We start from the raw sequence: 56,515 nt of genomic DNA on the forward strand, positions 1-56,515 counted from the left end.
TCCACGGCGTAGCGGCGCAGGTGCTCCGTGGCAACGGCGCCGTGCGTGGCCCGGCGCTTAGCATCTACCTCCCCGCCCGCCATCACAACCTGCACCGCCGAGCCGGCTAGCTCGAACAGGACCGGCAGGGAATTGGTCACAACCCGGATTTTCAGGTGCCGAATGAGGGCGCATAGCGGAAACGTAGTGCTGCCGCAATCGATGAAAATGGTGTCGCCCTCTGCAATATGGCGCGCCGCCAGCTGGCAAATGTATTCCTTCTGGGGACCTTGGGCGGTGGCTTTGGTAATGAAGGCTATCGGATGCCGGGCCATGTTGGGCCGTACCGCGCCGCCGTGCGTGCGCACCACCAGGCCCTGGTCAGCCAGCAGCGCCAAATCGCGCCGAATGGTGATGGGCGTGGTGCGCAGGTGCCCGGCTACAGCCGCTACTTCCACGCTGCCGTGCTGCTCCAGGGTTTGCAGAATGTATTGCTTGCGCAGTTGGAAATTCATCGGATTGGCCTTACTTGTTCTCAACAAACATAAAAGAACAAATAAGAACAAAAACGAACGACCCATTCATGATGAACGAACGAATTCGGCTACGAGAGCAGCTAACATTAGCTGACGACTGGTTTACTCTGAAGAAAATCACCTTCGACTATCAGCGAAAAAACGGAACCTGGGAAACGCAATCGCGTGAGGCCTACGACCGGGGTAACGGGGCCGTCATCCTGCTCCACGACCCGGCTACCGACAATGTTATCCTGACCCGGCAGTTTCGCCTGCCCACTTTCGTCAATGGCAACCCCACCGGCATGCTCATCGAAGCCTGTGCCGGCCTGCTCGATGATGACCATCCGGACGTCGCCATCATCCGCGAAACGGAGGAGGAAACCGGCTACCGCCTGACGCACGTGGAAAAGGTGATGGAGGCCTACATGAGCCCCGGCTCCGTGACAGAACGCCTGTTTTTTTACCTGGCCGAGTATTCCGCCAGCACCGAGCAGCAGGCGGGTGGCGGCATCGACGAAGAGGAAATCGAAGTGCTGGAAATGTCGTTGCCGAAAGCACTGGCAATGGTGAAAACGGGCGAAATCCAGGACGGCAAAACCATTATGCTGCTGCAGCACCTCCGCCTGAAACAGTTAACTGCTTAACTCACCAGTCATGATGATTCTCATATCCGGTCCCTATCGCAGCGGGACCAACGACGACCCCATGCGCATGGCCGCCAACCTGCACCACCTTGAATCCGTTGCGTTGCCGTTGTTTCGCGCCGGTCATCTGCCCATCATCGGTGAATGGGTGGCCTTGCCGCTGCTGACGTTAGCGGGCTCGCAGCAGCCCGGCGACGAGGCTTATCAGGAAATCTCCTATCCGGCTGCTCACCGGCTGCTGGCCAAATGCGATGCCGTCCTGCGGCTATCCGGTGCCTCCACGGGAGCTGACGAAGATGTGCGCATTGCCCAGGCACGCGGGTTGCCGGTATATTTTCGCCTTGAAGACGTACCCAATTGTGACTTGAGTTAGGGAGACCGGGTGGCGCAAGCTGAAATACGTGCTACAATGCCCAGGTCGGCCATACGCTGCCGGCCGCAAACCCTACTGGCTCCGGTGGCAGCTCCAGAAACGCGGTGGCGCCCACCAGTCCGGCCAAATCGCCGGAGCCGCCCACGCGGAGCGGAGTGGCCAGGCGGCGGCCCTCACCGTCCACGGTCAGGCGCACCGGCACGAAATGCGTGAGCTGGGGCTTGAACTGAATGTCCACGGTGAGCACGGCCAGCGCGGGTGATGCGAAAGCGGCCGAAGCATCGGCAGCATCGGCGGGCTGCTGACAAGCCCGCAGCCAAGGCCGCACGTAGCGGCATGCCGTGATGAAAGTAGACACCGGATTACCGGGCAGGCCGAACACTACCGGCCCGCCGGTCTGCGCCCCAAACCATAACGGCTTACCGGGCCGCTGCTGCACCTCGTGAAAAATTTCTTCGACGTGTAATTCGCGCAGCAGGCCTGGCAGGTGGTCGGCGCGGCCCTTGCTCACGGCCCCGCTCAGCACCACGGCATCGAAGCCCGCCCCGAGAATGTTGGTGAGGCCGTCGCGCAGCTTATCCAAGGCATCGGGCAGGTGAAACAGCGAGACATCAGCCCCATCCTGGCCAAACAGCGCCTGCAAAGCATACGCGTTGGAACGCCGAATCTGATGCGGCAACGGCGTTTCGTGAATGCCCACCAGCTCGTCGCCGGTGCTCACCACGGCCACGCGGGCGGGTCGGGTCACGGCTAATTCGGCGGCCCCCACCGTGGCGGCCACGGCCAACTCGGCCGGGCCCAGGCGGGTGCCGGGGCGGAGCAGGGCGTCGCCCACGCGGCGGTCGGCCGCCTGATGATGGATGTTAACGCCGGGCGCAACGGGGGGTGGAATCTGGATGGTGGCGCGGTTGTCGTGCAGCAGAATGTCCTCATAGCGCACCACCACATCGGTGCCGGCTGGCAGCACCGCGCCGGTCATCACCTCCACGGCCTGATGTGGGCTGAGCAGCGGCCGGGGTGGCGCGCCGGCATACTGCGCGTGCTGGATGGCAAACGCGGTCTGACCCCCGGCCCAGGCGGCGTAGGTTATCGCAATGCCGTCCATCGCCACCCGGTTGAAGGGCGGAAAGTCGCGGTCGGCTGTCAGGGTTTCGGCCAGGATGCGCCCGGAGGCGTGCGGGAGCGACACGGTTTCGGATGGGAGCGGACGGGCCGTGGCGAGGACGCGGGCAGTAGCTTCGGCGGGGGTGAGCATGGGGGAGTAGCGGTAGGAGAGACGCCAATTGGGGTCCCTCGTTGAACGAGGCAGCGGCTTAAACAGTGAACTATTGTGCCCGCCGGCAAACAATCTGCGGCGGGAGTTAGCTATCAGCAACGCAGCAGCCGCTGATTATTGAGGCAGCCATTCCAACGATTAGGCGCAAATATGCGTCTTTACGCCCTATGCAAACCAAGAACTTTACCCACGTCAATGCCGCCAACCAGCCCACGATGGTGGACGTGGGGGCCAAAACGCCTACCCGCCGCGTAGCCCGCGCCCACTGCCGCGTGGTGCTGGGCACCGAGCTGCTGAGCCATGTGCAGGCCGGCGAAATGCCTTCGCACAAAGGCCCGGTCATTCACACAGCCATCCTGGCGGGCATCATGGGCGCCAAGCGCACCTCGGAATTGATACCCCTCTGCCACCCGCTGGGGCTGGATGATTGCAGCATCACCATCGAGCCCGACGGCCCGGATGCCCTGCGCGTGGTGTGCACCGCCGTGGTTACGGGCCGCACCGGCGTAGAAATGGAAGCCCTGACCGGTGCAACCGTGGCCGCCCTCACCATCTACGATATGTGTAAGGCCTTCTCTCATGACATTACGATTGATAACGTGCAGCTTATCGCTAAAACCGGCGGTAAGAATGATTTCAATCGGTTCGAAAATTCGTAAATTCCGGTATGGATAGTCTGCCCAACTCAACCGTAAAACGCTTTAAACACGCCGCCCTCACCCGCCCCGATTTGGGTGAGTTTGGCCGCCACGAAGTTGCCATTCTGGGCGCACCCTGCGGCGATATTCAGGCCCTGGTGGCTCGGTTGCTGCCGTTGCTGGCCCCGCAATTGCGCGTGGCCTATGTGGATGCCGACCATGCCGCCGGTGATGCCGCCGAAGAATCATCGGCCGTTCCGGCGGGGCCTGCGCCTTACATAGCCGATAATGGTTTGTCGGCCGAGCTGGTGGATAAAATCACCCACCGCCAACTCAACCTGACGCGGGCGCTGGACCGCTTCACCCAGCCCGAGCTGCTGGCCCACGAAAGCGTGGTGCTGGTGAACGGTAACCACTTCCGGGCCCGTCAGCAGGTCGTTATCGTCGACCCGCGCAAGCCTCTGGATAAGAAGCTCGACCGCCTCACCGATGTACGCCTCATCCTGCTCGCCGAGGGCCAGGCCGACCTGCCCGCGGTGTTAGCCGAGCACCTCAGTGCCGCCCCGCTGCCGCCCGTGCTGCGCCTGGCCGAGACGCAGAAAATAGCCACCTTTCTCCGGCAATGGTACCAGCTGGCGGTGCCGGTGCTGCGCGGCTTGGTGCTGGCCGGCGGCCGGAGCGAACGCATGCAAACCGACAAAGGCGCTTTGCAATACCACGACCTCGACCAGCGTCAGCACACCGCCGCGCTATTGGCCGAATTTTGCCCCGATGTGCGCGTGTCCGTGCGCCCCGACCAATCCGCCGACCTGCCCGCTGGCCTCCAGCCCCTGTCCGATACCTTCCTAGGCCTGGGTCCGCTGGGCGGCATCCTTTCTGCCTTCCAAGCCGACCCCAATGCGGCGTGGCTGGTGCTGGCCTGCGACCTGCCTTTCCTCACCCGCGACACGCTGGAGCACTTGGTGAGCAACCGGCAGCCGGCGCGAATGGCTACTTCGTTCAAAAGCCCTTGGGATGAATTTCCCGAGCCGCTGGTCAGCATCTGGGAGCCGCGCAGCTACGGGCAACTGCTGCGGTTTCTGAGTCTGGGCTATTCCTGCCCGCGCAAGGCTCTTATCAACTCTGACATCGAGCTGCTGGCTCCGCCGGTGCCCGAGGAATTACGCAACGTGAATACCCCCGAGGAGCGCGCCGCAGCCACGCAGGAGCTGGAGCAGCGCCGATAGCCAGGGCCGCAAGCGCGGGAGAAAAACTGGTCGTGGGCAACCCGGAGATAGTGTTTGCCATCTCTGGGAGTATGAAGCATCCTTTCCTCTGCTTGGCGCTGCTGGCCTTGCGCCTGGCAGCAGCGGCCCAAAGTCCCGCGCCCGGTTCGAACCTGAATTTCGAGCAGCTTGACCCTAAAACCCGCCTGCCCGCGGGCTGGGAACTGCCCACCGATAAAAACTACCGTGTAGCTACCGATTCGTTGGTGCACTACGAGGGGCGCTACGCCGTGCGCATTCAGTCGGAAACGGCGGTGCATGAGGGGAGTAGTTTCGGGGTGGCACGGCTGAAAATTCCCGTGCGGTTCCAAGGGAAAACCGTGAAACTGACGGGTTATCTCAAAACGGAAAATGTACGAGAGGGCTTCGCGGGCCTCTGGCTGCGAGTAGATGGCGAGAATGGAACGCTGGCCTTCGATAACATGCAAAAGCAGGCCCTCCACGGCACCCTCGACTGGCAGCCCTATACCATTGAGCTGCCACTGGGCGACAAAGCCGAAACCGTGCTGCTGGGTGGCCTGCTCCCGGCCCTTGGTACGATGTGGATTGACCAGCTGAGTCTGACCGTGGACGGCCAGCCGCTGGCTCAGGCGCCGCTCCGGCCCGTAGTCCATTATAAAGCCGAGCAGGATACGGCCTTTCGCCACGGTTCCGGTATTACACTGGATAACCTGAGCAAGCAGCAGATTGACAACCTCGCCGTGCTGGGCCGGGTGTGGGGCTTCGTGAAATACTACCACCCCGCCGTGGCGCGCGGCGACTACAACTGGGACGCCGAAATGCTGCGCGTGCTCCCCAAAGTACTCACCGCAAAGAATACCGACGACCGTAGCGCCATCCTCAGCACCTGGTTCACTAGCCTCGGGCCCGTGCCAGCCTGCGCCACCTGCCGCGAGCCCGCGCCCGACAGCGTCCGCCTCCAACCCGACTTGGCGTGGCTTACCGATAAAAAACAGCTTGGTTCTGCCCTGAGCCAGCAGCTGGCGTACCTACGCCACAACCGCAACCAAGGCCCGCACTACTATGTGCGTGGCGCCCCCAACGTGGGCAACCCGCTTTTTTTGCACGAGGAGACTTACGCCCAGCCGGTGACGCCCGATGCCGGCCTGCGCCTGCTGGCCCTGTACCGCTACTGGAACATGATTGAATACTTCTTCCCCTACCGCTACGCTATCGGGGAGGATTGGCAGAAAGTGCTGCCGGAGTTCGTACCTAAATTCGTAGAGGCCCGCAGTGACGAGCAGTACCGGTTGGCCGCGCTGGCCATCATCGCCCGCATTCACGATACGCACGCCAATATTTTCGGCAACGACAAGGTGCTGGCTGCCTACCGTGGCGTCTTCTACGCGCCGGTGCAGGTGCGTTTCGTGGAAAACCAAGCTGTGGTAACGGGCTATTATAACGACGCTCTGGGAACGGCCACCGGCCTGCAAAAAGGCGATGTGGTGTTACAGGTTGATGGATTGAAAGTGGCGGATATGGTGAAGGCACGCCAGCCCTTAGCGCCCGCTTCCAATGAGCCCACCCAGCTCCGCAACATCGCTCGCGACCTGTTACGCGGTGCCACCGACAAAACCAAGCTGCTGGTGCGCCGCGACGGCCGCGACTTCCCCGTGACCGTGGCGCGCGTGCCCGCCGCCCAGCTCAACTTGGCCCTGAACAACGGCACGCCCGACCCCAAGGCCCCGTTCTGGAAAATGCTGCCCAACAACATCGGCTACCTCTCGCTGGGCACCATCAAGCAGGCCGAACTGCCTGCCGCGATGGCCCAGTTGAAAAACACCAAGGGCCTCGTGATTGACATCCGCAACTACCCGGCCGAGTTCGTGGTGTTTTCGCTTACAAAATACTTGTCGGCGAAGCCTGTGCCTTTCGTGTGGTTCAGCGAGCCGCAGCCGACGTACCCAGGCCTGTTTTTGCGCACGCCGGTGCTGGCAGTGCTAGGTACCAAAGAAGCGCCTTACGCAGGCAAGGTCATTATTCTGGTCAATGAGTTAAGTCAGAGTCAGTCGGAATACACTACTATGGCCCTGCGCGCCGTGCCGGGTGCCCGGGTAGTGGGCAGCACCACGGCCGGCGCCGACGGTAATGTGTCCAGCATTATTCTACCAGGCAACATCTCCACCATGATTAGCGGCTTGGGCGTGTATTACCCCAATGGCCGCGAAACCCAGCGCGTCGGCATCGTGCCCGATGTGGTGGCGACGCCTACTATCCAAGGCATTCGGGCAGGGCGCGACGAGGCGCTGGAACGCGCTGTGCAGCTGGTTGAAGCCCTGTAGATGCTTCAGGTGCTAAGGGCCTATTGCCGAAGAACCGCCCTTACCCGGCGGTTCTTTTTTTGCCTGCTGTTCAGAATAATCCAATGAAAAAGTGCGTTGTGAATGCAGGTTGGCACGCTTTTTAAAATAAACCAGCCAACACCTATTCATTAACTCGCTATTTCATCATGAAAAAAACTGCAATGCTAGCCGCCGCGCTTTTAGCCACGGCCGCTGTTTCCTCAGTGCAAGCCCAGAGTGTTCGCATTGGCCTGCGGGCCGGTGCCAATTACTCCAATCTGGCCGGCAACATCAAAAACGAAGACACTTATAACAACAAAGTCGGCTTTATGGGCGGCGTGATGCTCAACGTTCCCATTATCGCCGACGGCTTCCTGTCGCTCCAGCCGGAGGTGCTGTATTCACAGAAAGGCTTCGAGAATAAGCCCACCGAGTACACCTCCATCCTGGGTACGCAGAAGCGCGAGGGCAGCGTGAATTACAACTACATCGACGTGCCAGTGCTGCTGAAAGTGAAAGCCGCCGGCCTGGTGTTTGAAGCCGGCCCGCAGTACTCCTACCTGCTGAACGCCAATAACCAAACAAAGACGACCACCACGCCTACCATCGGCAACCCCACGGTTTCCGAAGCCGAGAACAAAACCGACGTCAACGGCCTCAACCGCAACGAGCTGGGCTACCTGGCCGGCGTGGGCTACGAGGCCGAAAACGGCTTGAGCCTGAACCTGCGCTACACCGGCGCCTTCAGCGACTTCGTGAAATCCGACAACAGCACTTACTTCAACGGCGACTTGAAAAACGCCCGGCACTCCGCGTTCCAACTGTCGCTGGGGTATTTGATTCCGAGCAAATAAAATGTCTCCCTTCGGACCGCCGCAGGTGGTCTGACCGGATGTTAATGACTCAAGCAAAAGGCCCCGATTCGCACAGAATCGGGGCCTTTTCACATTTTAGGGCTGGTCGCGTTGAGAGAACAGATTATCTCGTATCCACTTGATGCGCGGTATACTCGCAATGACAGATGGCATGCCTACGCCATCATTTTCTCCCGCTCTTTGATGCGGATGTCGTTGTTCACGGCGGTGAGCACAACTGTTACCACCACGTATTTGGAGGTGGGCGTGTTGCTGACTTTGGCCACGCTGCCAATGGGTACCAACGGGTTAGCTTCCGGGAAGTAGGCCGAGACATTGCCTTTGGGAATGTCGTAAGGCACGGCCACAAACCGTTCTACCCGTCGCTGTTCGCCCTTGTAGTGGCTGGTGATGTCGATGAGGTCCTTGGCTTTGATGTTGCGGTCAGCCATGTCGGCCGGGTTCATGAACAGCACGCGGCGCTCGCCGTGGATGCCGCGGTACCGGTCGTTGTATTCGTAAATCGTGGTGTTGAACTGGTCGTGCGAGCGCACGGTCATGAGCACGAGCTGGTCGGGTTCAAGGGGGTATTTCTCCAGCGTGGTTTTGCTGAAGTTGGCCTTGCCGTTGTCGGTGGTGAATTTCCGCTCGCGGGGGCCGTTGGGCAGGTAGAAGCCGCCGGGTTTGCGCAGCTTCTGGTTATAGTCTTCGAAGCCGGGAATGACGCGGGCAATGTGGTCGCGGATGACGTCGTAGTTCTCCGTCATGGCCACCCAGTCGGTCTTGGTTTTGCTGCCGAGGGTGGCAATGGCCATGCCGCAGATAATGGCCACTTCGCTGAGCTGGTCGCCTTCTACCGGTACCAGCACGCCCTTGTTCTGGCTCACCACGCCCATGGAGTTTTCGCAGCTGGTCATCTGGTGGCCAGCCTTCTGCATGTCGATGTCGGCGTGGGCGAAGGTGGGGAGGAGCAGGCTGGTTTCGCCGGTTACGAGGTGGCCGCGGTTGAGCTTGGTGCCCACGTATACGGTCAGCTTTTGCTTGCGCATGGCTTCGGCAATCATCTCAGTGTCGGGGCCAGCGGCCAGCAGGTTGCCTCCCAGGCTGAAGTACACCTTGGTGTGGCCTAGGCGCATAGCCTTAATGGACTCGACTACGTCGAACCCGTCTTTTGTTGGCGGGGTGAAGCCAAATTCCTTCTCTAATGAATCGAGGAATTTTTTCGGCATGCGCTCCCAGATGCCCATTGTGCGGTCACCCTGCACGTTGGAGTGGCCGCGCACCGGGCAGGTGCCCGCACCGGGCTTGCCGATGGCGCCTTTCATGAGCAGTAGGTTCACAATTTCCTTCACCGTTTCCACGCCCTGGCGCTGCTGCGTGATGCCCATGGCCCAGCATACAATGATTTTCTGCTTGCGGGCAATCAGGTTGGCAGCTTCCAGCAACTGCGCGCGGCTGATGCCGCTGATTTCCTCAATGTCCTCCCAGCTAGTGGTGAGAATGTTCTGTTTAAATTCCTCGAAGCCAGTAGTAAATTCTTCCACAAAAGCGCGGTCGACCACCTGGCCGGGGTTCAGGTCTTCGGCCTCAAAGAGGTGCTTCATGATGCCGCGCAGCAGGGCCATGTCGCCGTCGATGCGCACTTGCAGGTACACGTCGGTAATCTGGGTGCCGCCCCCAAGCAGGGTGCCCAGCGCCTTCACCGGGTTCATGAAGTCCTGCGGGTTGCGGAAGTGGTTGAGGCCGGCCTCAATCAGCGGGTTGACGCTAATGATTTTAGCCCCGTTCTTCTTCGCAATCTGCAGGGCCGTGAGCATGCGCGGGTGGTTGGTGCCCGGGTTTTGGCCCATGATGATGAGCACCTCGGCCTCGTGGATGTCGTTGAGCGTGACCGAGCCTTTGCCCAGGCCTGTGGTGGGTGTGAGGCCCGAGCCGCTGCTCTCGTGGCACATGTTGGAACAGTCGGGCAAGTTGTTCGTACCAAACTCGCGGGCAAACAGCTGGAACAGAAAAGCCGGCTCATTCGGCACTTTACCGGAGGTGTAAAAAATGGCTTCCTCGGGCGAGTTCATGCCGTTCAATTCCTTGGCGATGATGTCGAACACCTCGGGCCAGGCAATGCGCGAGTAATGATTGTCGCCGGGGCGCTTCACCAGCGGGTGGGTGAGGCGGCCGGCGTTGTTGAGGTCGCGGTCGGTCATGCGCGAAAGCTCGGCCAGGCTGTGCTTCATAAAAAACTCCGGGCCGGCGGCGCGGTGGTCGGAGTCGGAAGCGCTGGCTTTGGCGCCGTTCTCGCAGAACTCGGCCACGGAGCGGTGCTCGTCGGGGTCGGGCCAGGCGCAGCTGGAGCAGTCGAAGCCATCCTTCTGGTTCATCTTCAGCAGCGCGTGGGTGCCGCGCGTCATGCCGCCCTCGCTCCAGCTAAACTCCATGGACTTGAGCACCGCCGTGACGCCGGCCGCAATTTTCTGGCGCTCCTCCAGCTGCAGGCCGGTGAGGGCTTCGGGCGGCTGTGCTAATACCGGGTGCTCGTATTTGGCGTTGGCGACGTCGGGCGCGGGAATGTGGGCGTGCACGTGGGTTCGGTTGGGGTCGGAGCGGTAATGATTGGGTGCGGGAGCCTCGCCCTGGTTGGGCCGCTCGCCGCTTTTGGGGGCGTTGGCTTCGGCACCCTGCTCGTGGGTGCGGCCGGCTTTGCTCGGGTCGTTCTGTGGGGAGTGGGGGGTATCAGGCATAGCGGAAGAAGGATAAAGATGAGACGTCATGCAGAGCATAGCGAAGCATCTCGCCTACTCAAGTAGTCTAAGCAATTGAATTGGTTTGAGCAGGCGAGATGCTTCGCTGCACTCTGTATGACGTTTTTTAATGCTTGCAATCCAGGTCCTTCTCGACCAGAATGCGGAGGCGCTGGTTTTCCGCCAACGGCAGGTCGTGCGAAAAGCCATTCTGGTCGGTTTCAACCCAGGATTTGGCCAGGGCAAAGGGCACGAGCACGGTGAGGGCGCCTGGTTCGTAGTGAATTTGCACGGGTTCCTCGTTGGGCATGGTTTGGGGGCGCTCGGAGCCGCGCTCCAGGGCGTAGGTCAGACGCTGCTCGGGGTTGAGGCCGAAGTGTACCGCGCCTTCCACGCGGCCTTGCTCGGCAAATTCGCGCACCTCGCTGTCGGAGAGGCGCAGGCGCAGGGTGTCGTCTTCGATGCGGAGTTTCATAGCACGAGCGAGTGGGAATAATTGTAGTGAGGTTTAACGTAAGGCGAAGATGGCCGTTGCTTTTGATTAGCCTTTAGCAGGTTCCGTTGTCGGCGTCAGCAGCCGCCAGCCGTGGCTGTAGATGTTGAACCGCTCGTTGCGCACGAAGCCCAATACTGTCATCCCGAAGCTCTCGGCGGCTTGCACGGCTAAGCTGCTGGGGGCGCCCACCGCCGCCAGAATCCCGATGCCGCCCGCCGCCGCTTTCTGCACCAGCTCGAAGCTGACGCGGCCGCTCACCAGCAGCACGTGCTGGTGCAGCGGTAGCCAGTCGGCCAGCAGCGCGGCCCCGATTACTTTGTCCAGCGCATTGTGGCGGCCCACGTCTTCGCGCAGCAGCAGCAATTCCCCCTCGGGCGAAAACAGGGCCGAGGCGTGCTGCCCGCCGGTTTGCTCGAAGCCAGCCTGGGCAGCGCGCAGCTTCTCGGGCAGCTGGTGTACCACGGCGGCGCTGATGTGCGGGCCGGCGGTGGGCAGCACCGGGCAGGAGGCGGTACGCACGGCATCGATGCTGGTTTTGCCGCACACGCCGCAGCTGGAGCTGGTGTAGAAATGCCGCTCCATGGCTTGGAAATCGACCTGAACGTGGGCGGCTAGCTCGGCCCGGACCACGTTGCCGGCTTCTTCGGCCTTCTGCACGTCGGGGCAGGGGATGATGCCGAGCAGGTCGGCTTTGGTGTGGATGAGGCCCTCGGTGAGCAGGAAGCCGGCGGCCAGTTCCTCGTCGTGGCCGGGGGTGCGCATGGTCACGGAGAGCGTGCGGTGTTGGCGCTGGCCGTCCTGCTCGTAGCCCACGCGAATTTCCAGCGGCTCCTCGGCAGCAAGCTGGTCGGAGGTGGGGATGGGGAGGCCGCTGCCGCTCACTTTCTCGATGCGGGCGAACTCGTAGCTGGCGGCGGGGAGCAGAATGGCGGGTTGCATAAGGGGGGTGGATTGAGCTTATGGGCAAGTACTGGAGCGTCAGGTAGAGCGCAACACATCATCTTGTCCGCCACTAGTAAACCAATCGTCAAACAAAAAGGATTAGGAGTAGCACACCGAGATGCCTCTGCTGCGCTCTACCTGACGTTCTTTTTAGGATGACGTTCTTGTGGACCTTTTAACGCCCGTCTTCTGCCTATGAAACTCAACAAACTCGTCCGCAACCTCACGTTTTGGGTGCTGCTGGCCATTGTGGCCGGGGCGCTGCTGGGCCACTTCAAGCCTGCTGCCGCCGTGCAGATGGAGCCGCTGGGGAAGCGCTTTATCGACGTGGTGAAGCTCTTTATTAACCCCATCATCTTCCTTACCATTACGCTTGGCATTAGCACCATGGGCGATTTGAAGAAGGTGGGGCGCATTGGGGGCAAGGCGCTGCTGTACTTTGAAATCGTGACCACGCTGGCGCTGTTTATTGGCGTGGGGGTGGCGGCGCTGGTGCGGCCGGGGGCGGGCGTGAGCACCGGCAAGCTCAATGCCGAGAAGGTGGGCGAGTTCACCAAAAGGGCCACGGAGTTTTCCTGGGGCCATTTTCTGGCCGATAACCTGACGTTGCAAGTGCTGCTCGTGGCCATCGCGCTGGGCATTGCGCTCAGCAAATACGCGGGGCGCAAGCCCATTATTCACTTCCTGAAGGCGTGCTCAAAATACGTGTTTCGTGGGCTGCACCTGGTGATGCTGCTGGCGCCCATTGGGGCATTTGGCGGCATGGCCTTCACCATCGGGAAATACGGTATTGCCACACTGCTGCCGCTGGGCAAGCTCATGGTGACGGTGTACCTGACCATGGGCGTGTTCATTTTCCTGGTGCTGGGCGCCATTTTACGCTACTGCGGCATCGGCATGTGGACGTTCCTCAAATACATCAAAGCCGAATTGCTGATTGTGCTGGGCACGTCCTCTTCCGAAGCGGGCCTGCCGGGCTTGATGGAGAAGCTGGAAGGCATGGGCTGCGCCCAACCGGTGGTGGGGCTGGTGGTGCCCACGGGCTATTCCTTCAACCTCGACGGCACCACGATTTACCTCTCGCTCTCGACCCTGTTTCTGGCCCAGGTGTTCCACGTCGAGCTTTCCGGCGCCCAGATTCTGACCATGATGGGCATCCTCATGGTGACTTCAAAAGGCGCGGCGGGCGTGGCGGGCAGCGGCTTTGTGGTGCTGGCCAGCACGCTCACGGCCATGAAGGTGATTCCGGTGGAAGGCCTGGCCCTGCTGCTGGGCGTCGACCGATTTATGTCGGAAGCGCGCTCCATCACCAACTTCATTGGCAACGGCGTGGCCACCATTTTCCTGGCCCACACCGAAGATGCCCTCGACCACGAAATGGCCGTGGAGGCGCTAGGCAAGCGCCTGAAGCCATTGCGTCTGCGGGGCCGCAAGGACCTAACCAGCGGCGAATACCTGGGCGAAGTGGCCGAAGAGGCCGCGCCGTAAAGCACGAGTACCGCGAATTTTCAATTCGCCTCGCGTCGGGTTTCGACGTCGCTGGTACCGCGCCAACGCGAGGCGAATTGAAAATTCGCGGTACTCGTGCCAAACGCTCCGAACTTTGCCGCCATGCAGCCCACCCTTTCGCCCGCCCCCACGCGCCCGCCCATTCGCTTCGACCGCAACGAGGTGGCCGGCGCTTTCGGCGACCTGGGCACCGATTTGCCGCTGCTCATCGGCGTCATTGCCGCTTCGGGCGTGGACAGCGCGGGCGTGCTCATCCTATTTGGGCTGATGCAGGTATTCACTGGGCTATGGTACCGGATGCCCATGCCGGTGCAGCCGCTCAAGGCCTTTGCGGCCCTGGTTATTGCCCAGAAAATTCCGGGCCGGGTCATTTTCGGAGGGGGGCTGGCCATTGGCATCAGCATGTTTTTTCTCTCGATAACCGGGCTGATTGATGCGCTGGCGCGGCTGGTGCCCAAGGCCGTGGTGCGCGGCATTCAGTTTGGGCTGGCGCTGCAACTCTCCACGCTGGCCCTCACCAAATACGTGGGGGCCGACGGTGCGGCCGGCTACGCGCTGGCGGCGGCGGCTTTCGGGGTCACGGTGGGGCTGTTTGGCAACCGGCGCTGGCCGGCGGCCCTCGTCGTTATTGCCCTGGGCGTGGCGTATGCGCTGGTGTTCAAGCTGGATGTGGCCACTGCCCAGAAGGCGGTGGGCCTGCACCTGCCCACTTGGCACCTGCCCCAGACCCAGGACATTCTCACCGGCGCCCTGCTGCTGGCCCTGCCCCAGATTCCGCTCTCGCTCGGCAATTCCATTTTGGCTACCAAGCAGGTGGCCCAGGACTTATTCCCCGAGCGCGAGCCGCTCACCATCAAGAAAATCAGCTTCACCTACGCCCTGATGAACCTGGTGAACCCCTTCTTTGGGGGCTTTCCGGTGTGCCACGGCTCGGGCGGCATGGTGGGGCACTACGCGTTTGGGGCGCGCACGGGCGGCTCGGTGGTTATCTACGGCGGCCTTTTCCTGGTGATGGGCCTGTTTTTCAGCCAGGGCTTTGCCGAGGTGGTGCAGATTTTCCCGCTGCCGGTGCTGGGTGTGCTGCTGCTGTTCGAGGCCCTGTCGCTGGCCACGCTGCTGCGCGACATCAGCGGCGAGCGCCGCGATTTGCTGGTGGCGCTGCTGGTGGGGCTGCTCTGCGCCGGCCTGCCGTATGGCTACCTGGTGGGCCTGGTGGTGGGCACGGCCATTTACTACGGCATGCAGCGTGGCTGGGTGGGGCTGGGGAAGCACTAGCGCCCCGGCTTCCAAACGTCGGGAGGACGGGTTTTAAAGCCAAAACCCCCTTCCAAACGTTTGGATGCCTTGGTTTGGCTTTAAAACCTTCTTCCAAACGTTTGGATGGCTTGCTTTGACTCCAAAACCTCCTTCCAAACGTCGGGGACCCATGGTTTGAGGCCGAAGCAGCCCTTCCAAACGTTTGGAAGGAGGTTTTGACCTTAAAACCCGTCCTCCCGACGTTTGGAAGGCCCGTTAGGCTCCTAATGATGGCATTACCGGCGTTGGAAGCGCCGCCTTTTCCTCGGCCAGAATCCGCACGGGCTGCTTGTGCTCGTCCACGGCCACGAACGTGAAGAGGCCGGTCACGGCTTTGTGGCGCTCTTCGGAGTACATCTGCTCCACAAAAAGCTCGACGCGCACCTTCAGGCTGGTATTGCCGACGTGCTCGATATTAGCCACCAGCTCCACCAGCGAGCCGCCAGGAATGGGGTGCGTGAAATCGACCCGCTCGGAGGAAACGGTCACCATTTTGAGGCGCGAAAACCGGGTGGCCGCGATGAAGGCCACCTCGTCCATGAGCAGCAGCGTGGTGCCGCCAAACAGCGTGTCGTAGTGGTTGGTGGTGTTGGGGAAAACGGCTTTGAAAATGCGCGTTTCGGCGCGGGCAATGCGGTCGGCAAGAAGCATAAGGAACAGGAATAAGGAACAAGGATGAAGGCGGGAAAACGGCCTCTGCTTGCGTTCAAGCCCTGTTCTGCGAAAGCCAGCCACCGGCCACACCACACCCCGGCCGCGCCCAGGGCGCAGCGGCACGGCACCGCCGATGCCAGCCCCAAAGCGCGAGGGCAGCATCACTCGGCGGCCGGCAGGTCTCCTGACTTGTTTCGGGTGGCCCCGCCCTTCTCGGCCGCCGGAAGCGGGCCAATGGGCATCGATGGGGGCACCGGCTCCGGCCGCTCGGGGCCGGGAAACTCACAGTAGCGCGTCTGTTCGGGAGTTGCACCCGATTCCCTTTTAATTCCCGTCGCGGCCAAAGCCCCGGCCGGAAACCGTCCGCTGATTGAAGGAAATCAAACCGAGAACCAACGCCGCGAAGGTAACAGCTTTCCGGCGCGGCGGCCCCGGAGAAGGCATTTGCTCACCCCGCATCGATTTGGATGGCCGCGCCGCTTGTGCTATATCTTTATGAAATTTAACTTATCAAACAATGGAACCGCAACCTCGTGTGAAACCCATTCGGTTTCATGAGCTGGACCTGTTACGCTTTGTGGCCGCGCTGGCCGTTGTGTGCTACCACTATACCTATCGGGGCTTCGCCGCCGACCACCTGAGCCCGGTGAGCTACCCGGAAATCGACGGCGTGACCCGTTACGGCTACCTCGGGGTGGAGCTGTTCTTCATCATCAGCGGCTACGTGGTCCTGATGTCGGCGTACAACAAAACGGTGAAGCAGTTCTTCGTGTCCCGCGTCACGCGGCTGTATCCGGCGTTCTGGGTGGCGTGCACCCTCACGTTTGTGGTGGTAAAGCTATTTGGTCCGCACCTCGCACCCACCGACCCGCACTACACGCCCTACCTGGCGGTTTATCTCAAGCAGTACCTCGTCAACATGACCATGCTGTTCGAGTACTTCGGCTACCTCAACCTCGACACCGCCTACTGGTCGCTGACCTATGAGATAACCTTCTACTTCCTCATCAGCCTTCTGATTGGGTACAAGCTCATGGACCGCCTCATCAGCGTGGTAGCGGGCTGGCTGCTGCTCACGCTGGCCCTCTACCTGCTGGCCGGCGCCGACAGCCACAGCCCCGCCGCCTACCTGTTCATCAGCAAGTACAGCCCGTATTTTGCCGCCGGCATGCTGTTCTACCTGCTGCAAAACAAGCTGGCCAGCGCTCCCAAAATTTACGTGCTGCTGCTGGCGTCGCTGGTGCTGGCCCTGTACTCGGCCCACCAGGAGATGAACAACCTGAACCGGATTTTTCAGAATCCGCAAGCCTACTCCTATGCCGTGGTGGCCGGCGCTACAGTGCTGTTTTTTGGTGTCTTCTGGCTGCTGGCCAAGCGCAAGTTTGCATTGCCCCACAGTGCCGGGCTGGCGTTGCTGGGCACCCTAACGTACCCCTTGTACCTTATCCACAGCAATATCGGCTACGTGGCCTACCTGCGCCTGGGCCCGTCCATGAACCGGTGGCTGCTGCTGGCGCTATTGGTAAGCACCATGCTGGCCGTGGCCTATTTGATAAACCGCTGGGTAGAGCAGCCACTGAGCAAGCCGCTGGGCGCCTTCACCAACCGCCTCCTGCTGAAAATACACGCCCCCTCCAGTCCGGGCGCTGAGTTGCCGGCCGGCAAACCCCTCAATAGCTTAACCTGAAATGCTGCCAGTTTTAATTTTCAGTAAGAATAATCCAGCCGTTTCTGCTAACCCTTTACCTTTGTCGCGATGGAAGTAAAGACGTTTCCCATAGCCGGCCTGATTGAATTTGTTCCCCGCGTGTTTGCCGACGACCGGGGTGTGTTTTTCGAAACGTTCAGTGCCCGCCTCATGGCGCAGGCCGGAGCCGATGCCCAATGGGTGCAGGACAACCAGTCCAACTCTAAGAAAGGCGTGTTGCGCGGCCTGCATTTTCAGCGCCCGCCCCACGCTCAGGCCAAGCTGGTACGCGTCGGCCAGGGCCGCGCTCTCGATGTTGCCGTGGACCTGCGCCCCGACTCGCCCACCTACGGCCAGTACCAGACGGTGGAGCTCGCAGCTGCTCGTGGCAACATGCTCTACATTCCCATCGGCTTCGCCCACGGCTTCATCGCCCTCGAAGACGAGACCATCTTCCTCTACAAGTGCTCCGACTACTACGCGCCTTCCGCCGAAGGCGGCCTGCGCTGGGACGATGCCACCTTGGCCATTGATTGGGGCACAGAAGTAGCCCCTCTGGTATCGGGCAAGGACAATGAGCTCCCCAGTTTCAATGATTTTGTAAGCCCATTTTAGGACTAGACCCTAGCCGAGCATAGCGCGGCAATCCGTCCTGTAAATGCGACTACCGCAATAATGTGAAAAGCCCCAGTACTATACAGTACCGGGGCTTTTATACTTCCCAGGGCTTAATTGCAGCACCATGCTCGCAATGACGGGCTACAGCATCTCCACCAGGGTTTCCAGGGCCATGCCGCGGCTGCCTTTCACCAGGATTTGCCGGCCACGCACCGGGTGCTGGCGTATCCAGTCGGCCGCCTCCGCTTTGGTCGCGAAATGCCGGGCCGTTGCGGCTTGTGCTGCTGCTCCAGCCATCTCCGAGCCGATGAGCAGCACCTCTGGGAACTGCAGCCCGGCCAACAGCTGGCCCAGGTGCTGGTGTTCGGCAGCGCTGTCGTCGCCCAGCTCAAACATATCGCCAAGGATGACCAGCTTGGTGTGGCCAGGTGCCACGGGGCGGCCCGCAAAGCTGCGCAGCGCCGCGGCCATGCTGCTGGGGTTGGCGTTGTAGGCATCCAGCACCAACTCGTTGCCGGCGGCGGTCCGCACCAGCTGCGAGCGGTTGTTTTGCGGGTTGTAGCTGGCTAGGGCGGTAGCCACTTTAGCAGTTGAAATCCCGAAGTGCAGCCCTACAGCGGCAGCCGCGGCCAGGTTCGGGAAGTTGTAGTCGCCGGTGAGCTGGGCGGCTACGTCGGTGCCGTCGGCCAGGCGCAGGGCCACGGCGGGGTCGGCGGCCAGCAGCGTGGCGGGGTAGGTATCCACCAGATTGGGGTAGCTGATGCGCGTGGGCACCTGTGCCGCCAAGGACGGCAGGCGGGCATCAAGCGTATTCACGAAGGCTGTGCCACCGTTGCGGACCAGGTAGTCGAACAGCTCGCCTTTGCCCAGGGCCACGCCTTCAGCCCCGCCAAACCCTTCGAGGTGAGCCTTGCCGATGTTGGTGATGAGGCCGTGGGTGGGGGCGGCCCATTCGCAGTAAGCCGCGATTTCGCCCCGATGGTTGGCGCCCATCTCAATCACGGCGAAATTGTGCTCGCCGGCCCGCAGGCGCAGCAGCGTGAGCGGCACCCCAATGTGGTTGTTGAGGTTGCCGATGGTGGCCAGCACCTGGAATTGCTGAGCCAACACGGCGGTAAGCAGTTCTTTGGTAGTGGTTTTGCCGTTGGAACCCGTCACGGCCAGCACCGGGATGCGGAACTGCTGCCGGTGCTCTGACGCCAGTTCCTGCAGAGCCCGCAACGGGTCGGGGGCATAGGTGTAGCGGATGGGGTCGGAAGCGGCCAGCAGCACATCGTCCACCACGGCATGGGCGGCGCCTTTGTCCAAGGCGCCGGCAGCAAAGGCCGCGCCGCGGAAGCTGGGGCCGTTCAGGGCGAAAAACAGGGTGCCGGGCTGGGGTTGGCGCGAATCGGTGCTGACTTGGCCGCCGGCGGCCAGGTAGTGGGAGTAAAGCGGCGTAGGCATGAACGGAAAAGGCTTACCGGATGTAACTTGGTACAAAGGTGGGCGCGATTTTTGTAGTTCGCAGCACAACCCAATACCAACCTTTCACACTATTCCTTTCCATATGCTTCGTTCTTACGCGTTGTTACTGGTATTCCTGACGATTACCATCGTCAGCAAGGCCCAGGCACCTACCAGTTTTGGCTTCGAATACCGACCCGTAGCCAAAGTGGTGCACGGCACCGATACACTGCGCAATGCCTGGGCTGGCGGCTTCAACACGCCGCAGTTCAGCACCATCGACCTGAACAATGACGGCCAGCAGGACCTGTTTGCCTTCGACCACGAAACCAATCGCTGCTACACCTTCCTCAATGTGGCCACCGCGGGCACGGCCGCCGGCCGCCGCTGGCAATACGCCCCGGAGTACGAAACCATTTTTCCGGATAGCCTCAACAGTTGGGTACTGCTGCGCGACTATGACTGCGACGGCCGCGCCGACATCTTCACTTACGTTAATGGCGGCAACATTGCGGTGCTGCGCAACGTGCTGGTCAACGGCCGCGTCACGTTTCAGCTCACCACCAATCAAATCCGCTACTCGGGAAGTTTTGTGGGCACGGCCAACCTCACCATTGGCGGCTACAACCTGCCAGCCATTCAGGACGTGAACGGCGACGGCAAGCTCGACATCATGAGCTATGATTTTGTGGCCTCATCCCAAATTGAGCAATACATCAATACCAGCCCCGGCACCTGCGGTGGGGCCCTCACCTTTACCATGAGCACCAGCAAGTGGGGCGATATGGAAGCTTGCTCGGGCTGCTCGGCCTATATGCTCAACGGGCAGCAGTGCTTCACGGCGCAGCGGCCCACCCACACCGGCGGCCACAGCCTGCTGCTGGTCGACCTGGACGGCGACGGCGACCAGGACGTGCTCGACGGCCGCGACAACTGCCCCGAGCTGACCCGCCTGCTCAACCAGGGCACCACAGCTGCACCCGTAGTGACGCAGGCCGGTATTTCATCCAGCTTTCCCTCGGCTGGCGCGCCGGTTCGGGTACCGGTATTCCCAGCCGGCTATTCTTTCGATGCCAACTTCGACGGCCGCCCCGACCTGGTGGTAGCGCCCAACATGGTGAACAACCTGGCCGACCTTGTGAGCATGAGCCACAACGTGCAGCTGTACGCAAATGGCACGGCTAGTGGCGCTCCTTCCTATACCTACCAAGCGGCGGGCTTCCTGCAAAATGAGATGATTGACGTGAGCGAAGGGGCAGCGCCCACCTTCGGTGACATTGATGGCGACGGCTTGACCGATATGCTTATCGGCAACCAGGGCGACCAGGTGGGCGGGACGTACCGGGCTTCGCTCACGTACTACCGCAACGTGGGCACCCGCGCCCGGCCAATTTTCAAGCTGATGAACAGCGACTACCTGGGGCTGTCCAGCCAGTCGCTGCAAGGCATCAAGCCCGTGCTGGTCGACCTGAACCGCGACAACGCCATCGATTTGGCCTACAGCGTGTGGGACCGGGGTACGAACGTGCTGTACTATATTCTGAACACGGCCAATTCCGGACAAGCCGTGACACTGAATGCGGCCAATGCTGTCGATTTTAAGCGTCAGGGCCCTGTGGGCGCTGCCTATCCCAATCCGACCATTGCCTCGGGTGTGCTCACGTATACCCGGGGCGACATGCCCTACTTCACGGATGTAGACAACGACGGCTTCGTGGATTTGCTCATTGGTACCAACGAAACGCGGGAGCCGGGCATGAGCCTGCGCTACTTCCGCAACCGCGGCCGGGGTGCACTCGATAGTGCCTTTGTGTTGGTGAACAATGACTTTGGGCAAATTCGCGATTCCAAAGGCCAGCGTCCGGTCAACCTGAGCCCCTCGGTAGCCGACTTCGACGGCGACGGCCGCCCCGACCTGGTAGTGACCGATGATGAAGGCATGCTCCGCTTCTTTTCCGATTACCGTAGCCAACAGGGCAGTCTGTTCTCGGAACGCAACGATGTGCTGTACAATAACGTTAAGGGCCAGTATGAAACCAACCGCCTGGGCAAAGACCTCTACACCCACTACGGACTGGCCGCTGCCGATGTAGACGGTGACGGGGCTCCCGAACTCTTCGTTGGTACCGAAACGGGCGGTGTGCTCAGCTACGGCACCCGCAACCGCGGCACCGTGACGGCCACTCACGCCGAAGCCGCTCGCGCCCTGGCCCTGAGTGTGTACCCCAATCCTGCCACCGCGACGGCCACCGTCGAAACCGCCACGCCCACCCGTCTCACCGTGTTCGACCTCACCGGCCGCGTAGTACTGACCGGAGCCACCGCCCAACGCCGCCATGCCCTGAGTCTCACCAGCCTGACGCCCGGTGTGTACCTGGTGCGCGCCACCGGCGCCGATGGTGTATCGGCCGTGCAGCGCCTGGCGGTGCAATAAGGCACCATTGCCATTGCGAGCGGAGCAATTTGTCCGCTCAATGCGGCAAACCTTGAGTGATAACAAGCTATTGCTAATCAATAACAGAAAAGCCCCGGCTCAATCCAGTGCCGGGGCTTTTCAAATTTAGCAGGATTGGCTGCACTGAGAGGATGGATTGTTGCCACTTGATGCGCGGCGTGTCGTACTTCCTCGCAATGACAGTGGACTTCAGCCGCGCAGCTCAAAGGCGTCACCGTCATTCAGTGCCGTGAAGCGGGTGCGGAACTCGTCCAGCTCGTCGCGCTTCAGCGTGTGCGTGAAAATGCCTGCTTCGGAATTCGCCTCTGCCAGGTAGTTGCCTTTGGCATCAAGCAGAGCCGAGTCGCCGGAGTATTCGTGACCTAGTGCATCCTGGCCTATTCGGTTCACGCCCAGGGTGCAGGCCACGTTCTCAATGGCCCGGGCCCGGAGCAGCGTCATCCAGGCGGTGCGGCGCACGGCGGGCCAGTTGGCCACGTACAGCAGCAGGTCGTAGGGCTCGGTGGAGTGGTTGCGGCTCCAAACGGGGAAGCGCAGGTCGTAGCACACCAGCGGGCAAATGCGCCAGTCGCGCCAGTCTTCTACCAGACGGACCTGGCCGGGGGTGTAGGTGTGCTGCTCGCCGGCCAGCGTGAAGAGGTGCCGCTTGTTGTAGTAGCTCAGTGTGCCGTCGGGCCGCACCCAGAGCAGCCGGTTGAAGTAAGCCCCGTTTTCTTCGATGATGACACTCCCCGTCACCACAGCATCGTGCGCGGCGGCCTGCTCGCGGAGCCAGGCCACGGTGGGGCCGCTCATGGTTTCGGCCTGGCCCGCAGCCTCCATGCTGAAGCCGGTGGTAAACATCTCGGGCAGCACAATGAGGTCGGTGGGCTGGGAGAGGGTAGCAAGCTGCTGGCCAATGGCCGCGCGGTTGGCGGCGGCATCATGCCAGTGCAGCGCAGTTTGAAGGAAGGAAACGGTGAGGTCGGACATAAGGGCGAAGATTACTAGCTTGAGAACGTTATGCTGAGCCTAGGCATGACGTTCTTGATTTCCATGCTACCGTAGCCGGGCTGCTGCGGCTTCCAGTGTGGCGGCTTCTTTCGCAAAGCAAAACCGAATCAGCCCCTCATCAAGCCCATCGTGGTAAAACGCGGATACTGGCACCACGGCCACACCCTTCTCGCGGGCCAGAAACTCGGCAAAAGCGACATCTTTGGCTGGTGAGAAAGCATCGTAGCGAGCCAGCTGGAAGTAGCCGCCAGGCACGGGAAGCAAGTCCCAGCCCGCACCGGCCAGCAGCGTGCGGAAATGGTCGCGCTTTTCCTGATAAAAGGTCGCCAGGCCGCGGGCGTGAGCATCGGTTATGTCGGCTTCGAGGGCATCAGCCAGGGCGTGCTGGGTGGGCGTGCTCACGGCGAAAGTCACGAACTGGTGCACCCGTCGCACTTCGGTGGTGAGGGCGGGCGGCGCAATGCAATAGCCGGCTTTCCAGCCGGTGGCGTGGTAGGTTTTGCCAAATGACGAGAGCACGAAGCTGCGCTCACGCAGGGCTGGGTGCTGCCGGGCACTTATGCGCGGTGCATCGTCAAACACCAGGTGCTCATATACTTCATCGCTGAGCACGAGGGCGTCGGTACCATCCAGGAGGCGGGCTAGCTCGTGCCAGTCCTCGGCTGTGAAAACAGCGCCGCTGGGGTTGTGCGGCGTGTTCACCATCACCAAGCGGGTGCGCGGCGACAGCACGCGGCGCACGGCGTCCCAATCGGGGCGGAAGTGCGGGGCGGGCAGGCGCACGTAGCGCGGGATGCCACCCTGCAGCCGGATGGCTGGCCCGTACAGGTCATAAGCCGGCTCAAACACCAACACCTCATCGCCGGGTCGCACCACGGCAGCCAGCACGGCATACAGCGCCTCGGTGGCCCCGGCCGTGATGGTGATTTCAGTAGCTGGGTCGGGCGCGGGGGCATCGGCTTGCAGGCGGGCTACCTGGGCAGAAATGGCTGCCCGCAGGCGCGGCAGGCCGGGCATGGGCGCGTACTGGTGGTGGCCGGGGGTGCGGGCATGGCGGGCCAGCGCCTCCAGCAGCTCCTGCGGTGGGTCGTAGTCCGGAAAGCCCTGGGCAAGATTAATGGCGCCGGTTTCCTGGGCCAGTAGGGTCATTTGGGTGAAGATGCTGACGCCAACATCGGGGAGCTTGGAGTGGAGCACGGCAGGCATGGGTTGATTCGGGGGAATGAGAATTGAGTAGTCCCGCCCAAGTTTAAGCAAGCCTCACCTAACATCGGGCAGAGAGTGCTCAGTAGTAGGCGAAGCTCGCTCAAATATTAGGGGAGAGTCCTCTACTATTAAGGGTTCTCCCGTAATGTTTAAAGACCCTCTTCCAAGGTTAGGCGAGGGTGGATTATAGATAAATCTGAAACGTCGTGCCCTCGTCCACGGCGCTGTTCACTTCCAGCCGGCCGCCGTGGTTCTGCACGATGCGGTTGACGAGATACAGGCCCATGCCCGTGCCATCGACGTGGGGATGGAAGCGCCGGAATAGCTGGAATAGCTGCGGTCCAAACCGCTCCAGGTCGATGCCCAGGCCGTTGTCTTCCACGGTGAGAATTGGCCGGCCGGTTACCAAATCGGGGGTGCAACTGAGGCGGATACGGGGTGGCCGGCCGGGCGCTGCGTACTTAATGGAATTACTGATGAGGTTGAAGAGCACGCTTTGCAGGTTGGGTCGCACGAAGGTCATCAGCGGGCAGGTGGCAAAGTCCAGCTCGAACGTGGCCCCGGCCTGCGTTACCTGGTCTTGCAGGCTGGCAATGACTTCGGCCACCAGCGGAGCAAGCTCCACGGCCTCGGTGGGCAGTTCCTGCTGCTGGCGCTGCACCTGCACAATGGCGCTGAGGTCGTCGATGGTAGCATAAATCCGGTTCAGGGCGCGCTCAAAATAAGTAATGAGCTTGATGGCGTCGGGGTCGCGGAAATAGGCGGTGCGGGTTAGTTCCTCAAAAATGCCGGCCATGTTGTTGATGGGCTGCTTGAGGTCGTGGCTAGCAGTGTAAATGAAGTTGTCGAGGTCTTCGTTGGTACGTACCAGCCGGGCGTTTTTCTCCTCCAACTGCTGCTGTGCCTGCTTAAAATCGTGAATGTCGGTATTGGCGCCCACCCAGAGCGTGATGGTGCCGGTACTATCGCGCAACGCCTCGCCCCGGGCCAAGAACCAGCGGTACTGGCCCTGCCGGTTGCGCCAGCGGTGCTCGGTTTCAAAGGAGTCGCCGGTAGTGAGGCTGTGCTGCCAGCGACTCATAGTGAGAGCCAAATCATCGGGGTGGATGAAGTGCTCCCAACCCCAATCCTGGAGCTCGGCAAAGGTCCCACCCGTGAAATCATACCAGCGCTGGTTGTAGTAGTTCACGCTGCCATCGGGCCGGGAGGTCCAAGCCATCTGGGGCAGGGTTTCGAGCAATTGCTTGAAGCGGGCCTGACTAGCCAGCACCTGCTCCTGCAGCACGCGCAGCTGGTGCACGTCGGTGTTGGTGCCGTACCACTTCAGCAACTGGCCGCTGGGCGTGCGGCGCGCCTGCGCCTGTCCCAGAAACCAGCGGTACTGCCCGTCGTAGCCACGCAGGCGGAATTCGGCCTCGTAGTAGCGCTGCGTGGCAATGGCGTGCTCCCAGCGTTCCTGCATGTGGTCCCGGTCGTCGGGGTGCACAAAGCTGAGCCAGTGGGCGGCGCCGTTCTGGGTCATGGGCACACCCAGGTAGGCGGCCGTGCGGTGGTTGTAAAAGTCAACCGTGCCGTCGGGCTTGGCCGTCCATACTTGCTGCGGAATACTCTCGGCCTGAATCCGTTGTTCCTCTTCGCTTTCGCTGAGCCGGTCTTGCAGCAAGCGCAGCTCGGTAACGTCGGTGTTGGTGCCAAACCAGCGCACGGCCCCGGTCGACGCGTCCCGAATAGGCCGCGCCCGGCTCAGGAACCAGCGGTACTCGCCGTCGTGCCGCCGCAGTGGGAAAGTGTCTTCCCACGGCTCACCGCTGCTGATGCTGGCCAGGTAGCGCTCAACTATCCCAGCCACCAGGGCTGGGTCGTGCACCGCTTGCCAGCCGTCGCCTTGCATGGTGGCCAGGTCCGAGCCGGTGTAGTCGTACCACTGCTGGTTATACCAGAAAATGTGGCCCGTCTCATCAGCCATCCAGGCCAGCTGGGCCATGTTTTCGGCCAGGGTGGCAAAGTCGGCGCGGCTGCGTTCCAGCTCCTCGTCACGGCGCTTGATTTCCGCTGCCAGGGCTTCGGCTTCGCGGCGGGCCAGTACACGGTTCGTCACATCGACTGCAAACGCCAGCACGCCGGTAATCTGCTGCTGGTCGTTGCGCAGGGCCTGGTAGGTAAAGTCAAGGAAAGACTGTCTCGATTGACCCGTGGTCGGGTCCAGCAGCAGTGCCGGGATTTCTTCGCCCACAAAGGTTCCGCCGGTGTGGTACACACGGTCGAGCAAGGCAATGAAGCCTTGTTCCGTAGCTTCGTTAATATGCTCAGCCGCTGGCCGGCCCAACTGGGCCCGGTAGCCCACCAGCGCATCAAACCCCGGATTGGTAAACGTGAACCGATGCTCTGGGCCTTCGAGAGTGGCAATGAGGGCCGGGGTTTGGCTCAGAATCTGGCTGAGCTGCTGGTCTTTGGCTTCAAGGTGTTGCCGGGCCTCGTGCAGCTCGTGAATGTCGAGGTCCGAGCAGAACCACTGGCGCGGACGGTCCGCTGCTTCGGCCTCGGCCAGCGGCTCGGGCACGCCCTCACTCATGAACCAACGGTACTGGCCGTCGTGCCGACGCAGGCGCAGCTCGTAGCGCCACGGGGTGCCGGCGGCCAGGGCGGCAGCGTATGCAGTGGCAACCCGGGCGTTATCTTCCGGGTGCAGGCAAGTTGCCCATGCCTCCGACAGGTCATCGGTTGCGTTGGTGCCGGTGTAGGCGTACCACTGCGGGCTGATGTAGAGCACCTGCCCGTCCTGGTCGCTGATGAAGGTGATGGAAGGGAGGCTTTCCGTCACGCGCCGCAGGCGTTGGTCGGCAGCATGGGCTTCGGTGGTCAGGGCATCGTTCCGCTGGCGGGCCTGCACCTGCTCGGTCACGTTGAGGCTGTAGGCCAATACGCTGGGCGGCGTGCCAATTTCCCCGGCCAGTGGCAGGTAGCCGAAGTTGTGGAATTGCTCGCGCAGCTCGGCCGTAATGGGGTCAGCCAGCATGCTACGCTCCTCGTGGCCGAAGATGGGCTGGTTAGTCGCAACCACCTTCCCCAATAGGTCTAGATACCCTTGCGCTGCTATTTCGGGCAGGCTTTCGGCGGCGGTACTGCCCACCCGGACCCGTGGCCCCATAAACTGCTGTGCCTGCCCCGATAGGAACGTGAACCGGAAATCGGGCGCCTCCATGGTGGTAATGGTGAGCGGCAGTTGGTCGAGGATGCGCTGCATGTGCCGCTGCTGCTGCGCCACCTGCTGCTGGGCCCGGCGGTGGGCATCCACGTCGGCGCATATGCCAAACCAGCGCTGCACCTGTCCAGTGGCATCGCGCTGGGCCGCCACCTGCGCCATAAACCAGTGGTACTCGCCATCGGTCCCACGCATCCGGAATTCCAGCTCAAATTCCTGTTTCGAACTCAGGGCCTCGCCCCAGCGGGCGTACATTCCGCCCAGGTCATCGGGGTGAATTATTTCCTGCCACAGCGCGGCCTTGTCGGCCTCGCTCATGGTCAGCACATCGTGGCCGGTATAGGCAATAAAGCGTTGATTGGTGTACTCCACCGTGCCGTGGGCATTGGCAGCCCACACCAGTTGCGGCAGGCTTTCGGCCAGAAACCGAAACTGCTGCCGTTCGCGCGCGGTGGCTTGCTGGCTGCGCAGCTCCGCCGTCACATCAAGCAGGCGCAGCAGTAGGTACTGCGGCGCTTGCTGCGGCACAGGCTGGAGCGTAGCTTGCCAAGAGCAAGGTGCCGCGTCGTCGTCAGCGGCTGGCAGGGGCGGGAGTAGCACCTGCGTGGTGCCGGCTTGGGCAGCGGTCAGGCCAGCTTCCCAATCGGTGGCAGTAGCTACCACGGCCCCATTGGCTTCGGCTGCCGCCACCAAAACAGCTAGCGGCTGGCCAATAAATTCAGCCCCGGTGCTGTCCGTCGACGCCAGCGCCAGCAGGGCGTGGTTCAGTTGCAGCACCGTGCCCTCGGGCGTCAGTACCCCATGCGGAGCCGGGAGCAGCGAAAAAAGCAGCTCGAAATCCAGAGTAGGAGGCGCAGAGGGAGACATAAAAAGGGTGTTCGAAGGCAAGCTGCCCGCCGGAATCTTTTCCGTTTTCAAAGATAAGTTGCCAGTGCCCCGTAAAAGCAGGCATTAGCAAAAAGCCCCGGCCTGCAAAGGACCGGGGCTTCAACATAAAAGCATACAAAAGCGCCGCCCTTACAGTGGACTCTTGAGTTCTTTCGGGAACAGCTTCTGCACGTGCTCCACCTTATGGGCCGAGACGTGGGCGATGTAGGGGTTTTCGGGGTGCAGGCGGTAGTAGCCCTGGTGGTAGTCTTCGGCTGGCCAGAACTTCTGGAAGGGCACCACCTGCGTTACAATCTTGCTGTCGTATTCTTTGGAGGCGTTGACTTTGGCAATGGTCGCTTCCAGAATTTTTTTCTCCTCCGGCGTGCGGTAGAACGCGGCCGAGCGGTATTCCGGCCCGCTATCAGGGCCCTGGCGGTTGAGTTGCGTAGGGTCGTGCGAGGCGGTGAAGAAGATGTCGGCCAGCGTCTGGTAGCTGATGACTTTGGGGTCGTAGTAAATCTGCACGGTTTCGGTGTGGCCGGTGCGTTGGTCGGCCACTTCCTCGTAGGTGGGGTTGGCCTTGGTGCCGCCGGCGTAGCCGCTCACCACCTGCTTCACGCCCTTGAGCTGCTCAAATGCTTCCTCCTGTGCCCAGAAGCAGCCGCCGGCAAACGTGGCTTCGGCCAACCCGGTGAGGTTGGTTGGGGCAAAGCCGGCCGTGGAGCGCGGCGGGTTTTGGGCATCGGCCGGCTGCTGCGTGCCGCAGGCAAACGTGAAAGCCAGCACACTCAGGCTAGCCAACGATTTCAATCGGTTTTTCATGGGAAAAAGAAAGACGAAAAAGGCCGCAACCGGCCGGTACATGACAATAGACGCGCGCCGGCAGCCAACCTTACAGCTGCATAAGCGCCACAGGAAAGCATACGAAAATCAGATACCCCACGGCTTGCGCCGACCTAAAGTAGCCGTGTATAAGAGTGTGTCTGGCGCGGGGCCGAGTGGTTGAGCAGCCGTGCCAGACTTAACAAGCGTTTCAAAAATAAAACGACGCCACGCACTACAAAGCTTCTTCTACGTACTTATCGCGAAAAGGACAGTTGAGGTGGCCTGATGTGCCGCTGAATTAGGATTCAATAAACAATGCTGAAGATGATTCGGGGTTATGTACACCCTTTTTACGTATTTACCGTAGTAGAGCCACTGTCCTTTCCACCAGTCCATGTCCCTACAAACTTTACTCGAAGATTCTCATATCATTATTAGTTACGACCACTTGAGCGAATGGCTGGTAGCCGACTGGCGCGGCGACCAGAACTTGGTCAGCGTGCAGCAGGGCGGCGCAGAAATGCTGCGGCTGCTCAAGCAGCAGCAATGCTATAAAGTGCTGAATGACAATACTAATGTCACTAGCATGTGGAGCGAAGCCGCCGAATGGGCCGGCAAAGAATGGTTTCCAGCCATGACGGCGGCGGGACTGCAATACTTTGCCTGGGTGTATTCTCCCAATACCTACAGCCGCCTGTCCACCGACCTGACCCTGCAATTCACCGGCGCCGCGCCCATCGTAGCCACTTTCGATGATATAGCCACTGCTGCGGCCTGGCTTAAGCAGGTGTAACCCTTCGGGCCGCTGGCGGGTAAATGTTGTTTTGCCTGCTTGTCTACGCTTCGTGAATACTGCTGATATCCGCACGTTTCGCCGTTCCGACGGTCACGTATTTCTTACTGCCACCCGTGACCGCACCAACGGCTGGATTCACGCTCAATGGACCGGTATCCAAACCATGGAAACCATCCAAACCGGCGGCTTGGCCTACGTCAAAATGCTGGGGGAAGAGCCCTGCATGAAGCTGTTGAACGACCACCGCGAGCTGATAGGCCGCTTCACCGATGCCAATCAGTGGATTGCCGACGTCTGGACACCGCTCATCATGCAGGCCGGGTTGCGCTACTTTGCACAGGTGCTGGCACCGGGGGTGTTTGGCCAGCTATCAATGCAGGACTTGCACCTGCGCATCAGTGACCAGTTCGAAATAAAGATGTTCAATCAGCTGGCCGATGCTGAAGGCTGGCTCAACAGTGTGCCCTAACCTAGCTCCGGCTGCACGCAAGCTGAACCAATTTGCCGTATTTTTGTCTGAAAGCCCAGGCGTGCTACCAATTGCTGCGCCGGCTTTCTGCTTCTGTATGGCCCAAGCTCCAACCGCTTTCACCGTTGCCACGGCTACCGAGCCGCACCGCGTGCGCACCCGCCAAATCATCAAAGCCCACCCCGAGGTGAAGCAACTGATGACGCGCAACCCCACCACTTTCCTCATTGGCCTGGGCTGCGTGGTAGCCCAGGTGGCCCTGGCGTATTTCCTGCGCAACCAAGCTTGGTACTGGACCATTCCAGTGGCTTATCTGGTGGGCGCGTTCTTTTCGCATACGCTGTTTGTGGTCATTCACGAGGCTGCTCACAACCTGGTTTTTAAGAAGCTGTGGCAAAACGTGGCCACCGGCATTCTGGCCAATTTCCCGTCGGTATTTCCCACGGCCATCAGCTTCAAGAATTTTCACATCAAGCACCACGTTTTCCAGGGCGTGCACGAGCTGGACGCTGACCTGCCCGACTGGTACGAGGCCAAACTGATTCATAACTACAGCATTGGCAAAGCTATCTGGCTGTTTTTCTTCCCCGTGTTTCAGGTGATTCGTACGGCGCGCTGCCGCGAAGTGGCCACCATTGACCGCTACGTTTTCGCCAACATTGTAGCCCAGGTGGCGTTCGATGCGGCCATTGTTTACTTCTTTGGCTGGACGGCGCTGCTCTACCTGTTTCTCAGCTTCTGGTTCTCTGTGGGCCTGCACCCACTGGGTGCCCGCTGGATTCAGGAGCACTATCTCACCCTCAGCCCCGAGCAGGAAACCTATTCTTATTACGGCCGCCTCAACGGCATCAACCTCAATGTGGGCTTCCACAACGAGCATCACGACATGCCGAGCATTCCGTGGAACAACCTGCCGAAAATCAAAGCCCTTGCGCCCGAGTTCTACGAGCCGCTGCTGGCCCACACCAGCTATACTAAGCTGTTCTTCATGTTCCTGTTCGACCAGGAAATCAGCCTCTACTCGCGCATCACGCGCCGGGAGCGCGGTACGGCCACGCTGAAAGACCAGAGCGTGCCAGACAAGGAATTGCTGTCGGCATAGTATCGACAACTGGTTAAAAAAGCTGCCGCCGGCCTGGGATAACCTGGGTCGGCGGCAGCTTTTTTGATTGGGTATTATTCGTTTAACGCGGCCCTTCCTGGCAGCCCATAGTCGATACATTGCCGAGTACTAGGCGGGGTACTCCCCCCTGCACGCCGTCGGCGGCGAAGCACTGCAACCCACTATGTTGTCGATTTGGGTCATTCACAGCGTTGAAATGCAGCGTGAGGCCAACGGTAGCCAACCGGCCGTAATCCATGGTATTGACAACAGATATGACGTTGGTACCGAGCACGGAATGGGCGCTGTCGTTGCGGGTGGCGCGTACGCCGATGCGGTAAGCCGGGTCGACGTTAATCAGCATGCCATCGAAACAGGTAAGGCCCACCACTTTGCCGGCGTAGCAGGGTGGGGCGGCGGTGTCTTTTTTGCAGCCGCAGAAGGTACTAGTGGTGAGTACTGCCAAGCTCAGGGAAAGGAGTTTGTAGCGCATGGGTGGGAAGCAGGAAAAGGATTTCAGGGCCTTGACCTGTGGGCTCCCACTTAAGTTGCACGGCCAATAAAAGAGCGGCGGCCTCCGAAGAAGCCGCCGCTCTTTTATCGTCATTCTGAGCAGTGCGAAATAGCTCATTACGTTCGCGTTGTCAGCATTACTGCCAACTGCTCTTTGGTAATAAGGTCCTTTGCACTCGTTCAGGATGACAGTTTCCTTAGGCCTGCTTGGCAAATTGCACGTTGGCAATCAGCTTCACGTCGTCGCCCAGTACGATGGCACCGGCTTCGGTGATGCCGCCCCAAGTGAGGCCGAACTCTTTGCGGTTGATTTTGCCGGTTACCTCGAAGCCAGCCTTGGTGTTGCCATAGAAGTCAACGGCCGTGCCGCCGTACTCGGCCTCCAGGGTCACGGGTTTGGTCACGTCTTTCATCGTGAGGTTGCCGGTGAGCTTGTAGGTGTCGCCGCTTTCCTTCACGAAGGAAGTCGACTCGAATTTGATTTTGGGGAATTTAGCGGCGTCGAAGAATTCTTCGCCTTTCAAGTGGCCGTCGCGCATTTCCTGGTTGGTGTCGATGCTCTCTACATCGAGCGAAAACTCAACCTGGGCGTTTTCAAACGTGTCGCCTTCCGACTGCATCGAGCCTTCGAAGGTTTTGAACGAGCCGGTAACGGTGGAAATCACCAGGTGCTTGATTTTGAACTGCACTTCGGAGTGCATGGGGTCAAGCGTCCATTTGGTAGTAGTGGCGGTGGCGGTTGCTTCAGACATGGCGTTGGGGAGTGAAATGGTTAATTGAGGATACAAAGATAACTGATGTTGCTACATTTGATGTAACTACATTAATTATTTTTTTATGCCCACCATTTTCTGTTCAGTATAGCTTAAACGCCCCGTGTGGCTGAGGGCTGCAACGACGTCAGGCTGCCGATTTTAACGGGCTGGCCGCTGTCAATGCTGTGGCGGGCCGCGATGCCGACCAGGCAGGACATGGCCCCGTCGCGGGTGCCGGCGGCTTGGCGGTAGGGGTCCTGGCCATCGGAGGCGAAGATTTGCTTGCGCAGGCGCACGTCGCCGCCACCGTGGCCCTCTTCATTGTTTGGGACGCGGATAATCTCGCGCTTGCCGAAGTTGGTGGTCAGCTGGATTTCGTCGAATGCTTCTTCCTCCCACGGCTGCTTCTCCTTAATCCAGGCTTCGAGCCGGCCCTTGGTGCCGTTGAAGGCAATGCGGTAGCCCTCGTAGGGCGAGTGCGTGGTGAGCGAGTAGCTGACCTGCACGTTGTTGGCGTACTTAATCTGCACGGCCATCTTATCAAAAATGTCGATGTCTTCCTTCCACACGCAGCCGTCGCGCAGGTAGCCGTCGTGTTGTTCATTGTCGGCATAAATAGCCATTAGGCGCGCATCCTTGGTCATGTCCCAGTAGAAGGCGCACTTGCTTTTGTGCGGGCACGGGCGGCAGTTAGTGTAGCGGAAGTCGTTGTTTTTGCCGTAGAAATCGAGCCGGCCGTAGGCAAAAACCTCTTCCGGGTCCGATTCCAGCCACCAGTTCAGCAGGTCGAAGTGGTGGGTGGCTTTGTGCACCAATAGCGAGCCGCTGTTCTGGCGCAGGCGGTGCCAACGGCGGAAGTAGTCGGCGCCGTGGTGCACATCCAGGTACCAATGAAAATCCACGGCTTCCACCTTGCCGATGGCGCCGGCGCGGAGCATTTCGTACAGTTTCTGGCGGTGAGGCGAGTAGCGGTAGTTAAAGGTCACTTTCACCTTCTTGCCGGTGCGCTTTTCGGCGTCGAGAATCTGTTGGCACTTCTTCTCGTCGGTGGTCATAGGCTTCTCCGTCACAATATCAGCGCCATATTCCAGGCCTTTCACGATGAATTCGTTGTGCGTGGCATCCACCGTGGTCACGATGAGGACTTCGGGCTTGACCTCTTTCATCATCTTGTCGAAATCGGTGTAGGTGGGGCAGCTCACGCCCAGCATTTTTTTGCCGGTGGCCACGCGGCCGGGGTTGATGTCGCACAGCCCCACAAATTCCATGCGGCTGCCGTGCTCTTTCAGCACTTCCACACCCCACATACCCAGGCCGCGGTGGCCGGTGCCCACCATGGCCACGCGTTGCTTTTTGGCGGGCGTCAGGGCCGAGGCCAGCACATTGTTGGTGAGCAGGGAGCCAGCCAGGGCCGTGCCGGTAAGCTGGGTAAAAGTTCGACGTTTCATTGTGTGGGAATTTTAGGATTTCAGGCCCGTAAGTTGGTGGCTGATTTGGTTATTGCCAATGCAATTGCGGGATTATAATTGCGCAATCGTTCCCGGTTGGCTCACTTCACCCTGGCCCCGATTTGCTTGATGTGCGAAGCCTTGGGGAAGGGAGGCCGGAGAGGAGGTGACGCCGTATGCCGTTCTTTACCCTGTCATATAATTTCAACCTGCTACCCATGCGTCGTTTGCTGCTGCCGGGGCTTCTGAGCCTATTCTGCACCGTCCCGGTTCGCGCCCAAAGCCTGCCCGTGCTTCCCCAGAACCCGCCCGCGCTGCGCTGGCACGAGGTGCGGACGCCCCACTTCCGGGTGCTCTATGCGGGCGGCATCGACTCGGCGGCCCAGCGCACGGCCAGCCGGCTCGAAACCGTGCACGGCCCGGCCGCTGCCAGCCTTGGCGTGAGCCCGCGCCCCATTGCGGTGGTGCTGCAAAACCAGACCACGGTTTCCAACGGCTTCGTCACCTTTCTGCCCCGGCACGCCGAGTTTTTCACCACGCCCGAGCAGGGGCAGGGGCTTGGCACCGTCGATTGGCTCGATGGGCTGGTGGTGCACGAGTACCGGCACGTGGTGCAGTTTGAGAAAGCCCGCCAGGGTGTTGGGCGGGTGCTGGGGCCGTTGCTCGGCGATGGCGCGCTGGGCGTGGCGGCGGTGGGCGTGCCGCAGTGGTTTTTTGAGGGCGACGCCGTGGGCAACGAAACAGCCTTCACGAGCAGTGGGCGCGGGCGCATTCCCAATTTCAACATAGGCCTGCGCGCCAACCTACGGGCCGGCCGCCACTATAGCTACCAGAAAGCCGTGAACGGCTCCCTGCGCGACCAAGTGCCCGACTGGTACGTGCTGGGCTATTTTCTGACTTCCTACGCCAAGGTGCACTACGGCCAGGACGTGTGGGACCGGGTGCTGGACCGCTACTACCGTTTCCCGTTCTATCCGTTTTCGTTTTCCAACGCGCTGCGCCGCACTACCGGCCTGCGCGTCGAAGACCTGTACGCCCTCACCATGCACGAGCTGGATTCGGCCTGGCGCAAGCAGCCCCGGCTGGCCGGACAGCCCCCCGTGCGCGAGCTGTCCGGCCAGCCCGAGGCGAAGATTTTTACCGAGTACCAATACCCGCAGTACCTTACTGATAGCACCATCCTAGCCCTCAAAACCGGCCTCGATGACATTCCACAGCTAGTGCAGCTGGGGCATCAAGGTCAGCAGAAAAAGGTGTTCACGCTTGGCCAGCAGAACATTCCGGAAATGCTGTCGGTGGGCGGCGGTCGGGCGGTGTGGCCGGAATTTCGTCAGCACCCGCGTTGGGGGCAGCAGGTTTATTCCGAGCTGAAAGTACTGGATTTAAGTACCGGCAAGCTGCGGCGCATCGGCAAAGGCGGGCGGTATGCTGCCGCTGCCCTCTCCTCCGATGGCCGCCGCCTAGTGGCCGTGCGCACCGATGAAAGCTACCACCACGCCCTGGTGGTACTCGATGTGGATAACGACCAAGTTATCAGTGTGCTGCCCAATCCCTACAACCACCTCTACCAGCAGCCGCGCTGGCTGCCCGATGGCCGCATCGTGACCGTGGCGCTTAAAAAAAACACCGGCAAAACGCTGCAAATCCTCGACCCTGCCACCGGCGCAGCCCAGAATCTGCTGCCTTGGGCCAATGTGAACCTTACCAACCCCCAGCCTTGGGGCGAGTACGTGCTCTACAATTCGCCGCAAATGCTGACGGGGCCACCTCATGTAGGAGCGCAGCCGGAGAGTGTAGGGATGGAAGAGGGCGAGGTACGCTCAGAAAAGGTAGAGGTATTTGAAAGTGAATCCCTGCCGGGGGTGGATAACATCTACGCCGTATCGGTGAAAACCGGCAGCACCTACCAGGTTACGAGCCAACGTTTGGGCGCGTACCACGCAGCCCCTTCGCCCGACGGGCGTACCCTGGCTTTCCACGACTACCGGGCCACCGGCGCCCGCATTGTGGAGATGCCGCTGAATCCCACGGACTGGAAGCTGGTTCATGACCGTTGGCCCCAGGATACGCCTGACCTCTACGCCACCCGGCTGGCGGCCGCCGAGCCGGAAGGCCGGCGGGTAGCCAATCTACTGGATATGCCCTATCTGGCCGATTTGCCTAATGGCCCACAGCTTGCCCAACTCCTGAAGCTGCCCGAAGCGGCGGCCCTGCGCTACGAGGTACGCCGCTACTCGCCTCTTAAGCATGCCTTCAACTTGTTCAGCTATGGCGTGGTGCAGAGCCCCAGCGGCAATGCCGTGAGCGTGGGCCTGCGTTCCCAGGATTTTCTGAATACCACCCAAGCGTTTGCCGGCGTGGGCTACGACCAGACGGAGCGCACCTTCAGCGCAACTGGGGCCTTTAGCTACCAGGGCCGCTTTCCGGTGCTGGATGCCGACGTGACCTACGGTGGGCGCGACGCGGGCATCGTGTACCAAGGCAAAACCTACCGCGACCAGTGGCAGTACGCCCGCGTCACGGCCGGGCTGCGGCTGCCGCTCAACCTCACGCATTCCAGATTTCTGCAAGCCCTTTCGCTGGGCACCTACTTCCTGCACGAGCAGGTGTACGACTACAACCTGCCCGTGCGCAAAGCCACCGAAACCGGCCCCAATACGCCCCTCAATGCCCTGCAAACGACCCTCAGCTACGTGAAACAGCGCAAGCTGCCGGCGCGGGGCGTGGCACCCACATTGGGCTACACCTTTCTGGGCACCTGGCGCACCACGCCCTTTGGTACCGGGCTGGCGGCGCGGCAATGGGCAGCGCAGGGCAGTATATTTCTGCCTGGCTTAGCGTCGCACCACGCCATTCGGGTGCGGGCCGGCTACCAGTGGCAGGACCAGGCGCAGTACCAGTTTGCGCCCGCCGTATCGTTTCCGCGTGGCGAAGGCTACACCAATTTCGACCGCCTCCGCGTAGCCAGCCTCGACTACAACCTACCGCTGGCCTACACCCACTGGGCGCTGGGCCGCTGGCTCTATGTGCAGCGCTTGCGGGCCGCCGTGTTTGCCGATTTTGCCCAAGGCAACGACTTTCGGGGGGCCGACTACCAGTACCGCTACCGCAACGCGGGCATGGATGCGCTGGTATTGTTCAACGTACTGCGGCTGCGTACGCCGGTTGAGGCCGGTGTTCGGGTGGTGTATCGGGGCGCGGTAGGCACGTGGGTGGTGGAGCCGCTGGCGTTCAGCTTGCGGCTTTGAACTGCGACGTACCGACCCGTGGCTGGAACTGGGAGCTGTTTTGGGCCGCTTGGTAGCTCAGAAATTTATCGACAGCAGCCATCGTTTGCTCAGGGGCGGTGAGGTGAGGGCAGTGGCCGGTCGTGTCGATGATGGAAAAGTGACTGTCCACGAGGTGATTGTGGAGGTAGTGGCCCACGGCCAAAGGCGTGATGGCATCGTGGGCCGACTGCACAATGAGAGTGGGGATAGTGAGGCGCGGCAAGTCATCGCGCACATCGGCCATAAACACTACTCGGGTCAGGTGGCGCACCACCGCCGGGTTGGATTGCACAAAGCTGTTGGTGAAGGCCATCAGCAGGTCAGGGCGGTTGGTTACGCCCACCACGGCGGGTACGAATGCCTCCGTCCAGCCCATGAAATCGGATTCCATAGCGGCTAGCAGCTCCTCCACGTCGCTGCGCTCGTAGCCGCCGTGATAATCCGTGCTGTTGAGGAAGCGGGGGGAGGGGGCAATCAATACCATGCTGGTAAAGCGGCTGGGCTCTTCAATAGCCGCCAGCATCCCGATGATGGACCCCACGGAATGGCCCATGAAGATGACGTGGTGCAGGTCGAGGGTGCGTAACACGTCGAGCAGGTCATGGGCGTGGCCAGCTAGGGTGCCATGCCGCTCGGTGCTGTAGGCCGTCACATCCGAGTTTCCGCAGCCTACCAAGTCGAGCATTACTACCCGGTAGCGCTTTTCCAGCGCAGGCAGAAGGGGCTGCCACATGCACTGGTTGCCGCCCAGGCCGTGCAGTAGCACAATGGCTTGGCTGCCCGTGCCGCTTAAGTGGACGTTGCTGCGCGCAAGCGCGTCGGAAGGAGATGCGATTTTCATGCGGGGTAGTGGTTAAATAGAGGGAGAAAGTCGGTAGAAAAAAAGATGAAAAAATATTGCGTTGCCTTGGCCGCGAGTACTACCAGCTCCAGCTAAGCTCCACCATTTAGAAAATTTTCCCATTTTGGGATTGGATAAGCAGGTACAGTAGCTGGTGATTTGGTGTTGCTTATGGAATAAACGATTGATTCATCGGGTATAAGCTGGTTGTTGCGGCCGGGTGAGTCGCCGTTGAGTGGCGGAGCTGGCATTAAAAATCAAAAACGTAACCAAAGCAGTAGCCATTGGCTCGGGGCCAGGCCAACAGCAAAAAGCCCCCCTGCAAACCATGTGGGTTGCAGGAGGGCCGGGCAAGGCTGACGGTAGGGCGCTAATTACCCCAGTTGCGTTTCGTGGTGCAGAAAATCAGCGATGGCCCTGAGGGTTTTCTGAGGGGCGCTGAGGTGGGGGCAGTGGCCGCCGGTTTCGATAACGTTAATGCGGCTATCGGCCAGTTGCTCGTTGATATAATGGCCCACGGCCAGGGGCGCGATGACGTCGTGGGCCGATTGCACAATCAGGGTGGGGATGGTGAGGAAGCCTAACTCGGTGCGGGTGTCGGAGAAGAAGGTGACGCGCGCGAAGTGCTTCACGATTTCAGGATTGGTGCGGATGAAGCTGTTGGTGAGGGCCATCACCAACTCAGGGCTTTCATTGGCGCCCATCATCACCGGGGCGAAGCCGTGCGACCAGCCGTTGTAATCGGCCTCCATGGCGGCTAGTAGCTCGGTGATGTCTTTTTGCTCGAAGCCGCCAGCATAGCCGTGGTCGTTGATGAAGCGCGGCGAGGGCGAAACCAGCACCATTTTCGAGAAGCGCTGGGGCTCGTGTACGGCTGCAATCACACCAATCATGGCGGCCACCGAATGGCCTACAAATACGACATCGTGCAGAGCCAAGGCACCGAGTACGTCGAGCAGGTCGGAGGCGTGGCCGTTGAGGGTGCCGTGGGTGGTGGGGGTGTAGGCGTTGAGGTCCGATTTGCCTGCTCCAATCAGGTCGAGTAGCACTACCTGGTATTGGTTTTCGAAGGCCGGCGCTACAAGGCGCCAGTCGTTTTGGTCACCGCCAAGGCCGTGCAAAAACACGATGGCTTGTGTGTTGGGTCCCGAAACGCCCGAGATGGTAACATTGCTGCGTTCGAGGATGGAGGAAGTAGCTAATTGAGGCATTTATAAATGGACTGGATATGAAAGGATTTTGGGTGGGGCATACCTAACGCAAAAGCCGATATTATGGATTTAATGAACACCAAATATGGTTCATTGCCCTTCTTTGAGTAAAACCGTGTTGATATGTTTCAACAAATATACAGTAAGTTATATTATTTATAGATGAGGTATGGTTGAAATGAAAGAATTGATACTATTATAACTATTTGTGAATTATATAGTGCTTAATTTGTCTAATGGATAAATAAAAAATAAAAAATAACAAATGGATTTAGCGGACGGCTGACACTGGAAAAGGTCCGTGGCATGGGGTATTCTAAGGTTAAAGAGGTAGCGTGGGAGCGAAGCTGGGCTATAACCTTTGCTCGCCGGGCAGGGTACAGCCAATGCCAATTCCTTTCCACTTTCAGTTATTTTTTATGAAATATTCCTTCTCGTGGGCGGTGCTGTTCCTGCTGTGGCTCAGTGCCTGCTCGCCCGCCGTGAACGTTGAGCAGCGGCCCGGCGTCAATTTTAGCAAGTACCACACCTTTGCCTGGGCCGATACCGAAGTGAAGGCTCCCGGCGACCAAAACCCGTTGTTGCGCAGCCCCATTGCGCAGGACCGCATCCGGCAGGCAATTGCTAGCGAGTTGGCCGAGCGTGGCATCCGGGAGGCGCAGAGCAACCCCGATTTCTATCTCACCACCCACATTTTTGTGGAGCAGGCCGAGCGGACCGTCACCAACCCGCCGCCTACGGGCTACGCATATCCCTACCTGGTGCGCTACCGCGGCGGCCTGCTGCCCGTGAACTACGGCTACTGGTACTCGCCGGCCTACTACCAAACCACGCACACCGAGCAGTACCGCGAAGGCACGCTGGTGCTCGATTTCATTGACGCGAAGACCAATAACCTCGTCTGGCGCGGCTCCATGGCCGACCCAGTGGACGACCCCGCTCGTCTGGGAAAGCAGTTTGCCGAGGCCGCCAAGGACATTCTGGAGAAATTCCCTGGTGGGAAAGCAGGTTCGTGAGAAAGACTTGTCAACAACAAACAACAAGGCCCGACTTTACCAGTCGGGCCTTGTTGCGTTCTGAATAATGCAAAATGCTGCTTGGCTCTAAATACCTAATAAATAAGCCGTTTCCTCGGCCACATCGGCCACGGCGAGGCGCGACTCGCGAATGAGGAGCACGCTGGCGTAGAGCAGCAAGCCCGCGCCCAGCACACTGAGCACCGATACCGCCCATGTCGCGGTGCTGTGGGTCAGCTCGAACACGCCAATGCTGAGGATGCTGGCAATGAACACGCCCAGCGTGAGGTGCAGTACGGTCATGGCCTGCTGGAGCAGGCGGGCCCGGCGGGCGGCAAACGACAGCTGCAGTTTCAGGTGAGCCTGCTCGGCGGGGTCGGGTGCAGGGGCATGGCGCTTGTGGTGGCGTAGGCTATGGGCTACGTCGCGCTGTCGCTCCACGCTACGGCTCAGGCGCTGGGAGGTGGTGAGGATGAGCGAGCCGCAAGCCGAAACCAGCACCGCCGGCGCAAACATGTCGGAGAGGATGGTAGGGAGGGCCATTCTGTAATGATTAATCACTGAGCACCATCCACTGACCACTATACAATGGCTTTCTCTTCCATGTCCTGCTCCACGAGCGGGGCTTTGGTTTTGCCGATAATGTAGCGGAGGCCCTTGTCTTGGGTGAAATAATTCCAGGCCCAGGTGAAGAATACGCCGATGCGGTTGCGGAAGCTAACCAGGGAAATGACGTGGATAAAGCTCCAAGCCAGCCAGGCAATGAAGCCGTCGAGGTGGATTTCGCGGCCGAAGAGCTTGATATCGGCCACGGCGTGGTTGCGGCCGATGGTAGCCATGGCACCCTTGTCGTCGTACACGAAATGCTCCATTAGCCCACCATTAAGCTGGCGCTGGATATTGTCGCCCAGCTGGCGGCCCTGCTGAAGTGCCGGCTGCGCTACCATGGGGTGGCCGTCGGGATATTTCTCGGTTTTCATCAGGGCGATGTCGCCGATGGCAAACACGTTGTCGTAGCCGTGCACACGGTTGTATTCGTCCACCAGGTAGCGGTTGCCGGATACTAGGCAGTCGTCGTTGAGGCCGGGAATGGGGGCGCCCGTCACGCCCGCCGCCCAAATGAGGGTGCGGGCAATGAGCTGCTTGCCGTTGTTTAGCGTCACGGTGTAGCCGTCGTACGACTTCACCCGTGTATCGAGCCACACCTGCACGCCCAACTTCTCCAGGTACTCCAGCGACTTTGCCGAGGCATTGGCCGACATGCCCTTCAGCAGCACCGGCCCACTCTGCACCACGTGGATATCCATCTCCTTAAAGTCGATTTCGCGGTAGTCTTTTGGGAACACATGGGTGCGTAGCTCGCTCAGGGCCCCCGCTATTTCGACGCCAGTGGGGCCACCGCCCACAATCACGAAGTCGAGCATGCTATTAAGCTGCTCGTGGTCGCCGAGCTGTAAGGCCTGCTCGAAATTGGAAAGCACGGTGTTGCGCAGTTCCAGGGCATCCTCCACGTTCTTGATGGCAATGGCGTTTTTGGCCATCACCTCATCGCCAAAATAGTTGGTATTCGCGCCGGTAGCCAGCACCAGGAAATCGTAGCGCAGCAGGCCAATGGACGTTTCTACTACCTGCGCTGTAGGGTCGATGCTGGTGACTTCGGCCAGCCGGAAGTAAAAGTTGTCCTGATGATTGAGGATTTTACGAAACGGCGACACAATGTCGCCCTCATCGAGCCCGGCTGTTGCCACCTGGTAGAGCAGCGGCTGAAACGTGTGGTAGTTCTGCTTATCAATAAGCACCACCTGTACCGGTGCGTTGGCCAGGGCCTTGGCCAGCTCCAGCCCACCAAAACCGCCCCCCACAATCACCACGCGCGGCTTGCCGAGGTCGTCTATTTTCGTTAACCCTTCCATGCAGTAAAGATGTGCGGCCGGTTGGCGACCCGCAACGTGCCTGCTTACCGGAATCGAGGCTGCGGGGTTGCTTTATGAAGCCAGCATGAGGCGCCTCACTTACTTCTCGGCCTGCCGAAATACCAGCCTTGGCGTGGCCGTATCCGCATCGAAAAGCCGTAGCTCGCCGCTGCTGATTTCGTAGCGTGTTGTCAGGGCCAGGTTGTCGAGGTAGCGGGTTTCGAGCTCCTGCACGGGGCAGGCGACGCGAGTCGAAATCTGGGGTGAGATGCTGAGGTGGCCGTTACTGCCGAGGCTGAAACGGCCGCTGAAGTTGTTGCACGGGCCCAGGCCCACGGTGCACTTGCCCAGGTCCAGCAGCTCCAGGTAGGACTTAGTGGTTTCGGAGTAGCTTGATACTTCTACCGGAAAACTATCCACGCGGGCCAGCATCCAATGGGTAGCGAGCAGGGGCACCTCAGTGGGGGCGGTTACTTCTTCTTTCTCGCAGCTGGCCAGCGCGAAGGCGGATAAAAAGGCCAGGGGTAGTAAGCGCCGGGGATTCATTGGGAAAGCAGTTGAGCGTGAAGGTGTAATAATAGTAACAAAATACGAAAACGACAATGTTTAGTAAGCGGCCACGGGCTGAAAACAAGCTGGGCCATAGCTATTTGTTTTCAGCCAAACCCAGTTGTTTGCGAACTCTTTGCGTAAGCGGGGGCGTTGGGGCCCTACCCGCTATTTGCCGCTTACTTCAATAATCCCGCTTATGAACGTGTTATCGCTTTGCTCGTTGTTGATTGGCAGTAGTTTTTTAGCCGCCGCCGTGCCAGCTTCCTCACCCGTTGAAACCAGTTCGGTTACGGTCGTGGTTTCTTCTCTGGTATCCACCACTGCTGCCGTCCGACTGTATTTCTATAACACCCGCGAGGGCTTCCTGAAAAGTGGCAAGTGGGCTTTCTCCAAGTCGGTAAATCCCGGTGGGAAAAGCGAGTTTTCGCTGCCCGTCGACTTGCCCAAAGGCGAATGGGCCGTGGCCATCACCCAGGATATGAATAACAACGATAAAATCGATAAGAATTTCCTCGGCATCCCCACCGAGCCCTATGCTTTCTCGAACAACATTCGTCCCACCGTGGCTGCGCCCGGTTTCGATGAGTGCAAGTTCATGGTCGACGGTCCGGGCAAAGTAGTCAGCATCGTGCTGAAGGATTGACCAGCACTAGGTCAGAATAAAAAAAGCCCGTCATGCTGAGCGCCGCCGAAGCATGACGGGCTTTTTCTTTGCTTCAAGTCCATCAATCGCCCCGAAACGGGTGCAGCCCGCGCGCTAGGTTCTCGGTGAGTTTCACGGCGCGGCGGATGCGGGTTTCGGGCTGCTTGGCCTCGTCCACCAGCCGGGCCATGGCGCGGCGGTGCGCGCCGCTGTAGTTGTGAAAGGCGGTTTCGGCCTCGGGCCAAGCGGCGAGGGCTTCGGCTAGCTCGTTGGGCAGGTCGACGTGGTCGGGGTTAGGGTCGGGCTCGATGGCGATTTCCAACTCGTCGCCCAAGGATATACCTACGTGGCGGCACACATCCTTATTCAGCATAAGGTAGCGTCCGCCGCCTTCCAACGGCAGCAGCCCCAGCCGCAACGCCTGCCCACGAATGGTGACGATGACGCGCTTAGCCGCTTTGCCGCCGAGGGCTTCGAGCACGTCGGCTGGCACCACAATGGTTTGGGTGGGCATAAAGCTGGGGCCGCCTGGCTCCAGTGGGGCGCGAAAGATGACGAAAGGATTCATAAGGACAAAAGATAGCGCCACTGGGCAAATCTTGTTCACGAATTTCGGACCTGCCCGGAGCCGCGCACCTGCCATTTGTAGCTGGTTAGCTCCTCCAGGCCCATTGGGCCGCGGGCGTGCAGCTTCTGAGTGCTGATACCGATTTCAGCCCCCAGCCCAAACTGCGCGCCATCGGTGAAAGCGGTGGAGGCGTTGGCGTACACGGCTGCGGCATCCACGGCATTGAGGAAGGTTTCGAGATGCTCAGCATCTTCCGAGATAATGGCCTCGCTGTGCTTCGAGCCAAATTGCGCAATGTGGTCCAGCGCCTCGGTCAACGAAGCGACGGTTTTCACGGCCATGCGCAGCGATAGAAACTCCGTGCCGAAGTGCGCCTCAGTGGCCGGAGCCAGTAGTTCAGCCGGGTAGTGCCCGGTAAGTGCCTTCCGGGCCGATGCGTCGGCAAAAAGCTGGACGCCGGCAGCGGCTACCGGGACCAGTAGCTTGGGTAAGTCAGTAAGTCGGCTTTCGTGAATCAGCAGGCAGTCGAGCGAGTTGCACACGCTCACGCGGCGGGTTTTGGCATTGTGAATAATGGCCGCGCCTGTTTCTAAATCGCCGGTTTCATCGAAGAAAGTGTGTACCACGCCAGCCCCGGTTTCAATGACGGGCACCCGCGCTTTTTCCCGCACATAGTTGATAAGCGACTGGCTGCCGCGTGGAATTAGTACATCGACGTAGCCTACTGCCGCCAGCAGGGCCGCCGTGGCAGCGCGGTCGGGCGGCAGGAGGGTGGCCACGGCAGGGTTCAGGCCATGGCGCACGAGCACGGGGCGAGCCACGAACAGCAGCGCGGCGTTGGAGAAAGCCGCATCGGAGCCGCCTTTCAACAGGCAGGTGTTGCCGGTTTTCAGGCACAGCGCGAGGCTGTCGAACGTCACATTGGGCCGTGCCTCGTAGACGATGCCAACCACGCCCAATGGCACCCGCACCTTGCGCAGCTGCAAGCCATTCGGCCGCTCGGTTTCGCTGATAACCTGGCCCAGCGGCGAGGGCAGTGCGGCTACATTGCGCAGGTCGTCGGCCATACCCTGGAGGCGCTCGGCGGTGAGGCGCAGGCGGTCGTGGTTGGGGTTGGTTTCGGGCATCAGGGCCAAATCCCTGGCGTTTTCGACCAACAGGAAGTCGGTTTCGGCCACGATGGCTGTGGCCAAGTCGCGCAGCAATGCATCGGTGGCAGCAGGGCCGAAGGCGGCCAACTCGCGGCTGGCTTGTTGGGCGGCTTGAAAGAGAGGCGTCAGGTCCACGTTAGGCAAGGTCAGGGTTCAGAAACAGGTAATCGTAGTGCACCAGCGGGCGCTGGTGTTGCTGGCCCAGCCGCTCCTGCGCTTTCTCGGCTCCGTATTCGGCAATGCCGAGGCCCAGAGGCTGGCCGGCTTCGTCGGTAATCTGCACAATATCGCCTTTTTGAAACTCGCCTTTGATGCCCAGCACGCCCACCGGCAGCAGGCTTACGGCCTTGCCTGGCGTGCTGAGGGCCTCCCGCGCCCCGGCATTTACCTGCACAGTGGCCTTCACCGCGCTTTGGGCGTGGGCCAGCCATTTCTTCTTGCCCGAAGCTGTTTTGCTGGGCCGGAACCAAGTGTTTACCGCATTTTCGGCCAGCACGGCGGGTAGGATGCCGGCCGTTTTGCCATTGGCAATGTGCACGCTGATGCCCAGCTTGGCCACCTTGTGCGCCATGTGGCACTTGGTGAGCATGCCGCCCCGCCCAAACTGTGAGCGTTGCGCCGTAATAAAGGTGTCGAATCCCTTATCGCTCGGCGCAATCTCCCGAATCAATTCTGATTCCGGCAGGCGCGGGTCGCCGGTGAAAATGCCGTCCACGTTGGTGAGGATGATGAGCGCATCGGCGTCGAGCTGGGCCGCAATGAGGCTGGCCAGCTCGTCGTTATCCGTAAACATCAGCTCCGTGACGGAGATGACATCGTTCTCATTCACAATCGGAATTACCTGCTGCTGCAGCAGCTCCTGAAAGCAGTTTTTCATGTTCAGGTAGTGCTGGCGGTCGCGGAAATCTTCCTTGGTCACCAGCACCTGGGCGCAGAGCAGGTTGTGCTTGGCCAGCAGCTCGGCGTAGGTGCTCAGCAGCTTTACCTGGCCCACAGCGGCCAGCAGCTGGCGGCTGCGCACTGCATCGGTCTGGGCTGGGAGGGTGATGAGGCTGCGGCCCGCCGCCACCGCGCCCGACGACACCACGATGACTTCCAGGCCCAAGGTTTTGAGCTGCACAATCTGGCCCACCAACTGCTCCATGCGGTCAAGGTCGGGCAGGCCGTTGTCCTGTGTGAGAACGTTGGAACCGATTTTAACAACGAGGCGGCGATAGGGGAGGGGCATGGGGTAAATAGCAAAGACGCGCAAAGATGTGCCCACCCGCAACCAGTTGCCTAAAAACATGAACCGGTTCGTCTTTTTAGGCAACTGGTTTGGCTTTGATGGAAACAAATTGCCCAAAAAGACGAACCAGTTTGGTCCACAGGGCAATTAGTTTCTACTAAAGCCGAACCAGTACGGCAAAAAAGGCAGCCAGCTACCCAAAAAGGGGAACAAGTTGGGGGCCGACCCCAACTTGTTCCCCTTTTTGGGTAGTGAGTTTGGGTCCGACCCCAACTCGTTTGGGTGCCAGGTCGGTCCCAGTGGGGCGCTATGCAGTGGCCGTTTCCAGTTCTCGCAACTGTTTGTTGATGAAATCCACCTCTTCAAACGTTAGTTGAAAGTCCATTGCCTTGGCATTCTGCATGGCCTGCTCAGGGTTCCGGGCACCCACCAGCGCCACCGTGATGCCGGGCTGGGCCAGCGTCCAGCGCAGCACCAGCTGGCCGAGGGAGGCGTTTTTGGTTTCGGCCAGCGGCCGGATTTTGTTCAGCACGGCATTCACCCGCTTCACGTTTTCGGGCGTGAACAGGCGATGGCCTTTGCGCAGGTCACCTTCGCCAAACTCCTGGCCGGGCTTCATTTTACCCGTCAGCAAGCCCAGTTGCAGTGGGCTGTACACCAGAATGCCCTTATCGTTTTCGATGGAGTACGGTACCACGTCCTTTTCGATATCGCGGCGCACCATGCTGTAGGGCACCTGGTTAGAGGCGATGTTGAGGGTTTTCTCGGCTTCCTGCATTTGGGCCACCGAATAGTTGCTCACGCCGCCCGCGCGTACTTTGCCCTGCTCGATGAGGCGGCTCAGGGCTTCCATGGTTTCGTCAATCGGCGTGGTTACGTCGGGCCAGTGCTGCTGGTAGAGGTCGATGTAGTCGGTGCCGAGGCGGCGCAGGCTGTCTTCACACTCCTTGATGATGCTGTCGCGGCCGGCGTATTTGTACACGTCGAGGTCCTGGCCGTTGTTGTCCTTGGTTTTCATGGCGAAATCACCCTGGGCCAGGTCCCAGCGCATGCCGAACTTGGTGAGGATTTGCACCTTATCGCGGGGCAGGCTTTTGATGGCCTCGCCCACAATCTGCTCGCTGAATCCCATGCCGTAGATGGGCGCGGTGTCGATGCTGGTCACGCCCAAATCGTAGCTGGCGTGGATGGCGCCCACCGCGTCGTTCTGTTCGGTGCCGCCCCACATCCAGCCGCCGGCCGCCCAACTGCCAAAGGCGATGCGCGAAACGGAAACGTCGGAGGAGCCTAATTTTTGAAATTCCATGAGAGTGAGTTGGTCTGGTGAATGCCCGGAGGGGCGAGGTTGCTAACCGGCCTTTGGGGCCGAAGGTTGCGGAGGAGCTAATTGGAAGAGCCGGGACAGGTACTAAAACGAATGGTCGTGCGGAGCACAGCCGAAGCAGCTCGTGTGGATTGGTAACTCGCTTATTCAACGGTTGAATCACCGTTGAAGTAGAGCTGCTTCGGCTACGCTCCGCAGGACGTTGCACCGTTCCCGAATCTCCGCACTTCCTCGAAACTTTTCGCTGCCTCTGCCTCTTGTAGCCACTTCTGTAGCTTTAAAATCCCAACGATATGAAAGTTGAAATCTGGTCCGATGTGGTATGCCCGTTCTGCTACATCGGCAAGCGCAAATTCGAAAAAGCCCTGGCCGGCTTCGCCCACCGCGACGAGGTAGAAGTAGTATGGCACAGCTTCCAGCTCGACCCCAACTCTGAGCCCTTGCCCGGCCAAAGCATCCATGACTCGCTGGCCAAAAAAAAGGGCGTTTCCGTTGACGAAGCCCGCAGCATGGGCGAGTACGTAACCAAAGCCGCCGTCGAAGTCGGCCTGCATTACGACTTCGACCGCACCATTCCGGCCAACACGTTCCTGGCGCACCAGCTCATTCACCTCGGTGCCCACCACGGCAAGCAGGATGCCACCAAGGAACGCCTCATGGCTGCCTACTACCTCGAAGGTCAGAACGTGGGCGACCTCGACACCTTGGTAAAGCTCGGTACCGAAGTCGGCCTCCACGCTACCGAAAGCCGTGAGGCCCTCACGGCCGGCACCTACGCCAACGCCGTGCGCCTCGACGAGTACCAAGCCCAGCAAATAGGCGTTCGTGGCGTGCCCTTCTTCGTGTTTGAGGATAAATACGCCGTTTCCGGTGCCCAGCAGCCCGAGCTATTCGCCGAAGTGCTGGAAAAGGTATACGACGAGTTTAAGCCTAAGCTGACACTGGTAGCCGATGGCGCGGTGTGCGGGCCGGAGGGCTGCGACTAAGCGCCTGCTTTCACCTGACCGCAAATAGCCCGTTGTGCTGAGGACTACCGAAGCATGGCGGGCTGTTTTGTCGTTCGGGCCTACGCCCGTCGCATGGGAATGTGCGGAATACCGTCTTCCACATACATTGGCCCGCATTGCTCATACCCGAATCCGTTATAAAAGGCCTCTAGATGCTGCTGGGCCCCAATCTTATTGGGTTGCGGGCCAAATAGCGCGTCGGAATGCGCCAGCGCCTGCCGCATCAGCTCGCGGCCCAGCCCATACTGCCGAAACGGTGGTGCCACGATGACGCGCCCAATGCTGGCTTCGGTGTAGCACTTGCCGGCATCGAAGAGGCGGGCGTAGGCGGCCAGCTCGCCGGCTTCGTTGTAGCCCAGCAGGTGGTAGGCGTCGGGGTCTTGGCGGTCAATGTCTTGATAGGCGCAGTTTTGCTCTACCACAAACACCTCCGAGCGCAGGCGCAACACGTCGTAGAGAATGAGGGGGGGAAAGGATTCGAAGGGAAGGCAGTGCCAGCGGATGGTCATAAGAAGCGTTAGTTTTTGGGCATTTTGGCTACCTCTTCCAAGGTCACCACGCGGTAGGAAATGCCCATGATGGCGGCATTCTCTTCCACGGTATTCTTGAAGCCAGCCTTCTGGCGGCGCGTATTTACCCCGGCCACATCCTTGATTGGCCATACAAATGGGCGCTGGCTTTCGCGGCGGCCGGTGGCCGGGTTGGTCACATTGTAGCCCATGGCCTGGGTGCCGTAGAGCTGTTCTTTGCCCTCGCGCATAAGCTGGCGGTCCAGCATCTGGGCGTAGAAGTAAAAGGGTAATTCGCCTTTGTTAGCAGCTTTTTTGATGAGCGGCAGGTAGCGGTCGATTTCATCGGAATGCTGGATGACGTACCAGGCGGCTTCGTTTGTGGGCTCACCCACCAGGGTCTTGCCGGGGTAGCCATACTGCTTTAAAATAAGGCGCATCCGCAGCAGATTCAGCGAGTCCGTCCGCATCATCTGACGGGGAATGTAAGTGGGCAGGCTCTGTCGCGTTACGCCCAGTGCCCGGGCCAGAGAGTCGGGCCGGAAGCGTTGATGCGGATTAAACAACATGCTCCGCCACTTTTGGTCGACGGCATAAATACTGTCCAGCTCCCGTTTCAGGTCCGGGTTGAACTGGTTTTGGGCCCGGCCTGAAAACGCCGCAAGCAGCAAAAGCAACAGGAGGGAAGCGGTGGCTTTCATGGCAAGGAGTGAACGGCAGGAGAAAGCCAGTAGCGCTCAAAAATAATTCCGGCCCGCTGCATATGCAGCGAGCCGGAATTAATAAAAAAGGATGCAAAAGGCCGCAGCTTTTATTTTTTCGGCGCCGGCGAGTTGTTCGCGCTTTTGCTGATGCTTTCGATGTTACTGCTGCCTGTGGCCCCGGCCTGGCGCGTCGACTTAGTCGTTGAGCTGGTGCGCGAAGCCTGGGTAGCGCCAGTGGCCGGTGCCGTATTAATGGGCTTATCTGTGCGCTGCCCTTTGGCCGGCGAGGCCGTGGGCCGCGAATTAACGGCCGATGGCGCGGGCGTATCCGCGTTGTTGGTTGAGGAACGCTGCGCCGCCGAGCCGGACCCACTCCGGGTAGGAGAAGTCTGGGCCGAAGCAGTGGTGATAGTCAGGGCTAAAGCGGCTAAAACAAAAAGGCTTTTCATAACAATGGAAGTTGAAAACGTGGATAAGGAATACTAGGCCTTACGGCGTTTCAACGGCCACCGTTGGTACTGAAATGCCACTGTTTAGCTTGTTTGCATAGCCCGGTCCTTCCGAAGCTGTGCTTTTACTTCGGAGGACTCGCGCCTTACGCTGTCACGGCTTCCTCGCTGCTCAGCTCGTTGAGCACCCGCTTGGCCTGTTGAATGGAGCGCACTTCATCAAATGTCACAATCAATTGCTCCTTGTGCTCCTTCAGCTTGGCCGTGCGCGGGTGCGTCTGCACGTAGTTGAGGATGGTGCCGAACTGCTCGCCCTGGAAATAGGCTTTGTGGTCGTCATCAGCCGCCAGATAGCCTTTCAGGGTGTCGCGCTTGAGCGTGATTTTGGTGAAGCCCACCTTGCAGGCCTGCCAACGCAGCCGCACGATGTCGGCCAGCTGTTCCACTTCGGGCGGCAGCGGGCCAAACCGGTCCGTCATGCTCGTGAGCAGTTTCTGCAGCTCTTCCTGCTTCTGGGCGCGGTCGAGCTTGGCATAGAGCTGTAGGCGCTCCGACACGTTGCTCACGTACTTTTCCGGTATCAGGACCTGTTGGTCTGTTTCCACGTTGCATTCGCGCGAGCGGCCCGCGCCAGCCGCCATTTGCAGCCGCTGTGCCGAGTCGCCGAGGAACAGGTCGCGGAATTCAGTTTCCTTCAACTCCGTCACGGCCTCATCCAGAATCTGGTGGTAGGTTTCATAACCAAGGTCATTGATGAAGCCCGACTGCTCACCGCCCAGCAGGTTGCCCGCGCCGCGAATGTCCAGGTCGCGCATGGCCACGTTGAAGCCTGCGCCCAAGTCCGAAAACTCCTCCAGGGTACTCAGCCGCTTGCGCGCATCCGAGGGCAGGTTGGCCACCGGTGGCGTAAGCAAATAGCAGTAAGCCTTGCGGTTGGAACGTCCCACGCGGCCGCGCATCTGGTGCAGGTCGCTCAGGCCGTGCAAGTGGGCGCGGTTGATGATGATGGTGTTGGCATTGGGAATATCCAGGCCCGACTCGATGAGGTTGGTGCTCACCAGCACGTCGTACTCGCCCTCCACGAACTTCATCATGCGCTTCTCTAGCATGTCGCCCTCCATCTGTCCGTGAATGGTGGTAATGCGGGCATCGGGCACCATGCGCAGTATCATGGCGGCCTGTTCGTCCAAATCTTTCACGCGGTTGTGCACAAAAAACACCTGCCCGCCGCGCTTCAACTCCCGAGCCACCGCGTCTCGAATCAGAATCTCATCGAATACATGCAGCTCCGTCTGAACCGGCTGCCGGTTGGGTGGCGGCGTGGCAATTACGCTCAGGTCGCGGGCACCCATCAGCGAGAAGTGCAGCGTACGCGGAATCGGCGTGGCCGACAGCGTGAGCGTGTCCACGTTCACTTTCAGCTCCTTGAGCTTGTCCTTGGTTTTCACCCCGAACTTCTGCTCCTCATCAATCACCAGCAGCCCCAAGTCTTTAAACTTAATGTCCTTATTGGTCAGCCGGTGCGTGCCAATTAAAATGTCGGTTTTGCCTTCGGCCACGCGCTGGAGCGTCTCCTTGATTTGCTTGGTGGTTTTGAAGCGGTTGATGTATTCCACCGTCACGGGCAGCGTGGCCAACCGGTCGCGGAAGGTCTTGTAGTGCTGCATGGCCAGGATGGTGGTGGGCACCAGCACAGCCGCCTGCTTGCCATCGGCCACCGCCTTGAAGGCCGCCCGAATGGCCACTTCGGTCTTGCCAAAGCCCACGTCGCCGCACACCAGCCGGTCCATGGGATGGGGCTGCTGCATGTCGTTTTTCACGTCCTCGGTGGCTTTGGCCTGGTCGGGCGTGTCCTCGTAAATGAAGCTCGATTCCAGCTCGGCCTGCATGAAGCCATCGGGTGAAAAAGCGAAGCCCGGCGCCGTCTTGCGCTTGGCATACAGCCGGATAAGGTCGGCCGCAATGTCCTTCACCTTCTTCTTTACCGACTTCTTCTTGTTCTCCCACTCCGGCGAGCCCAGCTTGCTCATGGTGGGCGGCGAGCCTTCCGCGCCACTGTACTTCGCAATCTTATGCAGCGCGTGAATGCTCACCGTCAGCACATCGTCATCGCGGTATACCAGCCGGATGGCCTCCTGAATTTGCCCGTTAATGTCCACCTGCGTCAGCCCCGCAAAGCGTGCGATGCCATAGTCCTGGTGGGTCACGTAGTCGCCGGGCTGCAGGGTTTTCAACTCGCGCAAGGTCAAGGCCTTCTTCTTGGAGAATTTCCGGGTTTCCTGGGCCCGGTAGTAGCGCTCAAACAGCTGGTGGTCGGTGTACACAGCCAGCTCAAGCTGTTCGTCCACGTAGCCCTCGCGCAGGGCCAGCAGCAGGTGCTGGAACTGCACGTTGTTGTCCAACTCGTCAAAAATGGTCCGCAGCCGGTCGGCCTGGCGCACGGTATCGGCTGCAATTATCGTGGTGAAATTCCGCAGCTGGTTTTCGCGCAGGTTCTTCGCCATGCGCTCAAATTCCTTGTTGAAGCTTGGCTGTGGCTTAGCCGCAAACTGGAACGTTTCGGCATTCTTAAAGTGGAAGCGCTTGCCAAATTCCACTACCGCAAACTCATCCAGCAGCTTCTTAAAGCTCTTGCCTGATTCAAATAAATCGGCTGGCTTGCTCACAATCTGCATGCCATGCGCCTCGGCGAGCATCTGCTCGAAATTGGCTTCGGCTTTCTCAAACAGCTCGCTCACCACATCCAGCGTCTGCCGCACGTCCTTCACCCAAATGCAGGCCGTGCGCGGCAGAAAGTCGAAGAAAGCTTCCCGCGTTTCGTGTAGCATCTTCGTCTGCACATTAGGAATGATGCTGATGCTCGGCCGCGGCTCCACCGAAAGCTGGGTCTCGGGGTTAAACGTCCGAATACTTTCAATTTCATCGCCGAATAATTCCAGGCGAAACGGCAACTCATTCGCGTAGCTAAACACGTCCACAATGCCGCCGCGCACCGCATATTGCCCGGCCTCATACACGAAATCCGTCTTCTCAAAGTCGTATTCACCTAGCAATTCACCCAGGAAATTTACGTCCAGCTTGTCGCCCACTTTCGCGTTGAAGGTGTTCTTTACCAGGCTTTGTCGGTTGATTACCTTCTCCGTCAGCGCTTCCGGATACGTCACAATAAACACGCTGTTGCCGCTGCCAGCCGCCCGCGTGGTGTTCAGCCGGTTTAAGGCCTCGGCACGCATCAGCACATTGGCGTTTTCCGTTTCATCAAACTGATACGCCCGCTTGTAGGAGCTGGGGAACAGCAGCGCCTCCGGTCCCTCCGGCAGCAAGTGCTGCAAGTCGGAAAGGAAGTAAGCCGCTTCCTCTTTGTCGTGCAGAATGAACACGTGCGGGTGCTGTCCGTGCGCCACGGCTGCGGCTACCACGGCATCCTGGCTGCCTACTAGGCCACGCAGGTGCAGGCGCACGCTGCTGGGGTCGGGTTTGGCGGCGCCACGCAAGCGGGCGGCCAGGGTTTGCAGCTCGGGCGAAAGGCGATAGAGGCGGAGAAAGTCGGCTACTTGCACAAAAAATCAGGCTAGGGGAGCAAATGAACTAGCCCGGCCAGAGTAATTCCTGGTCGGGCAGCGGGGTAAATACACGGGAGCGGCAGCGAAGGTTTCCGGGGCTGCCCGTAGCTTCGTTGCCAGTTTAGTTGTCAGGCCAACAATAGTTCGTGCAGCCAACAAACCAACAACTGACGCCTACAAACTAACGCATGCGCGGCTCTTCTCATCTGGCCATCGGCCTCATCACCGGCGTGGCCATTGCCGGGCTGGCTCCCAGCATCCCGTTCTCGCTGGCCGGCATTGCGCTGGCCGGCTTCTCCAGCCTCGCTCCCGACCTCGACCACCCCGAAAGCCGCCTCAGCAAGCGCCTCGGCTTCACGCAGAACTACGTGCGCTGGGCCTTTGCTTTTGGGGCGCTGGCTCTGGCGGCCTACGCCTACTTTCAAACGCGGCCCGGGGCCGAGCAGCGCCTGTACTACACCGGCGCGCTGGCCTTCGGGCTGATTGGCGTGGGCATGCAGGGCGGTTCGGCCCGGCGGCTGGCACTGCTGTTCACTGGGCTGGCCACGGTGGTGGCGGGCCTCTACACCGAGCAGCTTTGGCTGAGCCTGTTGGGCACCTTTGTGGCGTTGGCTCCCTTCACCACGCACCGTTCTTGGACGCACACTCTTTGGGCCACCGCACTCTGGACCTACATCGGCCACCTGGCCGACCAGCACCTCGGCTGGCGCGGTGTGGCACTGTATGCAGGCGGCGGCTACGTGTCTCATTTGTTGGCTGATACACTGACGAAGTCGGGGGTTCGCTGGTTGCTGCCGATTCCGCTTTGCTTCAGAGTTCCGCTCATCAGCACCGGTTCGGCGAGTGGCAACGCAATGGAGGTGGGCATTTGCGTCGGCTATGCCCTGCTGGTGCTGGGACTGGTAGTGGGCCACATGGGTTTCTAGCCCGAAAATGCCCCAAAGCAGTTCAGCAGGGCCGTAGCGTAATGTATATGCTTGTTGCAAAAGTCAGCCAAGTACATTAGCTTCGCAGCAGATATGCCGGCCGCTTAGGCATGTATTGGTATTGCTTCGTGTTATTATTCTGCGTTTTCAATCGTTTGCGACGCCAAATATTCATAAAACCCAATTAATTTACCTTTCCACGCCGATTTTTTGCCTGCTACTCAGGCAGCTTCGCCGGGCCACAACTCCTCGTTATTCCGAACCGCCAAGAATTTGTGCCGGAATCCTCATTCCGCACAGTTCGCAGGGTTTTTTCGATTGTGCAACCCTCTTCCCACTCCTAACACATTTCTTAACTTTACTTAACGCATCCAATGAACCAGATGAACAGCCCCTTGATTCGGGTTGGTGTCTTTTATGACGGCAACTATTTCTTAAAAATTAGCGACTATTATTATTTCCAGCACGAGCGTAAGGCGCGCATCAGCCTTGAAGGTTTGCACGAATACATTCGTCATCAAGTTGCTGAAGAAGAAGATGTAGATGTTCGTCTGGCGCAAATTACAGATGCTCATTTTTTTCGCGGCCGCCTCTCAGCTACCGAAGCCCGCGACAAGGACCGCCTGTTCCATGACCGCCTGCTCGACGACATTCTGATGAACCTGGGCGTGCAAACGCACTACATGGCCCTCAAAACCCGCGATGGCCGCCTCCAGGAAAAAGGCATCGACGTGTGGCTGAGCCTCGAAGCCCTAGAACTCGCCCTGCATAAAACCCTCGACGTGGTCGTGCTCATCGCCGGTGATTCCGACTATGTGCCTCTCATCCGCAAGCTCAACACCGTGGGCACCCGCGTGATGCTGCTGAACTGGGACTTCAAATACGAAGATTTCAAAGGTGAAACCCGCGTTACGCGCGCCTCACAGCAACTGCTGGAGCAAGTGACTTACCCAGTGGCCATGCACGACGTGATTGACCGCGGCCTGGAGCAGCAGGACGAAGTGGTGGAAGCCATGTTCGTGAACCAGTCGGAGCCTGCTGCTTTCGCGCCCAGCACGGCTGCTGCACCCAAACTGGCCCGTCCTACTGGCCCTACCGCCGCTGGCCCCGTGGGTACGCTCGGCATGAGCACCATCAAAAATCTGAAAAACGGTTTCGGTTTCGTGGTAATGCCCCCGAACAACCTGTTCTTCAGCTACGCCGACCTAACTGAGGGTGACTTCAACGACCTGCGCGAAGGCGACTGGGTAGAATTCACCGTGGGCCGCAACCACCGCGACGAGGACTGCGCCCGCAACGTGCGCAAGGTGCCCGCTCCGCAAATGACCGACGGCGAGGACGAGTACGAGCCCGTAGGCCTGCACGCTTCGGCCGAACTGTAAGAGGCCGGCCATTGCGAGTGGAGCGAAGCGCAACGCAGCAACCAAACACCAGCGAAGCTAATTGGTCCTTTCAATACCAAGTACTTAGAAGATGTGAAAAGCCCCGGCACTATGCAGTGCCGGGGCTTTTTGCGTTTGAAAAGATATTGTCACAACTCAGGAATGGGCGTGTTGAGAGGACGGATTAGCTCCGCTGGCCGTTGTTTGCCACAACCTGTGGCCTTGCAATGCCAGGGTCACTCCATCACCAGCTTGGCAAAGTCGCGCTTGTTGGCCGGGTAGCGGTTAAACGTGCCCAGGCCCCGGGCTACCGCGACCTCTTCCTGCCCTTCTATTACCCGATAAATTATGCAACTGCTTACTAACAAGGAGTTGCCGGCGTGGTCGACCATGCCCCGGGCCACCAGCGCATC

The 56,515-nt window shown here is 60.0% G+C and carries 48 protein-coding genes and 1 riboswitch (2 of these 49 only partly in view); of the genes, 20 read left to right on the plus strand and 28 right to left on the minus strand.

The genetic code is table 11. The features are described from left to right. Positions 1–494, minus strand: the 5' portion of a protein-coding gene (locus tag J4E00_RS16290; protein WP_208176241.1) for a DeoR/GlpR family DNA-binding transcription regulator. The gene continues 259 nt to the left of window position 1, outside the view; the window shows 494 of its 753 coding nt (coding positions 1–494); the start codon lies at positions 492–494; the stop codon falls past the left edge of the window. Positions 495–562: 68 nt separating this feature from the next. Here J4E00_RS16290 and J4E00_RS16295 point away from each other — a divergent pair, with 68 nt between their 5' ends. Beyond that, complete coding sequence (locus J4E00_RS16295) at positions 563–1,141, plus strand: NUDIX domain-containing protein (RefSeq protein WP_208176242.1); 579 nt, start codon at positions 563–565, stop codon at positions 1,139–1,141. A gap of 10 nt (positions 1,142–1,151) precedes the next feature. Beyond that, positions 1,152–1,514 (plus strand): DUF4406 domain-containing protein, encoded by a 363-nt coding sequence (locus J4E00_RS16300; RefSeq protein ID WP_208176243.1) that lies wholly within the window; start codon positions 1,152–1,154, stop codon positions 1,512–1,514. A 31-nt stretch (positions 1,515–1,545) separates the two neighbouring features. Here the strand turns inward: J4E00_RS16300 and J4E00_RS16305 are convergent, their stop codons facing one another. After that, complete coding sequence (locus J4E00_RS16305; protein WP_208176244.1) at positions 1,546–2,769, minus strand: molybdopterin molybdotransferase MoeA; 1,224 nt, start codon at positions 2,767–2,769, stop codon at positions 1,546–1,548. 188 nt (positions 2,770–2,957) lie between these two features. On the opposite strand from J4E00_RS16305, the gene moaC reads away from it, so the two are divergent. The 4 genes from moaC to J4E00_RS16325 all read left to right on the plus strand — a co-directional run bounded on the left by moaC (position 2,958) and on the right by J4E00_RS16325 (position 7,829). Beyond that, on the plus strand, positions 2,958–3,449 hold the full coding sequence (moaC, locus tag J4E00_RS16310; RefSeq protein ID WP_208176245.1) for a cyclic pyranopterin monophosphate synthase MoaC: 492 nt from the start codon (positions 2,958–2,960) through the stop codon (positions 3,447–3,449). A gap of 8 nt (positions 3,450–3,457) precedes the next feature. Further along, complete coding sequence (locus J4E00_RS29560) at positions 3,458–4,654, plus strand: NTP transferase domain-containing protein (RefSeq protein ID WP_236049850.1); 1,197 nt, start codon at positions 3,458–3,460, stop codon at positions 4,652–4,654. 71 nt (positions 4,655–4,725) lie between these two features. After that, complete coding sequence (locus tag J4E00_RS16320; protein WP_208176246.1) at positions 4,726–6,975, plus strand: S41 family peptidase; 2,250 nt, start codon at positions 4,726–4,728, stop codon at positions 6,973–6,975. Positions 6,976–7,142: 167 nt separating this feature from the next. Continuing rightward, the gene (locus tag J4E00_RS16325; protein WP_236049851.1) at positions 7,143–7,829 is read left to right on the plus strand and encodes a porin family protein; all 687 of its coding nucleotides are present in this window, start codon (positions 7,143–7,145) and stop codon (positions 7,827–7,829) included. 176 nt (positions 7,830–8,005) lie between these two features. Here J4E00_RS16325 and J4E00_RS16330 read toward each other — a convergent pair whose 3' ends face one another. The 3 genes from J4E00_RS16330 to fdhD form a co-directional block, all read right to left on the minus strand. Continuing rightward, on the minus strand, positions 8,006–10,564 hold the full coding sequence (locus J4E00_RS16330) for an FdhF/YdeP family oxidoreductase (RefSeq protein ID WP_208176247.1): 2,559 nt from the start codon (positions 10,562–10,564) through the stop codon (positions 8,006–8,008). 127 nt (positions 10,565–10,691) lie between these two features. Then, on the minus strand, positions 10,692–11,039 hold the full coding sequence (locus tag J4E00_RS16335; protein WP_208176248.1) for a DUF7009 family protein: 348 nt from the start codon (positions 11,037–11,039) through the stop codon (positions 10,692–10,694). 66 nt (positions 11,040–11,105) lie between these two features. After that, on the minus strand, positions 11,106–11,999 hold the full coding sequence (gene fdhD, locus J4E00_RS16340) for a formate dehydrogenase accessory sulfurtransferase FdhD (RefSeq protein ID WP_208176249.1): 894 nt from the start codon (positions 11,997–11,999) through the stop codon (positions 11,106–11,108). A 198-nt stretch (positions 12,000–12,197) separates the two neighbouring features. On the opposite strand from fdhD, the gene J4E00_RS16345 reads away from it, so the two are divergent. Together J4E00_RS16345 and J4E00_RS16350 are read left to right on the plus strand one after the other, a co-directional pair. Beyond that, positions 12,198–13,490 carry a cation:dicarboxylate symporter family transporter gene (locus tag J4E00_RS16345; protein ID WP_208176250.1) on the plus strand — a complete coding sequence of 431 codons (1,293 nt, stop codon included), beginning with the start codon at positions 12,198–12,200 and terminating at the stop codon, positions 13,488–13,490. Between the two features lie 123 nt (positions 13,491–13,613). Further along, positions 13,614–14,786 carry a putative sulfate/molybdate transporter gene (locus tag J4E00_RS16350; RefSeq protein ID WP_208176251.1) on the plus strand — a complete coding sequence of 391 codons (1,173 nt, stop codon included), beginning with the start codon at positions 13,614–13,616 and terminating at the stop codon, positions 14,784–14,786. 237 nt (positions 14,787–15,023) lie between these two features. On the opposite strand, the gene J4E00_RS16355 is transcribed toward J4E00_RS16350, so the two are convergent. Then, positions 15,024–15,458: an acyl-CoA thioesterase gene (locus tag J4E00_RS16355; protein WP_208176252.1), complete on the minus strand. Its 435-nt coding sequence runs from the start codon at positions 15,456–15,458 to the stop codon at positions 15,024–15,026. 159 nt (positions 15,459–15,617) lie between these two features. After that, a riboswitch (cobalamin riboswitch) is annotated at positions 15,618–15,840 on the minus strand. Positions 15,841–15,978: 138 nt separating this feature from the next. On the opposite strand from J4E00_RS16355, the gene J4E00_RS16360 reads away from it, so the two are divergent. Next, the gene (locus J4E00_RS16360; RefSeq protein ID WP_208176253.1) at positions 15,979–17,148 is read left to right on the plus strand and encodes an acyltransferase family protein; all 1,170 of its coding nucleotides are present in this window, start codon (positions 15,979–15,981) and stop codon (positions 17,146–17,148) included. A 69-nt stretch (positions 17,149–17,217) separates the two neighbouring features. Next, positions 17,218–17,763, plus strand: coding sequence for a dTDP-4-dehydrorhamnose 3,5-epimerase (gene rfbC, locus J4E00_RS16365; protein ID WP_208176254.1), 546 nt, complete (start codon positions 17,218–17,220; stop codon positions 17,761–17,763). Between the two features lie 144 nt (positions 17,764–17,907). Here rfbC and J4E00_RS16370 read toward each other — a convergent pair whose 3' ends face one another. Next, positions 17,908–19,212: a UDP-N-acetylmuramoyl-tripeptide--D-alanyl-D-alanine ligase gene (locus J4E00_RS16370; RefSeq protein ID WP_208176255.1), complete on the minus strand. Its 1,305-nt coding sequence runs from the start codon at positions 19,210–19,212 to the stop codon at positions 17,908–17,910. Between the two features lie 103 nt (positions 19,213–19,315). Here J4E00_RS16370 and J4E00_RS16375 point away from each other — a divergent pair, with 103 nt between their 5' ends. Continuing rightward, positions 19,316–21,646 carry a T9SS type A sorting domain-containing protein gene (locus J4E00_RS16375; RefSeq protein ID WP_208176256.1) on the plus strand — a complete coding sequence of 777 codons (2,331 nt, stop codon included), beginning with the start codon at positions 19,316–19,318 and terminating at the stop codon, positions 21,644–21,646. A gap of 210 nt (positions 21,647–21,856) precedes the next feature. On the opposite strand, the gene J4E00_RS16380 is transcribed toward J4E00_RS16375, so the two are convergent. The 4 genes from J4E00_RS16380 to msrA form a co-directional block, all read right to left on the minus strand. Next, on the minus strand, positions 21,857–22,639 hold the full coding sequence (locus J4E00_RS16380; RefSeq protein WP_208176257.1) for an amidohydrolase: 783 nt from the start codon (positions 22,637–22,639) through the stop codon (positions 21,857–21,859). Between the two features lie 66 nt (positions 22,640–22,705). Then, positions 22,706–23,866 carry a methionine aminotransferase gene (locus tag J4E00_RS16385; protein ID WP_208176258.1) on the minus strand — a complete coding sequence of 387 codons (1,161 nt, stop codon included), beginning with the start codon at positions 23,864–23,866 and terminating at the stop codon, positions 22,706–22,708. A gap of 184 nt (positions 23,867–24,050) precedes the next feature. Then, positions 24,051–27,935 carry a PAS domain-containing protein gene (locus tag J4E00_RS16390; RefSeq protein ID WP_208176259.1) on the minus strand — a complete coding sequence of 1,295 codons (3,885 nt, stop codon included), beginning with the start codon at positions 27,933–27,935 and terminating at the stop codon, positions 24,051–24,053. Between the two features lie 150 nt (positions 27,936–28,085). Then, complete coding sequence (gene msrA, locus J4E00_RS16395) at positions 28,086–28,760, minus strand: peptide-methionine (S)-S-oxide reductase MsrA (protein WP_208176260.1); 675 nt, start codon at positions 28,758–28,760, stop codon at positions 28,086–28,088. A 397-nt stretch (positions 28,761–29,157) separates the two neighbouring features. Here msrA and J4E00_RS16400 point away from each other — a divergent pair, with 397 nt between their 5' ends. From J4E00_RS16400 to J4E00_RS16410, 3 genes are all read left to right on the plus strand, one after another. Beyond that, positions 29,158–29,556, plus strand: a complete 399-nt coding sequence (locus J4E00_RS16400) for a hypothetical protein (RefSeq protein ID WP_208176261.1) — start codon at positions 29,158–29,160, stop codon at positions 29,554–29,556. Between the two features lie 52 nt (positions 29,557–29,608). Further along, entirely contained in the window at positions 29,609–30,028 is a 420-nt protein-coding gene (locus J4E00_RS16405) for a hypothetical protein (protein ID WP_208176262.1), read from the plus strand. A gap of 97 nt (positions 30,029–30,125) precedes the next feature. Further along, complete coding sequence (locus J4E00_RS16410) at positions 30,126–31,130, plus strand: fatty acid desaturase (RefSeq protein WP_208176263.1); 1,005 nt, start codon at positions 30,126–30,128, stop codon at positions 31,128–31,130. 82 nt (positions 31,131–31,212) lie between these two features. On the opposite strand, the gene J4E00_RS16415 is transcribed toward J4E00_RS16410, so the two are convergent. The 3 genes from J4E00_RS16415 to J4E00_RS16425 form a co-directional block, all read right to left on the minus strand. After that, the gene (locus J4E00_RS16415) at positions 31,213–31,623 is read right to left on the minus strand and encodes a hypothetical protein (RefSeq protein WP_208176264.1); all 411 of its coding nucleotides are present in this window, start codon (positions 31,621–31,623) and stop codon (positions 31,213–31,215) included. A 217-nt stretch (positions 31,624–31,840) separates the two neighbouring features. Next, positions 31,841–32,395 carry a YceI family protein gene (locus tag J4E00_RS16420; protein WP_208176265.1) on the minus strand — a complete coding sequence of 185 codons (555 nt, stop codon included), beginning with the start codon at positions 32,393–32,395 and terminating at the stop codon, positions 31,841–31,843. A 113-nt stretch (positions 32,396–32,508) separates the two neighbouring features. Then, the gene (locus tag J4E00_RS16425; RefSeq protein WP_208176266.1) at positions 32,509–33,846 is read right to left on the minus strand and encodes a Gfo/Idh/MocA family protein; all 1,338 of its coding nucleotides are present in this window, start codon (positions 33,844–33,846) and stop codon (positions 32,509–32,511) included. A 218-nt stretch (positions 33,847–34,064) separates the two neighbouring features. Here J4E00_RS16425 and J4E00_RS16430 point away from each other — a divergent pair, with 218 nt between their 5' ends. Beyond that, positions 34,065–37,094, plus strand: coding sequence for a TolB family protein (locus J4E00_RS16430; protein WP_208176267.1), 3,030 nt, complete (start codon positions 34,065–34,067; stop codon positions 37,092–37,094). Here J4E00_RS16430 and J4E00_RS16435 read toward each other — a convergent pair. Continuing rightward, on the minus strand, positions 37,078–37,956 hold the full coding sequence (locus J4E00_RS16435) for an alpha/beta fold hydrolase (protein ID WP_208176268.1): 879 nt from the start codon (positions 37,954–37,956) through the stop codon (positions 37,078–37,080). The genes J4E00_RS16430 and J4E00_RS16435 overlap by 17 nt on opposite strands. A 374-nt stretch (positions 37,957–38,330) precedes the next feature. Next, the gene (locus J4E00_RS16440) at positions 38,331–39,167 is read right to left on the minus strand and encodes an alpha/beta fold hydrolase (protein WP_208176269.1); all 837 of its coding nucleotides are present in this window, start codon (positions 39,165–39,167) and stop codon (positions 38,331–38,333) included. A 419-nt stretch (positions 39,168–39,586) separates the two neighbouring features. On the opposite strand from J4E00_RS16440, the gene J4E00_RS16445 reads away from it, so the two are divergent. Further along, positions 39,587–40,183 carry a DUF4136 domain-containing protein gene (locus tag J4E00_RS16445; protein ID WP_208176270.1) on the plus strand — a complete coding sequence of 199 codons (597 nt, stop codon included), beginning with the start codon at positions 39,587–39,589 and terminating at the stop codon, positions 40,181–40,183. An 87-nt stretch (positions 40,184–40,270) separates the two neighbouring features. Here the strand turns inward: J4E00_RS16445 and J4E00_RS16450 are convergent, their stop codons facing one another. The 3 genes from J4E00_RS16450 to J4E00_RS16460 all read right to left on the minus strand — a co-directional run bounded on the left by J4E00_RS16450 (position 40,271) and on the right by J4E00_RS16460 (position 42,642). After that, positions 40,271–40,726 carry a DUF2721 domain-containing protein gene (locus J4E00_RS16450; RefSeq protein ID WP_208176271.1) on the minus strand — a complete coding sequence of 152 codons (456 nt, stop codon included), beginning with the start codon at positions 40,724–40,726 and terminating at the stop codon, positions 40,271–40,273. Positions 40,727–40,764: 38 nt separating this feature from the next. Beyond that, positions 40,765–42,096 carry an NAD(P)/FAD-dependent oxidoreductase gene (locus J4E00_RS16455; RefSeq protein ID WP_208176272.1) on the minus strand — a complete coding sequence of 444 codons (1,332 nt, stop codon included), beginning with the start codon at positions 42,094–42,096 and terminating at the stop codon, positions 40,765–40,767. Positions 42,097–42,195: 99 nt separating this feature from the next. After that, the gene (locus tag J4E00_RS16460) at positions 42,196–42,642 is read right to left on the minus strand and encodes an META domain-containing protein (protein ID WP_208176273.1); all 447 of its coding nucleotides are present in this window, start codon (positions 42,640–42,642) and stop codon (positions 42,196–42,198) included. A gap of 202 nt (positions 42,643–42,844) precedes the next feature. Here J4E00_RS16460 and J4E00_RS16465 point away from each other — a divergent pair, with 202 nt between their 5' ends. After that, positions 42,845–43,291, plus strand: coding sequence for a DUF2141 domain-containing protein (locus J4E00_RS16465; protein ID WP_208176274.1), 447 nt, complete (start codon positions 42,845–42,847; stop codon positions 43,289–43,291). An 82-nt stretch (positions 43,292–43,373) separates the two neighbouring features. Here J4E00_RS16465 and J4E00_RS16470 read toward each other — a convergent pair whose 3' ends face one another. From J4E00_RS16470 to J4E00_RS16485, 4 genes are all read right to left on the minus strand, one after another. Then, on the minus strand, positions 43,374–43,859 hold the full coding sequence (locus J4E00_RS16470) for a YdeI/OmpD-associated family protein (protein WP_208176275.1): 486 nt from the start codon (positions 43,857–43,859) through the stop codon (positions 43,374–43,376). 35 nt (positions 43,860–43,894) lie between these two features. Continuing rightward, positions 43,895–45,145 carry a glutamate-5-semialdehyde dehydrogenase gene (locus J4E00_RS16475; protein ID WP_208176276.1) on the minus strand — a complete coding sequence of 417 codons (1,251 nt, stop codon included), beginning with the start codon at positions 45,143–45,145 and terminating at the stop codon, positions 43,895–43,897. A 1-nt stretch (position 45,146) separates the two neighbouring features. Continuing rightward, positions 45,147–46,238: a glutamate 5-kinase gene (gene proB / locus J4E00_RS16480; protein WP_208176277.1), complete on the minus strand. Its 1,092-nt coding sequence runs from the start codon at positions 46,236–46,238 to the stop codon at positions 45,147–45,149. Between the two features lie 307 nt (positions 46,239–46,545). After that, positions 46,546–47,544, minus strand: a complete 999-nt coding sequence (locus J4E00_RS16485; protein WP_208176278.1) for an aldo/keto reductase — start codon at positions 47,542–47,544, stop codon at positions 46,546–46,548. A 311-nt stretch (positions 47,545–47,855) separates the two neighbouring features. Here J4E00_RS16485 and J4E00_RS16490 point away from each other — a divergent pair, with 311 nt between their 5' ends. Further along, on the plus strand, positions 47,856–48,548 hold the full coding sequence (locus J4E00_RS16490) for a DsbA family oxidoreductase (RefSeq protein ID WP_208176279.1): 693 nt from the start codon (positions 47,856–47,858) through the stop codon (positions 48,546–48,548). An 80-nt stretch (positions 48,549–48,628) separates the two neighbouring features. Here the strand turns inward: J4E00_RS16490 and J4E00_RS16495 are convergent, their stop codons facing one another. The 4 genes from J4E00_RS16495 to mfd form a co-directional block, all read right to left on the minus strand. Beyond that, positions 48,629–49,078, minus strand: coding sequence for a GNAT family N-acetyltransferase (locus J4E00_RS16495; protein ID WP_208176280.1), 450 nt, complete (start codon positions 49,076–49,078; stop codon positions 48,629–48,631). Positions 49,079–49,086: 8 nt separating this feature from the next. Then, positions 49,087–49,779, minus strand: a complete 693-nt coding sequence (locus J4E00_RS16500) for a DUF6624 domain-containing protein (protein WP_208176281.1) — start codon at positions 49,777–49,779, stop codon at positions 49,087–49,089. 110 nt (positions 49,780–49,889) lie between these two features. Then, the gene (locus tag J4E00_RS16505; protein WP_208176282.1) at positions 49,890–50,231 is read right to left on the minus strand and encodes a hypothetical protein; all 342 of its coding nucleotides are present in this window, start codon (positions 50,229–50,231) and stop codon (positions 49,890–49,892) included. Between the two features lie 146 nt (positions 50,232–50,377). Next, complete coding sequence (mfd, locus tag J4E00_RS16510; protein WP_208176283.1) at positions 50,378–53,791, minus strand: transcription-repair coupling factor; 3,414 nt, start codon at positions 53,789–53,791, stop codon at positions 50,378–50,380. Between the two features lie 191 nt (positions 53,792–53,982). Between mfd and J4E00_RS16515 the strand changes: the two genes are divergently transcribed. Beyond that, positions 53,983–54,720 (plus strand): metal-dependent hydrolase, encoded by a 738-nt coding sequence (locus J4E00_RS16515; protein WP_208176284.1) that lies wholly within the window; start codon positions 53,983–53,985, stop codon positions 54,718–54,720. A 383-nt stretch (positions 54,721–55,103) separates the two neighbouring features. Continuing rightward, positions 55,104–56,102 (plus strand): NYN domain-containing protein, encoded by a 999-nt coding sequence (locus J4E00_RS16520; RefSeq protein WP_317196638.1) that lies wholly within the window; start codon positions 55,104–55,106, stop codon positions 56,100–56,102. Between the two features lie 236 nt (positions 56,103–56,338). On the opposite strand, the gene J4E00_RS16525 is transcribed toward J4E00_RS16520, so the two are convergent. Further along, positions 56,339–56,515, minus strand: partial view of a PaaI family thioesterase gene (locus J4E00_RS16525; protein ID WP_317196639.1) — the 3' portion only. Its footprint extends 303 nt past the window's final position; the window shows 177 of its 480 coding nt (coding positions 304–480); its start codon lies off the right edge, out of view — the gene reads right to left on this strand; its stop codon occupies positions 56,339–56,341.

Source organism: Hymenobacter negativus, from assembly GCF_017571495.1.
In the GTDB taxonomy this organism is placed as follows: domain Bacteria; phylum Bacteroidota; class Bacteroidia; order Cytophagales; family Hymenobacteraceae; genus Hymenobacter; species Hymenobacter negativus.

What these genes read in the sequence shown, in the direction of transcription:
- J4E00_RS16430 (WP_208176267.1), top strand. Translation starts at nt 34,065, where the DNA reads ATGCGTCGTTTGCTGCTGCCGGGGCTTCTGAGCCTATTCTGCACCGTC.
- J4E00_RS16445 (WP_208176270.1), top strand. Translation starts at nt 39,587, where the DNA reads ATGAAATATTCCTTCTCGTGGGCGGTGCTGTTCCTGCTGTGGCTCAGT.
- J4E00_RS16385 (WP_208176258.1), bottom strand. Translation starts at nt 23,866, where the DNA reads ATGCCTGCCGTGCTCCACTCCAAGCTCCCCGATGTTGGCGTCAGCATC.
- J4E00_RS16465 (WP_208176274.1), top strand. Translation starts at nt 42,845, where the DNA reads ATGAACGTGTTATCGCTTTGCTCGTTGTTGATTGGCAGTAGTTTTTTA.
- J4E00_RS16300 (WP_208176243.1), top strand. Translation starts at nt 1,152, where the DNA reads ATGATGATTCTCATATCCGGTCCCTATCGCAGCGGGACCAACGACGAC.
- J4E00_RS16350 (WP_208176251.1), top strand. Translation starts at nt 13,614, where the DNA reads ATGCAGCCCACCCTTTCGCCCGCCCCCACGCGCCCGCCCATTCGCTTC.
- J4E00_RS16470 (WP_208176275.1), bottom strand. Translation starts at nt 43,859, where the DNA reads ATGAATCCTTTCGTCATCTTTCGCGCCCCACTGGAGCCAGGCGGCCCC.
- J4E00_RS16295 (WP_208176242.1), top strand. Translation starts at nt 563, where the DNA reads ATGATGAACGAACGAATTCGGCTACGAGAGCAGCTAACATTAGCTGAC.
- J4E00_RS16435 (WP_208176268.1), bottom strand. Translation starts at nt 37,956, where the DNA reads ATGAAAATCGCATCTCCTTCCGACGCGCTTGCGCGCAGCAACGTCCAC.
- J4E00_RS16345 (WP_208176250.1), top strand. Translation starts at nt 12,198, where the DNA reads ATGAAACTCAACAAACTCGTCCGCAACCTCACGTTTTGGGTGCTGCTG.
- J4E00_RS16370 (WP_208176255.1), bottom strand. Translation starts at nt 19,212, where the DNA reads ATGCCTACGCCGCTTTACTCCCACTACCTGGCCGCCGGCGGCCAAGTC.
- J4E00_RS16460 (WP_208176273.1), bottom strand. Translation starts at nt 42,642, where the DNA reads ATGAATCCCCGGCGCTTACTACCCCTGGCCTTTTTATCCGCCTTCGCG.
- J4E00_RS16320 (WP_208176246.1), top strand. Translation starts at nt 4,726, where the DNA reads ATGAAGCATCCTTTCCTCTGCTTGGCGCTGCTGGCCTTGCGCCTGGCA.
- J4E00_RS16450 (WP_208176271.1), bottom strand. Translation starts at nt 40,726, where the DNA reads ATGGCCCTCCCTACCATCCTCTCCGACATGTTTGCGCCGGCGGTGCTG.
- J4E00_RS16375 (WP_208176256.1), top strand. Translation starts at nt 19,316, where the DNA reads ATGCTTCGTTCTTACGCGTTGTTACTGGTATTCCTGACGATTACCATC.
- J4E00_RS16420 (WP_208176265.1), bottom strand. Translation starts at nt 32,395, where the DNA reads ATGTCTGAAGCAACCGCCACCGCCACTACTACCAAATGGACGCTTGAC.
- J4E00_RS16325 (WP_236049851.1), top strand. Translation starts at nt 7,143, where the DNA reads ATGAAAAAAACTGCAATGCTAGCCGCCGCGCTTTTAGCCACGGCCGCT.
- J4E00_RS16360 (WP_208176253.1), top strand. Translation starts at nt 15,979, where the DNA reads ATGGAACCGCAACCTCGTGTGAAACCCATTCGGTTTCATGAGCTGGAC.
- proB (WP_208176277.1), bottom strand. Translation starts at nt 46,238, where the DNA reads ATGCCCCTCCCCTATCGCCGCCTCGTTGTTAAAATCGGTTCCAACGTT.
- msrA (WP_208176260.1), bottom strand. Translation starts at nt 28,760, where the DNA reads ATGAAAAACCGATTGAAATCGTTGGCTAGCCTGAGTGTGCTGGCTTTC.
- J4E00_RS16440 (WP_208176269.1), bottom strand. Translation starts at nt 39,167, where the DNA reads ATGCCTCAATTAGCTACTTCCTCCATCCTCGAACGCAGCAATGTTACC.
- J4E00_RS16500 (WP_208176281.1), bottom strand. Translation starts at nt 49,779, where the DNA reads ATGAAAGCCACCGCTTCCCTCCTGTTGCTTTTGCTGCTTGCGGCGTTT.
- J4E00_RS16410 (WP_208176263.1), top strand. Translation starts at nt 30,126, where the DNA reads ATGGCCCAAGCTCCAACCGCTTTCACCGTTGCCACGGCTACCGAGCCG.
- J4E00_RS16355 (WP_208176252.1), bottom strand. Translation starts at nt 15,458, where the DNA reads ATGCTTCTTGCCGACCGCATTGCCCGCGCCGAAACGCGCATTTTCAAA.
- J4E00_RS16380 (WP_208176257.1), bottom strand. Translation starts at nt 22,639, where the DNA reads ATGTCCGACCTCACCGTTTCCTTCCTTCAAACTGCGCTGCACTGGCAT.
- J4E00_RS16415 (WP_208176264.1), bottom strand. Translation starts at nt 31,623, where the DNA reads ATGCGCTACAAACTCCTTTCCCTGAGCTTGGCAGTACTCACCACTAGT.
- J4E00_RS16330 (WP_208176247.1), bottom strand. Translation starts at nt 10,564, where the DNA reads ATGCCTGATACCCCCCACTCCCCACAGAACGACCCGAGCAAAGCCGGC.
- J4E00_RS16505 (WP_208176282.1), bottom strand. Translation starts at nt 50,231, where the DNA reads ATGAAAAGCCTTTTTGTTTTAGCCGCTTTAGCCCTGACTATCACCACT.
- fdhD (WP_208176249.1), bottom strand. Translation starts at nt 11,999, where the DNA reads ATGCAACCCGCCATTCTGCTCCCCGCCGCCAGCTACGAGTTCGCCCGC.
- moaC (WP_208176245.1), top strand. Translation starts at nt 2,958, where the DNA reads ATGCAAACCAAGAACTTTACCCACGTCAATGCCGCCAACCAGCCCACG.
- J4E00_RS16515 (WP_208176284.1), top strand. Translation starts at nt 53,983, where the DNA reads ATGCGCGGCTCTTCTCATCTGGCCATCGGCCTCATCACCGGCGTGGCC.
- J4E00_RS16520 (WP_317196638.1), top strand. Translation starts at nt 55,104, where the DNA reads ATGAACAGCCCCTTGATTCGGGTTGGTGTCTTTTATGACGGCAACTAT.
- J4E00_RS16390 (WP_208176259.1), bottom strand. Translation starts at nt 27,935, where the DNA reads ATGTCTCCCTCTGCGCCTCCTACTCTGGATTTCGAGCTGCTTTTTTCG.
- rfbC (WP_208176254.1), top strand. Translation starts at nt 17,218, where the DNA reads ATGGAAGTAAAGACGTTTCCCATAGCCGGCCTGATTGAATTTGTTCCC.
- J4E00_RS16495 (WP_208176280.1), bottom strand. Translation starts at nt 49,078, where the DNA reads ATGACCATCCGCTGGCACTGCCTTCCCTTCGAATCCTTTCCCCCCCTC.
- J4E00_RS16485 (WP_208176278.1), bottom strand. Translation starts at nt 47,544, where the DNA reads ATGGAATTTCAAAAATTAGGCTCCTCCGACGTTTCCGTTTCGCGCATC.
- J4E00_RS16490 (WP_208176279.1), top strand. Translation starts at nt 47,856, where the DNA reads ATGAAAGTTGAAATCTGGTCCGATGTGGTATGCCCGTTCTGCTACATC.
- J4E00_RS16335 (WP_208176248.1), bottom strand. Translation starts at nt 11,039, where the DNA reads ATGAAACTCCGCATCGAAGACGACACCCTGCGCCTGCGCCTCTCCGAC.
- J4E00_RS16425 (WP_208176266.1), bottom strand. Translation starts at nt 33,846, where the DNA reads ATGAAACGTCGAACTTTTACCCAGCTTACCGGCACGGCCCTGGCTGGC.
- J4E00_RS16400 (WP_208176261.1), top strand. Translation starts at nt 29,158, where the DNA reads ATGTCCCTACAAACTTTACTCGAAGATTCTCATATCATTATTAGTTAC.
- J4E00_RS16455 (WP_208176272.1), bottom strand. Translation starts at nt 42,096, where the DNA reads ATGGAAGGGTTAACGAAAATAGACGACCTCGGCAAGCCGCGCGTGGTG.
- J4E00_RS29560 (WP_236049850.1), top strand. Translation starts at nt 3,458, where the DNA reads ATGGATAGTCTGCCCAACTCAACCGTAAAACGCTTTAAACACGCCGCC.
- J4E00_RS16305 (WP_208176244.1), bottom strand. Translation starts at nt 2,769, where the DNA reads ATGCTCACCCCCGCCGAAGCTACTGCCCGCGTCCTCGCCACGGCCCGT.